This window comes from Microbacterium sp. NPDC056057 (genome assembly GCF_042266945.1).
Classification (GTDB): domain Bacteria; phylum Actinomycetota; class Actinomycetes; order Actinomycetales; family Microbacteriaceae; genus Microbacterium; species Microbacterium trichothecenolyticum_C.
Window position 1 is genome coordinate 1,582,338 of record NZ_JBHJWS010000001.1, and the last position, 56,049, is coordinate 1,638,386.

Annotated in this window: 52 protein-coding genes and 3 tRNA genes (1 of these 55 cut by a window edge); 41 read left to right on the forward strand and 14 right to left on the reverse strand. The window is 71.0% G+C overall.

Annotated elements, in window-relative coordinates:
* The first annotated feature begins 162 nt into the window (after window positions 1-162).
* Complete coding sequence (locus ACFC1K_RS06610; protein WP_375870949.1) at window positions 163-1,191, forward strand: ATP-binding cassette domain-containing protein; 1,029 nt, start codon at window positions 163-165, stop codon at window positions 1,189-1,191.
* Entirely contained in the window at window positions 1,188-1,994 is an 807-nt protein-coding gene (locus ACFC1K_RS06615; RefSeq protein WP_375870950.1) for an ABC transporter permease, read from the forward strand. The genes ACFC1K_RS06610 and ACFC1K_RS06615 overlap by 4 nt, the downstream gene beginning before the upstream one ends.
* Window positions 1,995-2,112: 118 nt before the next feature.
* Here the strand turns inward: ACFC1K_RS06615 and ACFC1K_RS06620 are convergent, their stop codons facing one another.
* Window positions 2,113-3,411 carry an isochorismate synthase MenF gene (locus ACFC1K_RS06620; protein ID WP_375870951.1) on the reverse strand — a complete coding sequence of 433 codons (1,299 nt, stop codon included), beginning with the start codon at window positions 3,409-3,411 and terminating at the stop codon, window positions 2,113-2,115.
* A gap of 86 nt (window positions 3,412-3,497) precedes the next feature.
* Here ACFC1K_RS06620 and ACFC1K_RS06625 point away from each other — a divergent pair, with 86 nt between their 5' ends.
* Window positions 3,498-3,806: a hypothetical protein gene (locus ACFC1K_RS06625; protein ID WP_375870952.1), complete on the forward strand. Its 309-nt coding sequence runs from the start codon at window positions 3,498-3,500 to the stop codon at window positions 3,804-3,806.
* Between the two features lies 1 nt (window position 3,807).
* Here the strand turns inward: ACFC1K_RS06625 and ACFC1K_RS06630 are convergent, their stop codons facing one another.
* Genes ACFC1K_RS06630 through ACFC1K_RS06645 form a run of 4 tightly spaced genes read right to left on the reverse strand, consistent with a single transcriptional unit; the run spans window position 3,808 to window position 8,907 of the window.
* Window positions 3,808-5,115, reverse strand: a complete 1,308-nt coding sequence (locus ACFC1K_RS06630; protein ID WP_375870953.1) for a lanthionine synthetase LanC family protein — start codon at window positions 5,113-5,115, stop codon at window positions 3,808-3,810.
* Window positions 5,112-6,113, reverse strand: coding sequence for a T3SS effector HopA1 family protein (locus ACFC1K_RS06635; RefSeq protein WP_375870954.1), 1,002 nt, complete (start codon window positions 6,111-6,113; stop codon window positions 5,112-5,114). The genes ACFC1K_RS06630 and ACFC1K_RS06635 overlap by 4 nt, the downstream gene beginning before the upstream one ends.
* Complete coding sequence (locus ACFC1K_RS06640; RefSeq protein ID WP_375870955.1) at window positions 6,098-7,153, reverse strand: phosphotransferase family protein; 1,056 nt, start codon at window positions 7,151-7,153, stop codon at window positions 6,098-6,100. The genes ACFC1K_RS06635 and ACFC1K_RS06640 overlap by 16 nt, the downstream gene beginning before the upstream one ends.
* The gene (locus ACFC1K_RS06645; protein WP_375870956.1) at window positions 7,150-8,907 is read right to left on the reverse strand and encodes a S8 family serine peptidase; all 1,758 of its coding nucleotides are present in this window, start codon (window positions 8,905-8,907) and stop codon (window positions 7,150-7,152) included. The genes ACFC1K_RS06640 and ACFC1K_RS06645 overlap by 4 nt, the downstream gene beginning before the upstream one ends.
* A gap of 92 nt (window positions 8,908-8,999) precedes the next feature.
* Between ACFC1K_RS06645 and ACFC1K_RS06650 the strand changes: the two genes are divergently transcribed.
* The 5 genes from ACFC1K_RS06650 to ACFC1K_RS06670 all read left to right on the forward strand — a co-directional run bounded on the left by ACFC1K_RS06650 (window position 9,000) and on the right by ACFC1K_RS06670 (window position 14,067).
* Window positions 9,000-9,638 carry a DUF402 domain-containing protein gene (locus ACFC1K_RS06650; protein ID WP_375870957.1) on the forward strand — a complete coding sequence of 213 codons (639 nt, stop codon included), beginning with the start codon at window positions 9,000-9,002 and terminating at the stop codon, window positions 9,636-9,638.
* A gap of 10 nt (window positions 9,639-9,648) precedes the next feature.
* Window positions 9,649-10,383, forward strand: a complete 735-nt coding sequence (locus tag ACFC1K_RS06655) for a demethylmenaquinone methyltransferase (protein WP_375870958.1) — start codon at window positions 9,649-9,651, stop codon at window positions 10,381-10,383.
* 55 nt (window positions 10,384-10,438) lie between these two features.
* Window positions 10,439-11,494, forward strand: a complete 1,056-nt coding sequence (locus ACFC1K_RS06660; RefSeq protein ID WP_310285256.1) for a polyprenyl synthetase family protein — start codon at window positions 10,439-10,441, stop codon at window positions 11,492-11,494.
* 83 nt (window positions 11,495-11,577) lie between these two features.
* Window positions 11,578-12,951 (forward strand): FAD-dependent oxidoreductase, encoded by a 1,374-nt coding sequence (locus tag ACFC1K_RS06665; RefSeq protein WP_310285254.1) that lies wholly within the window; start codon window positions 11,578-11,580, stop codon window positions 12,949-12,951.
* A 24-nt stretch (window positions 12,952-12,975) separates the two neighbouring features.
* Window positions 12,976-14,067 carry an alpha/beta hydrolase gene (locus tag ACFC1K_RS06670; RefSeq protein WP_375870959.1) on the forward strand — a complete coding sequence of 364 codons (1,092 nt, stop codon included), beginning with the start codon at window positions 12,976-12,978 and terminating at the stop codon, window positions 14,065-14,067.
* Between the two features lie 159 nt (window positions 14,068-14,226).
* On the opposite strand, the gene ACFC1K_RS06675 is transcribed toward ACFC1K_RS06670, so the two are convergent.
* Window positions 14,227-14,703 (reverse strand): hypothetical protein, encoded by a 477-nt coding sequence (locus tag ACFC1K_RS06675; RefSeq protein WP_056368935.1) that lies wholly within the window; start codon window positions 14,701-14,703, stop codon window positions 14,227-14,229.
* Window positions 14,704-14,750: 47 nt separating this feature from the next.
* Between ACFC1K_RS06675 and ACFC1K_RS06680 the strand changes: the two genes are divergently transcribed.
* Window positions 14,751-15,908: a MalY/PatB family protein gene (locus tag ACFC1K_RS06680; RefSeq protein WP_375870960.1), complete on the forward strand. Its 1,158-nt coding sequence runs from the start codon at window positions 14,751-14,753 to the stop codon at window positions 15,906-15,908.
* Window positions 15,909-15,939: 31 nt separating this feature from the next.
* On the opposite strand, the gene ACFC1K_RS06685 is transcribed toward ACFC1K_RS06680, so the two are convergent.
* Complete coding sequence (locus ACFC1K_RS06685) at window positions 15,940-16,428, reverse strand: YajQ family cyclic di-GMP-binding protein (protein ID WP_310285226.1); 489 nt, start codon at window positions 16,426-16,428, stop codon at window positions 15,940-15,942.
* Window positions 16,429-16,694: 266 nt separating this feature from the next.
* On the opposite strand from ACFC1K_RS06685, the gene ACFC1K_RS06690 reads away from it, so the two are divergent.
* The 10 genes from ACFC1K_RS06690 (at window position 16,695) to ACFC1K_RS06735 (ending at window position 27,136) form a co-directional block, all read left to right on the forward strand.
* Window positions 16,695-17,924 carry a maltose ABC transporter substrate-binding protein gene (locus ACFC1K_RS06690; RefSeq protein WP_310285225.1) on the forward strand — a complete coding sequence of 410 codons (1,230 nt, stop codon included), beginning with the start codon at window positions 16,695-16,697 and terminating at the stop codon, window positions 17,922-17,924.
* An 82-nt stretch (window positions 17,925-18,006) separates the two neighbouring features.
* Complete coding sequence (locus ACFC1K_RS06695; protein ID WP_375870961.1) at window positions 18,007-19,626, forward strand: ABC transporter permease subunit; 1,620 nt, start codon at window positions 18,007-18,009, stop codon at window positions 19,624-19,626.
* Between the two features lie 115 nt (window positions 19,627-19,741).
* A complete protein-coding gene (locus ACFC1K_RS06700; protein WP_310287793.1) occupies window positions 19,742-20,638 on the forward strand; it encodes a sugar ABC transporter permease in 897 nt (298 codons plus the stop codon).
* A gap of 114 nt (window positions 20,639-20,752) precedes the next feature.
* Window positions 20,753-22,744: a glycoside hydrolase family 13 protein gene (locus ACFC1K_RS06705; RefSeq protein WP_375870962.1), complete on the forward strand. Its 1,992-nt coding sequence runs from the start codon at window positions 20,753-20,755 to the stop codon at window positions 22,742-22,744.
* Window positions 22,745-22,808: 64 nt separating this feature from the next.
* Window positions 22,809-23,720 carry a bile acid:sodium symporter family protein gene (locus ACFC1K_RS06710; protein ID WP_375870963.1) on the forward strand — a complete coding sequence of 304 codons (912 nt, stop codon included), beginning with the start codon at window positions 22,809-22,811 and terminating at the stop codon, window positions 23,718-23,720.
* A gap of 96 nt (window positions 23,721-23,816) precedes the next feature.
* The gene (locus ACFC1K_RS06715; protein ID WP_056368946.1) at window positions 23,817-24,317 is read left to right on the forward strand and encodes an FBP domain-containing protein; all 501 of its coding nucleotides are present in this window, start codon (window positions 23,817-23,819) and stop codon (window positions 24,315-24,317) included.
* Window positions 24,314-25,225 (forward strand): PfkB family carbohydrate kinase, encoded by a 912-nt coding sequence (locus ACFC1K_RS06720; protein ID WP_375870964.1) that lies wholly within the window; start codon window positions 24,314-24,316, stop codon window positions 25,223-25,225. The genes ACFC1K_RS06715 and ACFC1K_RS06720 overlap by 4 nt, the downstream gene beginning before the upstream one ends.
* Before the next feature lie 89 nt (window positions 25,226-25,314).
* Window positions 25,315-25,399 (forward strand) — tRNA-Tyr (locus tag ACFC1K_RS06725).
* Window positions 25,400-25,462: 63 nt separating this feature from the next.
* Window positions 25,463-26,020, forward strand: coding sequence for a YbaK/EbsC family protein (locus tag ACFC1K_RS06730; RefSeq protein ID WP_375870965.1), 558 nt, complete (start codon window positions 25,463-25,465; stop codon window positions 26,018-26,020).
* Window positions 26,021-26,134: 114 nt separating this feature from the next.
* Entirely contained in the window at window positions 26,135-27,136 is a 1,002-nt protein-coding gene (locus ACFC1K_RS06735) for a hypothetical protein (protein WP_375870966.1), read from the forward strand.
* A gap of 159 nt (window positions 27,137-27,295) precedes the next feature.
* Here ACFC1K_RS06735 and ACFC1K_RS06740 read toward each other — a convergent pair whose 3' ends face one another.
* The gene (locus tag ACFC1K_RS06740) at window positions 27,296-28,888 is read right to left on the reverse strand and encodes a phytoene desaturase family protein (protein WP_375870967.1); all 1,593 of its coding nucleotides are present in this window, start codon (window positions 28,886-28,888) and stop codon (window positions 27,296-27,298) included.
* A 59-nt stretch (window positions 28,889-28,947) separates the two neighbouring features.
* On the opposite strand from ACFC1K_RS06740, the gene ACFC1K_RS06745 reads away from it, so the two are divergent.
* The 5 genes from ACFC1K_RS06745 (at window position 28,948) to ACFC1K_RS06765 (ending at window position 35,158) form a co-directional block, all read left to right on the forward strand.
* Window positions 28,948-29,754, forward strand: a complete 807-nt coding sequence (locus ACFC1K_RS06745) for an inositol monophosphatase family protein (RefSeq protein WP_375870968.1) — start codon at window positions 28,948-28,950, stop codon at window positions 29,752-29,754.
* Between the two features lie 353 nt (window positions 29,755-30,107).
* Complete coding sequence (locus ACFC1K_RS06750) at window positions 30,108-31,895, forward strand: peptidoglycan DD-metalloendopeptidase family protein (RefSeq protein ID WP_375870969.1); 1,788 nt, start codon at window positions 30,108-30,110, stop codon at window positions 31,893-31,895.
* A 62-nt stretch (window positions 31,896-31,957) separates the two neighbouring features.
* Window positions 31,958-32,029: transfer RNA gene (locus ACFC1K_RS06755), tRNA-Thr, on the forward strand.
* Window positions 32,030-32,063: 34 nt separating this feature from the next.
* Window positions 32,064-32,137, forward strand: a tRNA-Met gene (locus ACFC1K_RS06760).
* A gap of 213 nt (window positions 32,138-32,350) precedes the next feature.
* A complete protein-coding gene (locus ACFC1K_RS06765) occupies window positions 32,351-35,158 on the forward strand; it encodes a 5'-nucleotidase C-terminal domain-containing protein (RefSeq protein WP_375870970.1) in 2,808 nt (935 codons plus the stop codon).
* 38 nt (window positions 35,159-35,196) lie between these two features.
* Here ACFC1K_RS06765 and ACFC1K_RS06770 read toward each other — a convergent pair whose 3' ends face one another.
* Entirely contained in the window at window positions 35,197-35,757 is a 561-nt protein-coding gene (locus tag ACFC1K_RS06770; protein ID WP_375870971.1) for a helix-turn-helix domain-containing protein, read from the reverse strand.
* A 25-nt stretch (window positions 35,758-35,782) separates the two neighbouring features.
* Between ACFC1K_RS06770 and ACFC1K_RS06775 the strand changes: the two genes are divergently transcribed.
* On the forward strand, window positions 35,783-36,730 hold the full coding sequence (locus ACFC1K_RS06775) for a DMT family transporter (protein WP_375870972.1): 948 nt from the start codon (window positions 35,783-35,785) through the stop codon (window positions 36,728-36,730).
* 48 nt (window positions 36,731-36,778) lie between these two features.
* Entirely contained in the window at window positions 36,779-37,156 is a 378-nt protein-coding gene (locus ACFC1K_RS06780) for a carboxymuconolactone decarboxylase family protein (RefSeq protein ID WP_375870973.1), read from the forward strand.
* Window positions 37,157-37,169: 13 nt separating this feature from the next.
* On the opposite strand, the gene ACFC1K_RS06785 is transcribed toward ACFC1K_RS06780, so the two are convergent.
* Window positions 37,170-39,413, reverse strand: a complete 2,244-nt coding sequence (locus ACFC1K_RS06785) for a LuxR C-terminal-related transcriptional regulator (RefSeq protein WP_375870974.1) — start codon at window positions 39,411-39,413, stop codon at window positions 37,170-37,172.
* A gap of 184 nt (window positions 39,414-39,597) precedes the next feature.
* On the opposite strand from ACFC1K_RS06785, the gene ACFC1K_RS06790 reads away from it, so the two are divergent.
* Entirely contained in the window at window positions 39,598-40,215 is a 618-nt protein-coding gene (locus tag ACFC1K_RS06790) for a DUF1349 domain-containing protein (RefSeq protein ID WP_375870975.1), read from the forward strand.
* A gap of 13 nt (window positions 40,216-40,228) precedes the next feature.
* Here the strand turns inward: ACFC1K_RS06790 and ACFC1K_RS06795 are convergent, their stop codons facing one another.
* Entirely contained in the window at window positions 40,229-40,705 is a 477-nt protein-coding gene (locus ACFC1K_RS06795; RefSeq protein WP_375870976.1) for a winged helix-turn-helix transcriptional regulator, read from the reverse strand.
* Window positions 40,706-40,807: 102 nt separating this feature from the next.
* On the opposite strand from ACFC1K_RS06795, the gene ACFC1K_RS06800 reads away from it, so the two are divergent.
* The 5 genes from ACFC1K_RS06800 (at window position 40,808) to ACFC1K_RS06820 (ending at window position 44,287) form a co-directional block, all read left to right on the forward strand.
* The gene (locus tag ACFC1K_RS06800) at window positions 40,808-41,332 is read left to right on the forward strand and encodes an SRPBCC domain-containing protein (RefSeq protein WP_310285201.1); all 525 of its coding nucleotides are present in this window, start codon (window positions 40,808-40,810) and stop codon (window positions 41,330-41,332) included.
* A 9-nt stretch (window positions 41,333-41,341) separates the two neighbouring features.
* Complete coding sequence (locus ACFC1K_RS06805; RefSeq protein ID WP_375870977.1) at window positions 41,342-42,172, forward strand: zinc-ribbon domain-containing protein; 831 nt, start codon at window positions 41,342-41,344, stop codon at window positions 42,170-42,172.
* Window positions 42,173-42,232: 60 nt separating this feature from the next.
* The gene (locus ACFC1K_RS06810) at window positions 42,233-42,439 is read left to right on the forward strand and encodes a hypothetical protein (RefSeq protein WP_310285199.1); all 207 of its coding nucleotides are present in this window, start codon (window positions 42,233-42,235) and stop codon (window positions 42,437-42,439) included.
* Between the two features lie 76 nt (window positions 42,440-42,515).
* Window positions 42,516-42,749, forward strand: coding sequence for a hypothetical protein (locus ACFC1K_RS06815; RefSeq protein ID WP_045300447.1), 234 nt, complete (start codon window positions 42,516-42,518; stop codon window positions 42,747-42,749).
* 167 nt (window positions 42,750-42,916) lie between these two features.
* Entirely contained in the window at window positions 42,917-44,287 is a 1,371-nt protein-coding gene (locus ACFC1K_RS06820; protein WP_375870978.1) for an MFS transporter, read from the forward strand.
* 78 nt (window positions 44,288-44,365) lie between these two features.
* On the opposite strand, the gene ACFC1K_RS06825 is transcribed toward ACFC1K_RS06820, so the two are convergent.
* A complete protein-coding gene (locus ACFC1K_RS06825; protein ID WP_310285196.1) occupies window positions 44,366-44,788 on the reverse strand; it encodes a hypothetical protein in 423 nt (140 codons plus the stop codon).
* 4 nt (window positions 44,789-44,792) lie between these two features.
* A complete protein-coding gene (locus ACFC1K_RS06830) occupies window positions 44,793-45,542 on the reverse strand; it encodes a CDP-alcohol phosphatidyltransferase family protein (protein WP_310285195.1) in 750 nt (249 codons plus the stop codon).
* Between the two features lie 20 nt (window positions 45,543-45,562).
* On the opposite strand from ACFC1K_RS06830, the gene ACFC1K_RS06835 reads away from it, so the two are divergent.
* From ACFC1K_RS06835 to ACFC1K_RS06870, 8 genes are read left to right on the forward strand one after another with little or no spacing between them, the layout of a single operon-like run.
* Complete coding sequence (locus ACFC1K_RS06835) at window positions 45,563-46,594, forward strand: zinc-binding alcohol dehydrogenase (RefSeq protein ID WP_310285193.1); 1,032 nt, start codon at window positions 45,563-45,565, stop codon at window positions 46,592-46,594.
* On the forward strand, window positions 46,591-46,986 hold the full coding sequence (locus tag ACFC1K_RS06840; protein WP_375870979.1) for a 6-pyruvoyl tetrahydropterin synthase family protein: 396 nt from the start codon (window positions 46,591-46,593) through the stop codon (window positions 46,984-46,986). The genes ACFC1K_RS06835 and ACFC1K_RS06840 overlap by 4 nt, the downstream gene beginning before the upstream one ends.
* Window positions 46,983-47,996 carry a glycosyltransferase family 4 protein gene (locus tag ACFC1K_RS06845; RefSeq protein ID WP_375870980.1) on the forward strand — a complete coding sequence of 338 codons (1,014 nt, stop codon included), beginning with the start codon at window positions 46,983-46,985 and terminating at the stop codon, window positions 47,994-47,996. Before ACFC1K_RS06840 ends, ACFC1K_RS06845 begins: the two co-directional genes overlap by 4 nt.
* Window positions 47,993-48,829, forward strand: coding sequence for an SAM-dependent methyltransferase (locus ACFC1K_RS06850; RefSeq protein WP_375870981.1), 837 nt, complete (start codon window positions 47,993-47,995; stop codon window positions 48,827-48,829). The genes ACFC1K_RS06845 and ACFC1K_RS06850 overlap by 4 nt, the downstream gene beginning before the upstream one ends.
* Window positions 48,817-49,770: a lysylphosphatidylglycerol synthase transmembrane domain-containing protein gene (locus ACFC1K_RS06855; RefSeq protein WP_375870982.1), complete on the forward strand. Its 954-nt coding sequence runs from the start codon at window positions 48,817-48,819 to the stop codon at window positions 49,768-49,770. Before ACFC1K_RS06850 ends, ACFC1K_RS06855 begins: the two co-directional genes overlap by 13 nt.
* Window positions 49,767-50,516: a RibD family protein gene (locus ACFC1K_RS06860; RefSeq protein ID WP_375870983.1), complete on the forward strand. Its 750-nt coding sequence runs from the start codon at window positions 49,767-49,769 to the stop codon at window positions 50,514-50,516. Before ACFC1K_RS06855 ends, ACFC1K_RS06860 begins: the two co-directional genes overlap by 4 nt.
* A complete protein-coding gene (locus ACFC1K_RS06865; protein ID WP_375870984.1) occupies window positions 50,513-52,153 on the forward strand; it encodes a CDP-alcohol phosphatidyltransferase in 1,641 nt (546 codons plus the stop codon). The genes ACFC1K_RS06860 and ACFC1K_RS06865 overlap by 4 nt, the downstream gene beginning before the upstream one ends.
* A 41-nt stretch (window positions 52,154-52,194) precedes the next feature.
* A complete protein-coding gene (locus ACFC1K_RS06870) occupies window positions 52,195-52,689 on the forward strand; it encodes a GNAT family N-acetyltransferase (protein ID WP_375870985.1) in 495 nt (164 codons plus the stop codon).
* Between the two features lie 17 nt (window positions 52,690-52,706).
* On the opposite strand, the gene ACFC1K_RS06875 is transcribed toward ACFC1K_RS06870, so the two are convergent.
* A complete protein-coding gene (locus ACFC1K_RS06875; RefSeq protein ID WP_375870986.1) occupies window positions 52,707-54,089 on the reverse strand; it encodes an alpha/beta fold hydrolase in 1,383 nt (460 codons plus the stop codon).
* Between the two features lie 322 nt (window positions 54,090-54,411).
* Between ACFC1K_RS06875 and ACFC1K_RS06880 the strand changes: the two genes are divergently transcribed.
* Window positions 54,412-56,049, forward strand: partial view of a heavy metal translocating P-type ATPase gene (locus tag ACFC1K_RS06880; RefSeq protein ID WP_375871162.1) — the 5' portion only. 372 nt of this gene lie beyond the right edge of the window; the window shows 1,638 of its 2,010 coding nt (coding positions 1-1,638); its start codon is at window positions 54,412-54,414; its stop codon lies off the right edge, out of view.

Consider the following 56,049-nt stretch of genomic DNA (forward strand, 5'->3'; position numbering starts at 1 on the left):
ATTTTTGTGGGGCGGCCTCTTCTTTTTTTTTAACGCCCGCTTGTTTGTGGCGCGCCCGCGCTGGTTCGTTGCGCCCCCCCCATACCACCTCCTCCACGGGGGGGGGGGGGGCGCCCCCCCCCGACCCCTCAACAACCCACTCGCAGGAAGGGATGCTTCGCCATGCCCGAAAACTCCATCGCCGACGATCGCGCGATCGTCGCCACCGACCTCGTCAAGGTCTATCCGGGTCGCGGCCGGAAGCCAGGGGTCCGAGCCCTCGACGGCCTCGGATTCTCGGTCCCCGCCGGCCGTGTGTTCGGCCTCCTCGGCCCGAACGGCGCCGGCAAGTCCACGACGACCAAGATCCTCACGACGCTGTCCCGTCCGACGAGCGGCACCGCCTTCGTCGCAGGATACGACGTCACCACCGACCCGGCGTCGGTCCGCTCCGCCATCGGCTATGTGTCCCAGGGGGCGAGCACGGATCCGCTCCTCACCGCCCGCGAGAACCTCGAGATCGCCGCACGACTGCGCGGCGTCGCGCCGGGTGAGGCCCGCGGCCGCGCGGCGCGTCTGCTCGACGAGTTCGGGCTGGCCGAGGCATCCCGTCGTCCGGTCGGAACCTTCTCCGGCGGAATGCGCCGGCGTCTCGACGTCGCCGCGGCGCTCGTGCACCGGCCGCGCGTGCTCTTCCTGGACGAGCCCACCACGGGACTGGACCCCGAGGCACGCGCCACGATGTGGGCGGAGATCCGCCGACTGTCCGGCGAGGAGGCGCTCACCGTGGTGCTGACGACCCACTACATGGAGGAGGCCGACCGCCTCGCCGACGAGCTCCTGCTCGTCAACCGGGGTCGTGCGGTCGTGCAGGGTACGCCCGACGAACTCAAGGCGGCGCTGCACGGCGACTCGCTGCGGGTGTCGCTCGTGGAGCCCGACCCCGCCGCCGTGCGGGCGGCGATGAGCCGTGTGCCGGGCCTGCGCGACATCGTGATCGAGGCCTCCGGTGTCGACGGCGTCCTCGCGGCGCGCACCGACGACGCCTCGGCGGCGGTCGGGGCGGTCATCGGAGCATTGGATGCCGCGGGCATCCGCTTCGGCCAGGTCGCGGCCTCCCATCCCACCCTCGACGACGTGTACCTGCACTTCGTCGGCCACACCTTCGGCGACGCGGCAGCGGACGCCCTCACGGAAGGAGTCGCAGCATGACGACGCTCGTTCTCACCGGCACCGCGCCTCGCGCGGGCTGGTTCACGCAGGCCGGCCAGGTGCTGCGCCGCTGGCTGATCGCGACCCTCCGCCAGGTGTGGGGGCCGGTCATGTCGCTGATCCAGCCGGTCATCTGGATCGTGCTGTTCGGGCAGGTCTTCCAGTCGCTCGGTGCGCTGCCGCAGTTCGGCGGCGCCGGCTACATCGACTACCTCGTGCCCGGCATCCTCATGATGACGGTCCTCTACTCGGGGGCGTGGGCCGGCACCGGCTACATCGACGACATCAATTCGGGCGTCATGGACCAGTACCTCACCTCGCCGGTGTCGCGGTCGGCGATCATCACCGGGCAGCTGACGCAGCAGCTGATCATCAACCTCGCGCAGTCGCTCGTCGTGCTCGGGATCGGCTGGCTCGCCGGTGCGCGTTACCCCGGCGGGGTCGGCGGCATGCTCGCCGCCCTCGGCATCGCGACGGTGCTCGCGACGATCTTCTGCTGTGCCTCGACGGCGGTGGCGCTCATCTCGCGGAGCCAGATCGCGCTGATCAGCCTGTCGCAGCTCATCGTGCTGCCGGCCACGTTCCTGTCGACCACGATGATGCCGGCCGATCTGATGCCCGAGTGGGTGCAGGACGTCTCGCGCTGGAACCCCATGACGTGGGCCGTCGAGCTCGGCCGCGGCGGCCTCAGCGGCGACTACCCCGCGAACGGCTGGTGGCAGCTCGGCGGCCTCGCGGCGCTCGCGGCACTGGCCTTCGTCTGGGCCGTGCGGTCGATCCGCGCCTACCAGCGCTCGGTGTGACGTGACGCCTCCGTTCTCCGGGTTGGGGCGCGGGAGGTGCGTTCGGGGCGCGCCCGATCCGCCCCGAACGTGCGCAGCGCGCCCCGAACCGGGCTGACGTCGCCCGGCGGGCCGCCCCTCAGGCGAGCGCGTCGACGATCGGGCGGAACTTGACCCTGGTCTCGAGCAGCTCCTTGTCGGGGTTGCTCTGGGCGACGATCCCGGCGCCCGCGTGGGCGACGACCGGGATCGTCGCGCTGTACTCGGCGACGTTGCGGGGCGGCTCCCCACCGATCTGCGCGCAGCGCAGGGCGATGGCCCACTCCCCGTTGCCGTCGCCGTCGATCCAGCCGACCGGCCCGGCGTAGCGGCCGCGGTCGAACGGCTCGAGCCGGCGGATCAGTTCGAGCGCAGCGTCGGTCGGCGTGCCGGCCACAGCTGCGGTGGGGTGGAGTTCAGCCACCAGGTCGAGGGCCGAGGCGTGGTCGGCCAGGTCGCCCGCGACGTCGGTCGCGAGGTGCCAGAGGTTCGGCAGCTTGAGCGTGAACGGCTCGGGATCGGCCCGCAGATGACGCACGTGCGGCCCCAGCTTCGCGAGCACGCTCTGCACGGCGAAGCGGTGCTCGTCGAGGTCCTTCGCGCTGTGCGCGAGGGAGGTGGATGCCTCGGTGTCATCGTGCGCATCGGTCCCGCGCGGGATCGTCCCGGCGAGCACGCGTGCGGTCACCACGCCGCGCGAGGCGGTGACGAGGGTCTCCGGGCTCGCCCCGATGAGACCGTCGACGGCGAAGGTCCAGGTGTCGGGGTAGTCGTCGGCGAGGGCGCGCACCAGGCGGCGCACGTCGGCACCGGCGGGGATCGTGCCGACGAGATCACGCGCGAGCACGACCTTCTCGAGTTCTCCGCGCACGATCGCGTCGACGGCCTCGCGGACCGCGGCCTGGTAGCCGGCGGGGTTGAGGGTGCCGGGGCCGAGCGTGGCCGACCAGTACGGGCCGTACGGCGCGGGCTCGACGACGGCGTCGCCGATGTCGGCGGCGACGCGTCGGATGCGCGTCACCCACGAGCGTCCGCGGTGGCGGCCGATGACGGCCTGCGGGATCACGAGCCGGCTCGTGGCCGACGACCTCTCGTCGAAGACGAGCGTGCCGAACGCGACCAGCCCCGTTCCGGGGAGGCCGAGGGGATCATCGATCTCCGCCGTCGTGGCGGTCTGACGCCACGTCTCTGCCGCCGACGGCAGCGCCGCCGGGTCGACGCCGGGAGCGGAGTGGGGTCCGCGCTCGTAACCGCCCAGCTGGCCGATGCCGACGATGCCGTCGCCGCGTCTCAGCCAGGCGAGAGGGTCGCCGGGAGAGGCGTAGGCGAGGAGGTCGTCGACGTGCTCGATCTCGCGGGTCTCGACCACCAGCTCAGGCGGGCGGTGCGAAGGTGTCACGACTCCAGCCTAGACTCGCCGATCCGGGGCCGACGCCGGTCGCCGCCGCCCTTGTGTGCGCCGCAGCGCCGGGTGAGGATGGCCGCGTGAGCGTGCGCTATCTGATCACCGTCGACCCCGATGCCGACCAGGGCGCGGTCGAGGCGGGCCTTCGCGACGCCGGCGCCGAGTCGGTTTCGCCGCCCGCGCCGGAGCTGCCCGATGTGTTCATCGCCACGGTCGACGAGTCGGTCGCCGACTATGCCGATCGCGCGCAGACGGTGGCCGGGGTGAGGGTCGCCGAGCCGGACGCGTGGGTCGGCTTCGGGGGAGAAGGCGGCGCCGAGATGCGCGACATCGGCCTCATGCCCGTCGAAGAGCCGCTCGAGGAGCCGCCGGCGGACGACAGGCGCTGAGTCACCGAACCCGCAGCGGCGGGTGCGCGACGCTCGCCAGGGGACCGGCGCAGCGAAGCAGTGTCAAGACGACGCCCGCAGTGCCGTCGAGGACCGCCGGCGACCGGCCGCCCCGCACGCCGTGGCTCCACGTCGTGCTCCCGTCGGCATCGATCCCGGCGGCGATGACGGATGCCTCGTACCGTGCCGCGCGCAGGTGCTCCTCGCGGGACGTCGCATCGGTGGACCACGCCGCTTCGGTGCCGGCCACGTGCAGCTCGACGATGCCGGAGCGGCCGTGGCACAGGGTGGCGTCGTCGCCCTCATCGTCGGGGAACTCGCGCCGGGCGCGCTCGATCGAGCGGAGCGCGCGCAGGTAGGTCGCTTCGCTCTCGAGGGCATCGTCCCGGTCGATGCGCGAGCGGAGAGCCGCCGCGATGCCGATCCCCGGAGCCCCGTGGCACCACGCCAGCCCGATCGCCGGCTCATCGACGCGCAGGTCGTACCAGCCGCCGTCCTCGGCGCCGTAGCCCGCGTCCTCCCACGTCCACGCGGCATCGGCGAGCGCTCGGTCCGCGCCGACGACGCCGGCGGCATGCGCGGCGAGCAGCGCCAGCCCGATGCCCGACGAGCCGTGCGCCAGGCCGGTGACCGCGCGGTCGCCGTCGGCCATCGGCCAGCGTGCGCCGCAGATGTCGACGACGGCGCGAGCGCGCAGGTCGCGCACGAGGCGTTCGGCGGCCGCCGCCCGGTGCTGCTCGGCGCTCGCCGGCAGTGCAGCCGCGAGCACGGCGAGCAGATGGCCCGCTGAGCCGTCGAGAAGGTCGGCGTACCCGGGCAGCCGCGAGTCATCCGTGGTCGCGAGGGCCGCGACGGCGCCGGCGGAGAGCCGTCGGCCCGCTTTCGCGAGGTCGGGTCGGCCGAGCAGGTCCGCGATCCGCTCCGCGGCGATCGCGATCCCCAGGTCTCCGCTCTGCCAGCCGAGCTGTCGGCGCTGCGCGGTTCCGCGGGCGTCGAGGACGTCGGCGATCGCCGCCTGCGCGAGCAGGGCCAGTGATGCGTCGCGCGCGTGCCGTGCGGCCGCGGCGAGGGCGAGGGCGATGCCCGCCCGCCCCGTGAGGAAGCCGTCGTCGACGGGCCCGGTCTTCAGGACCGATCCGTCCGGGCTCGCGGCGAGGTCGATCTCGTCGCCGTTCCATTGCGGCGCCCCGCGGTCGTCCACGACGACGTCGGCGGCGAGCCGGCGGGCCAGCGTGATCGCCGCGACGCCGAGTTCGGCGGGCGACCGCGCCGCCGTCGACCCGATCGAGGCCAGGGCGACCGTCGTCATGATCGTGCCTTCCAGGGGCGTGTCACATCGAGGCCGACCGCGCCGGCGGCCTCGCGCAGACGGTGGGGCGCAGCATCCGTGTGCGCGGTCAGCGCCGCGATCGCGGCGACCTGAGCCGTTCGCAGCTGACCGAAGCTGGTGCCGTCGGCGGGATCCTCCGACATCCCGATGCCCCGGGCGATGCGTCGCGTCGTCGGCGGGATCGACGCATCGACGTAGGGCGCGAGGACCCGGGCCTGGCGCCGAAGCGCCGCGGCCACCCGCGCCCGGATGACCCGAGGCGTGTAGACGACGAGTGCGTCGGGGCGGCCGTAGCCGGCGGGTCCGGGCAGGCACTTGAGCGAGAAGGCGCTCCCGGCGTCCGAGAAGGCGCCCATCAGCGGAGGCAGCAGGGCCGCGGAGTCCTCCGGCGAGCGGGAGTGCGTGTACCAGCGGTCGAGGGGCCCGTCAGGGACACCCTCACCGGAGTGCGCCCACCACCACCCCGACGCACGGTCCCACCCCGACGACCCGCGGGTGATGGTCACGAGGTCGCCCGGCGCCGGGCGGCAGCCGGGCCGCGAGGACGAGACGATGCGGTCCGTCGCGATGCGGACGTGGCCCGGTGAGGCGGAGGAGGGAGGCCGGGATGCCACGACCGTGACCGTGCCGTCGCCCACCGCGAGCACGATCCATGCGTCGGACGTCCCTGCCGCACGGCGGCGCATCGCCTCGAACAGGCCGACGCGGGGGATCGCGGGCGGGGCGACGAGCGTGCCCTCCGGTGGGGTGGTCGCGCCGCCGGACTCGGCGGTCCACCAGTTCGCGTACAGCCACTCCGCGAGCGGACTCTCGATCTCGACTCCGGTCGGAGCATCCGCGCGCAGTGCGCGTGCGTCATCCGAGCCCTCGATGAGCGCGAGCGCACGGCTCAGTTCGCGCAGGCTCGCCTCGGCGGCGCGCTCGCCGCGGGCGACGGCCGCCTCGGCCGCGGCTGCGGAGGTCATCGTGCGAGGCATGAGCGCAGCTCCTCCGTGAGAACGGCGAGGTGATCGTGGCGTGCGACCGCGAGGGCCGCGAGCCCGCGGGCCCGCTCCTCGTCGCCGCCTTCGCTCCGCTCGGCGACCTCGAGGGCGAACTGCGCGAGGCGCAGCACAGCGGCCAGCGCGACGCGCTCCGCGAAGAGTCCCGTGGCGCGCGACGAGATCCGCGCGGCTTCGCCGTAACCGCGCACGAGCTCACGGCCCGGCGACGGCAGCCCGAGCGCGGCCGACCTGTCGTGCAGCAGATGCTCGGCGACGAGGCATCCGAGGTCCCATGCCGGATCGCCCGCCCCCGCGAGCTCCCAGTCGACGATGACGGGGGAGGGGCCAGGTGCGACGGCGATGTTGTCCCACTTGAGGTCGTGGTGCACGAGCGCGCGCCCGGCAGGTGTGCGCAGGCGCGCGGCCGCGGCCATCAGGGCCGGCTGCGCGCGAAGGAAGCCGATGAGGTCGCGCGTCGTCGCGGCGAGGCCGAGCGCGTCGGCGTGTTCGCCCGCGCGCAGCACGTGGAGCACGAGCGGCGGGCGCGCCGGCGGCAGCGGCAGTCCGGCGGTGGCGCGATGCACGGCGCCCACGCGGGCACCGAGGAGACGGAAGAAGGCGTCCTCGTCGCCGATCGTGTCGGAGATCAGGGCGAGCGACGCCGGGTGCCCGGCACCGAGGTCCGCCACGACGAGGATGCCGTGCTCCTCGTCGACGGCCGCGGGCGACGGGATCGCGTCCTGCAGGGGGAGGCACCAGCGCGCCATGCGCTGCACGAACAGCTCCGCGCCGAGTCCTTCCTGGGCGGCGTCGGTCGACCCGTCGGCGGGCGGCGTGAACGCACCCGACTTGACGACCACGCGGCGCTCGTCCGGGAGGTGCACGGCCCACACCCCGTGGGCGCGGGAGAGGTCGACGGGCTCGGCGCGCAGCTGTTCGGTGGGACCGAGGAGCCCCACCGCGCGCAGAGCGGTGACGGACGGATGCGGGGTGGTGCCCGCATCCGTCCGCACCATGGTCGTGTCGGCGATCACTCGTCGAACAGCCCCTCGCCGTAGGCGTCGCCGCCGCCGGACTGGAGCTCCTCGATCGCGGCGGCATAGCCGGCGGCGAAGCCGGCCTCGTAGTCGCCCTCGATGCCGAACGGGTCGGCGCCGCCCGGCTGGGGTCCGGGTCCCGGGCCCGTCACGGTCGTCGGGACCTTGGTCACCGTCGTCGTCACGGGGCACGCGATGTGGATCGACTTGATCTTCTTGCACTGCAGCGGAAGGACGGTCTTGATCGTCCCGCACTCCGGGAGGGTGATCGTCCTGGGCACGCAGGCCACCACCGGCGTCCGCAGCTTGACCGTGATCGTCGGCTTGATGACGATCGGGCCCCGCGCCTTCAGCACCGCCGCACTGGCATCGAGGAGTCCCCAGCCGTACCTGTCGTTCGGCACGGGATCGCTCGCGACGTCGCGCAGCGGCTTCGCCGTCGAGCGGAGGATGTCGCCGATCTCGGTCGCCGTCAGGCTCGGCTTGACCGCCTTCACGAGTGCCGCGACACCTGCCACGTGCGGCGAGGCCATCGACGTGCCGGCCATCGTGGCGAGGCCGCCGGCGAGGTACGTCGACAGGATGCCGACGCCCGGCGCCGAGATGTCGATGTGCGGTCCGGTCTGCGAGAACGCCGCGCGGGACTCGTTCGACTGGATCGCGGCGACCGCGATCACGTCCGGGTAGGCCGCGGGGAAGCTCGGCGAAGAGCTGCCGTCGTTGCCCATCGCGGCCACGACGACCACGCCCTTGCTCACCGCGTACGCCACCGCGCTCGCCTCGACCGAGGTCGAGGACGGGCTGCCGAGGCTCATGTTGATGACATGGGCGCCGTTGTCGGCCGCGTACCGGATGGCCGCGGCGACGTCGGCCGACGAGCCCGTGCCGCTCACGCGACCGTCGCTGATGCGCACGACGCGGGTGAGCGCCTTGATCGGCATGATCCGTGTCTGCCACCCGACGCCCGCGACGCCGACGGCGTTGTTGGACACGGCGGCGATGGTGCCCGCGACGTGCGTGCCGTGGCCGACCTCGTCCTCGGGGATCGCGTCGCGCCCCGCGAAGTCGCCCTCGAAGCGCCACCCCGGGTTCGGCGTCGGGTTCGGACCCAGATCGACCATGTCGAACCCCGGGACCAGCAGCGGCGCCAGCTCGGGGTGGTCGAGGTCGACGCCCGAGTCGATGACCGCCACGACGACGCTCGCGGATCCCTTCGTGACGTCCCACGCGTCGGGGGCGTTGATCTTCGTCAGCCCCCACTGCGCGCCGAACTGCGGGTCGTCGGGGATGACGCTGGCCTCGCGCCACCGGTTCGGCTCGGCGACCTCGACCTCGTCGAGGGCGTCGAGCTCGGCCGCCGCCTTGTCGGGGGCGACCTTCGTGTCGATGCGGACGCGGAACGAGCGACCGAGGATCGATTCCTCGGGCTCGGGCACGCCGTCGAGGGCCATCACGGAGCGCGCGATGCCCTGCGACGGTGGGGCGAGACGGGTGATGTCGTAGGCGCCGAGGCGCGCGAGCACGGCGTCGACGCCCGACACCCCGAGCGAATCGGCCATCGAGACGCCGCGACCGCCGGGGTGGATGGGCACGGACGCCGTCATCGCATCGGCGGCGTCGGACTTGAGCGTGACGATGACCTCGCCGGGAATGACGTCGTCGCCGTCGATGTAGAGCGGAGCGGAGGCACCCAGTTCCGCCCGAGGAGCGGACGTGCGCTTTCGCGACGAGCCGCCGGATGTTGCAGCCATTTTCGGACTTCTCTCCTGAAGGGCCGCGAGGTTGCGGCCACCGTGGAGGAGGGAGGGCGGGAAGAGGCTGATACAGCCCTACACTGGGGCGGGTGCCGACCCCGATGCACCTCTCAGGCCACCCGGATTCCGACCGCCCCGAGCCCGGAGCCCCGCTCCAGTTCCGCTGGCGCAAGTGGGACGGCGGCCCCCACTGGGTCAACGACTGCATCTACCTGGGCAGGGACCGGTGGGGCGACTGGGTCGGTCAGCCCTCGGGATGGCGCAACGTCCGTCCCGGGCTCGAGTTCCTCGCCGACGGGCCCAACGTCACCCTCATCCCGCCGAGCGGTGACTACGCGATGACCGTGCACGGGGCGCCACGGCGCGTGCGCATCTACATCGACGTCGCGTGGGACATCCGCTGGGAGGGCCACGAACCCCAGGGGATCGACATGGATCTCGACGTCGTGAAGGCGATCGACGGGCGCGGTCTGTTCATCGACGACCGCGACGAGTGGGACGAGCACCGCGTCGCGTACGGCTATCCGCTCGACCTCGTCGACAGGCTCGAGGCGCTCGCCGTGGACCTCGAGGGCCGCGTCGCCGCGGCGGAGGCGCCGTTCGATGATGCGACGCCCGATGCCTGGCTCGCTCGTCTCTCGTCCTACGACGCGGTCGCCCCGCCCGCGCCCGTCTTCTTCACCACCGCGGGCGACGGCGGCCCCGGCGCAGGCGGAACCGCCGCCTAGACTCGAAGCCGTGGCATCCCACCCCTCCGATCACGAGCCGAACCGCGCCGACCTCCACAAGGACCCGTCGCGTGTGAGCGGCATGTTCGACCAGGTCGCGGCCGGCTACGACCGCACCAACACCGTGCTGAGCATGGGCAACGACCGGTTCTGGCGCGCCGCGACGACGCGCGCGGTGAACCCGCGCGCCGGGGAGCGCATCCTCGACCTCGCCGCGGGCACGGGCGCCTCGAGCGTCGCGCTCGCCGGCCGCGGCGCCACGGTGGTCGCGGCGGACTTCTCGCCCGGCATGATCGCCGAGGGGCGCCGCCGGCACAGCGGCATCCGGAATCTGTCCTTCGTGCAGGCCGACGCGACCGACCTGCCCTTCGGCGACGACGAGTTCGACGCCGTCACCATGTCGTTCGGCCTGCGCAACGTGAACGAGCCGAGGAAGGCGCTGAGCGAGCTGCTGCGCGTCACGAAGCCCGGCGGGCGCCTCGTCGTCTGCGAGTTCTCGCACCCGCCGTCGAAGGCGTTCAACGGCCTGTACCGCTTCTACAACGACCGTGTGCTGCCGGTCGTCGCGAAGACCGTCAGCTCGAACGCCGAGGCGTACGACTACCTGAACGAGTCGATCCGCGACTGGCCCGACCAGCGCACGCTGTCGGCGTGGATCCGCCAGGCCGGATGGACCGACGTCGCGCACCGCAACCTCTCGATGGGCATCGTCGCGCTGCACCGCGCGACGAAACCCCAGGTCTAGCAGCGGCCATCGCTGGGCGGACCGCGACGAAACGCGCCCCCGGTAGGCTGGGCGTGTGACACCGACAGCGCCGGGCTCGCATATCGCGGGCAAGCTGGGCCTCACCGACCGCATCTTCGCGGGCGCGCGATCGCGCGGCCTGCTCAAGACCGTCGAGGCGGGGCTCAAGCGCGTCGACAGCGCCCTCGAGCGCGAGCTGCGCGTGGCCGACACGCTCGCCGACGCGACGAGCCGCTACCTCTACGACGCCGGCGGCAAGCGCATCCGTCCCATGCTGGCGCTGTTGACCGCCCAGCTCGGCGACGGCGCCACCGACGAGGTGATCGACGCCGCGACCGCTCTCGAGATGACGCATCTCGGATCCCTGTACCACGACGACGTGATGGATGCTGCCGACAAGCGTCGCGGAGTCCCCAGCGCGCACGCCGTGTGGGGCAACAACGTCGCGATCCTCACCGGCGACCTGCTGTTCTCGCGCGCGAGCCAGATCATGGCGCGCCACGGCGAGGACGCCATCCGTCTGCAGGCCGACACGTTCGAGCGGCTCGTGCTCGGGCAGATGCACGAGACGGTCGGCCCTTCCGACGAGGACGACCGCGTCGCGTTCTACCTCCAGGTGCTCTCCGACAAGACCGGTTCGCTCATCGCGGCCGCGGCCCAGTCCGGCGTCATCTTCTCGAACGGCCCGAAGGAGTTCGAGCAGCCGATGGTGACGTTCGGCGAGAAGGCCGGCGTCGCGTTCCAGCTGCTCGACGACGTGATCGACCTGTCGGCCGACCCCGACGAGACCGGCAAGGTGCCCGGCACCGACCTGCGGGCCGGCGTGCCGACCATGCCGTACCTCGTGCTCGGACAGCGGACCGATGCCGCCTCCGCCGACCTGCGCGAGCGCATCGACGAGGGCGTGGCGCGCATCGCCGACGGCGCCGACCCCGCCATCCTCGACGAGCCGCTCGCGCAGCTGCGCGACCACGAGGCCACCCAGGCGACCCTCGACCTCGCGAACGCGTGGTCGACCGAGGCGATCGAGGCGCTCGCGCCGCTGCCCGACGGCGCGGTGCGCGAGGCCCTGACCCGGTTCGCCCAGGCCGTCGCCGACCGCTCCAGTTAGACGTACCCGCTCCGTCTCGCCCGCGACCTCCGGTCGCCCCGCGAACGAGGAACGAGCGAGACGAAACGCCCGAAAGGACCACCATGACCAAGCTCCGACTGGCGATCGTCGGCGCAGGACCGGCAGGCATCTACGCCGCCGACATCCTCCTGAAGGCCGAGCGCAAGTTCGACGTGTCGATCGACCTCTTCGAGCAGCTGCCCGCTCCGTACGGGCTGGTCCGCTACGGCGTCGCCCCCGACCACCCCCGCATCAAGGGCATCATCACGGCCCTGCGCGAGGTGCTCGACCGCGGCGACATCCGCATCTTCGGCAACGTCCGCTTCGGCGAGGACATCACCCTCGACGACCTCAAGCACCACTACAACGCCGTCATCTTCGCCACCGGCGCCATCCGCGACACCGACCTCGACATCCCGGGCATCGACGCGACCGCATCCTACGGCGCCGCCGACTTCGTGAGCTGGTTCGACGGGCACCCGGATGTGCCGCGCGAGTGGCCGCTGGATGCGGCATCCGTCGCGGTGCTCGGCAACGGCAACGTTGCGCTCGACGTCGCGCGCATGCTCGCCAAGCACGCCGAGGACCTGCTGCCGACCGAGATCCCCGACAATGTGCACCAGGGCCTCGTCGCCTCGAACGTCACCGATGTGCACGTCTTCGGCCGTCGCGGTCCGGCGAACGTGAAGTTCACGCCGCTCGAGCTCCGCGAGCTCGGCGAGCTGCGTGACGTCGACATGGTCGTCTACGACGAGGACTTCGACTACGACGACGCGGCCCGCGCCGCCATCGCGAGCAACAAGCAGGTCATGGTCATCGACCGTGTGCTGCAGTCGTGGCGCAAGCGCGACTCGGTCAACAACGCCGGCGGCACGGCGTCGCGCCGCCTGCACCTGCACTTCTACGCCAAGCCGATCGAAGTGAAGACGGATGCCGAGGGCCGCGTGTCCGCCCTCGTCTACGAGCGCACCCGTACCGACGGGGAAGGCGGCGTCGTCGGCACCGGCGAGCTGCGCGAGGTGCCGATCCAGGCGCTGTACCGCGCCGTCGGATACTTCGGATCGCCGCTGCCGGGCGTGCCGTTCGACAAGCGCCACGGCGTCATCCCGAACCGCGAGGGCCAGGTGCTGAGCAAGGACTCGAACCAGCGCGTCAACGGCGTGTACGCGACCGGCTGGATCAAGCGCGGCCCCGTGGGCCTCATCGGGCACACCAAGTCCGACGCGATGGAGACGGTCCGTCACCTCATCAACGACCAGGGCACGTGGTGGCAGCCCGCCGACCCGTCGGAGGCAGCCATTCCGGCGCTCCTCGCCGAGCGCGGCGTGGCCTGGACCGACCTCGACGGCTGGCACCGCCTCGACGAGCACGAGATGGCGCTCGGCGCACCCCACGAGCGGGCGCGCATCAAGGTCGTGCCCCGCGACGAGATGGTGGCGATCTCCCGGGCCGAGTGACCGCTCGCCTCTAGGCTGAGGGGCATGGCCGGGCCATCCCTCATGTGGGTCCCCGACATCCTCGGGAAGCCGTTCGAGCAGCTGACGCTGCCGCTCGGCGTGGACGGCGCGCACGGGCCGCTGGTCGCGACGCTGGTGCGCAGCATCCCGAATCCGTTCCTGACGCTGTTCGCGCCGCTGCGCGACGTCGACGTGCTCTACGTGCACGGCTGGTCGGACTACTTCTTCCAGCGCGACCTCGCGCGTTTCTGGACGGCACGCGGTGCGCGCTTCTACGCGCTCGACCTGCGCCGCTACGGGCGGAGCCTCCGGGACGGGCAGGCGCCCGGGTACGTCGACTCCCTCGATGACTACGACGTCGACATCGCGGCAGCGCTGCACGCGATGGGACACGCCGTGGACACAGCCGGACAACCGCCGCCGACGAAACCGGACACGCGCGGCGGAGGGCGCAAGCTCGTCCTGATGGGGCACTCGACCGGCGGCCTCACCCTCACCCTCTGGGCGGCTCGGCACCCCGGTCGCGCGCACGCGGTCGTGCTGAACAGCCCGTGGCTCGAGCTCCAGCTGGGCACCCTGGGTCGTCAGGCACTTGCACCGCTGGTGGACATGCGGGCGAGGCTCGACCCACGCGGCACGCAGCCCGCGGTCGACTTCGGGTTCTACACGCGCGCGCAGGACGAGATCGGCACCCTGCCGCACGACGAGCACCGCGCCGTCTGGCGGCCCGACCGGGGATTTCCGACGGCGCCGGGGTGGCTGTCGGCCGTGATGCAGGGGCACCGCCGCATCGCGACCGGCGTCGACGTCGCGTGCCCGGCGCTGGTGCTGCTGTCGGTCGGCTCGACGACGCCGCTGTCGTGGAAGGAGTCGATGACGTCGACGGACTCCGTGCTCGTCGTCGACGACATCGCCCGCGCCGCGACCCGCATCGGCGGGCTCGTCACGATCGCCCGCGTCGAGGGTGCGATCCACGACGTCTTCCTCTCCCGCCCCGCTCCTCGTGCGGTCGCGTACGATGCTCTCGACCGCTGGGTTCGCGCGTACGTCGTACCGGACGAAAATGTCCCCCGAAAAGGGGACAGCGCTCTTGTGGACAGTCGGGTTAAGCTGTAGGGGAGATGTCCCCAGCATCTCAGGGAAGGCCCTCCCCAAGAATCCTTCCCATCCGTCGTCACGCGCCGCTAACCGGGGGGTTGGTTGTGCGAGAGCAGACGACGACAGGCCCCGGGTGTCCCCAGCACCCGGGGCCTTTATCGTTCCTGAGCCGGTCGGTCACTCCGCACGGCGGGCGAGCACGCGCACGAGGAGCACGTAGGTCGTGAGCGAGAGCACGTATCCGAGCAGGTACACGACGAGCTCCTGCGCGAGGAAGCGGCTGTAGTCGAGCGTTCCGTCGGTGACCGCCGGCGAGTTCTGGCTCAGCAGGTACGCGGCCGTCTGACCCGCGGCGAGGATGGCCAGCAGCGCCAGCACGGCGAGGAGCGCGAGCCAGATGCGGCTGCGCCACACCCGTCCCGCCGCGGCCATCGCCGTCGACGACGTCCAGTCCGGCACCTCGGGGTCGAGCCACCCGTTCACCCGAGGGATCAGGATGACCGCTGCGATGAACGCGGCATTGAGGATCGCGGTGCCGACACCGGCGGCTGAGCCCCCGTCGATGTCGCTGCGGACGAGCGAGGGGATGAGGAGGACGACCAGCACCGGCAGCGTCGCGACGACGGCCGACAACACGGCCCGGAGGAAGCGCATGGCCCGAGTGTAGGGTCAGTTTCCATCGCGATTGAGGAGCAACGAGCATGCCCGTCACCCCCACGTCGGCCGACGCCATGACGACTCTCCGTCGACGCACGAGCGAGAAGTGGGGCGTCTACTCCGACGACGTGCTGCCGATGTTCGTCGCCGAGATGGACTTCCCGCTGGCGCCGGCGATCAGGAAGGCGCTGCACGAGGCGATCGACCTGGGCGACACCGGCTACGTGAATCCTCTGGATCCCGGCGCCCGCGAGGCGTTCCGCGACTACGCCGCAGCCGCGTGGGGATGGGAGCCGGACATCGATCGGATGGGCATCACGACCGATGTCAGCGTCGTCATCGTGGAATCGCTCCGCCGGCTGATCGAACCGGGCGAGGGGGTCGTGATCACGCCCCCGATCTATCCGCCGTTCTACGACCTCATCCCCGAAGCCGGCGGAGCCGTCGTCGAGGTGCCGCTGAGCGACGACGGATCTTCGTACGCGCTCGACCTCGACGGGATCGATCGTGCGCTGGCAGCGGGCGCGAAGGGCGTGCTGCTGTGCAGCCCGCACAACCCCGTCGGACTGGTCCACGACCGGGTGACTCTCGAGGAGCTCTCCCGGGTCGTCGCCCGCCACGACGGATTCGTCGTCTCGGACGAGATCCACGCTCCGCTCACCCATCACGGGGTGGAGTTCACGCCGTACCTCACCGTCTCGGAGGAGGCGCGCGCCCACGGCATCGCCGCCGAGTCGGGAAGCAAGGCCTTCAACCTCGCCGGGCTCAAGACCGCGCTGTTCGTGTCCGCGTCGGACCGCATGACCGACCTCATCCGCTCGCTGCCGGAGGAGGTCACCTTCCGGGCAGGGCAGTTCGGGCTGATCGCGACGCGGGAAGGGTTCGCTCACAGCCGCGAGTGGCTCGACGGCACGATCGCCGCGGTGCAGGGCAACGCCGACCTCCTCCAGTCCGAACTCGACGCGCATCTGCCCGCGGTACGACTGCGTCGTCCCTCGGCGAGCTACCTCGCGTGGCTGAACATGTCCGCACTGGGCTGGGGAGACGACCCCGCCGTCATCGCCGAACAGCACGCGCGTGTGGCGCTGTCGAGCGGACCGAGATTCGGCCGGCAGGGCGCGGGGTACGCACGCATGAACCTCGCCTGCTCGCCCGACACGATCACCGAGGCGGTGAGGCGCCTCGCGAGCGTGACCATCTGAAGCGGGGCCCCGGCCCGGTCAGGGGCTCGCGTCAGCGGTAGTTGACGAACTGGAGGTCGACCTCGAGGTCGGCGGCCTTGAGCAGGCGCTGCACCTCCTGCAGGTCGTCGCGCGACTTCGACTGCACGCGCAGCTCGTCGCCCTGGATCTGCGACTTGACGCCCTTGGGCCCCTCATCGCGGATGATCTTCGAGATCTTCTTCGCGTTCTCCGACGAGATGCCGTCCTTGATCGTCGAGACGATGCGGTATTCCTTGCCGCTGGCGAAGGGCTCGCCCGACTCGAGGCTCTTCAGCGAGATGCCGCGCTTGATGAGCTTCGACTGGAAGACGTCGAGGACGGCCTTCGCGCGGTCCTCGGTGCTGGCCTTGATGAGCACGGACTCACCGCTCCACTCGACGGAGGCCCCGGTGCCCTTGAAGTCGTAGCGCTGCTCGATCTCTTTGCGGGCCTGGTTGAGGGCGTTCTCCGCCTCCTGGTGGTCGACCTTGCTGACGATGTCGAACGAAGAATCTGCCATGGCGGGCAGTCTATCGGCGGCCGCCGTGCGGTGCGGGAGGACGGATGCTGCTGCAAGCGGTTCCAGCCGTACGCAGGTGTGCAAGCGATTCCAAGCAGGCGCCGAAAGTCACGGCGAGGTATCGATCCGATCCCGATGTTGCCATATGTCGTCTGCTGAGTTACAAATGTAAGCGCTTGCATTTCCGCAGGCGAGAGTCGAACCCGCACCGTCGCGACCGACAGTGCGGCCGGACTCACTCAGTACTCCAGAGAGGCACTGCACCGATGAAGGTGAACAAGAAGAGCTGGCTCGCGCTCGGCGGTCTCGCCGTCGCGTCGATCGTCCTCGCGGGTTGCGCGGGCAGCGGTGACGACACCGGTTCGACCGACGAGGGCGACGCCACGTCGACGCTGACCGTCTGGGTCGACTCCGAGCGCGTGGACGCGCTGAAGGGCGCCGCCGACGCGTACAGCGAGAAGACCGGTGTCAAGGTCGACCTCGTCGGCAAGGACGTCGGCAAGATCAAGGACGACTTCATCCAGCAGGCGCCGACGGGCAAGGGCCCCGACGTGGTCATGGGTGCGCACGACTGGTTGGGCGAGCTCTCGACCAACGGCGTCGTGGCGCCGATCGAGCTCGGCGACACCGCCGGCGACTACCTCCCGGTCGCGCTCCAGGCCTCGAACTACGACGGCACCACCTACATGCTCCCGTACGCGGTCGAGAACATCGCGATCCTCCGCAACGCCGACATCGTCCCCGAGCCGGCGACGAGCTTCGACGACATGATCGCCAAGGGCCAGGCCGCCGGCCTCACCACGCCCTTCGTGGTCGAGCAGGGCGTCGAGGGCAACCCGTACCACCTGTACCCGTTCCAGACGGCGTTCGGCGCTCCGGTGTTCGGCACCGACGCCGAGGGCAACTACGACCCGACCGACCTGCAGATGGGCAGCGAGGGCGGCTTCCAGTTCGCCAGCTGGCTCGGCGCCCAGGGCGCCGCGGGCAACTTCAACACCGACATCGACGGTGACATCGCCAAGACCAAGTTCCTCGAGGGCGAGTCGGCCTTCTGGCTCACCGGCCCGTGGAACGTCGGCACGGCCACCGACGCCGGCATCAACGTCGCGATCGACCCGATCCCGAGCCCGACCGGCGCCCCGGCCCAGCCGTTCGCCGGTGTGAAGGGCTTCTTCGTGAGCTCGGAGTCCGACAACAAGGTCGCCGCGAACGACTTCCTCGTCAACTACATCGGCACCGAGGACGTCCAGCTCGAGCTGTTCAAGGCCGGCAACATCCTGCCCGCGCTCACCGCCGCTGCCGACACGGCTGCGTCCGACCCGATCATCGCCGGCTTCCAGGCCGTCGGCGCCGACGCGGTGCCGATGCCCGCGATCCCGGCCATGGGTTCGGTCTGGCAGTACTGGGGCATCGCCGAGGCCGCCATCATCAACGGCGAGGACCCGACGACGACGTGGCAGAAGCTCGTCGACGACGTGAGCGCCGCCATCAAGTAACACCCTGCGGTCGAAAGACCGCGACAGGCGACCGGGACGGATGCCGCGGCATCCGTCCCGGTCCCGATCTTGAGGACGATCGATGACCGACACTGTTCAGGCCGACACGGCCGAGAAGACGCCGACGCCGACGCCGCGTCAGCGCAGCGCCGCGCGGATCGCCGATGCCGCCGGCGGCAAGCTGCGCTGGGTGGCGCTGAAGATCGCGCTGCTCGCCATCGTCGACGCCCTCGCGCTCTACGCCGTCTTCGTGCTCTTCCTCCACAACGAGTGGCTGGTGCTGACCCTCGTCACGGCCGTCACGATCCTCGTCAACTGGATCTACTTCTCGCGCCGCACCATCCCCGCGAAATACCTGACGCCGGGCATCATCCTGCTCGTCGTGTTCCAGATCTTCACGCTGGTCTACACCGGCTACATCGGCTTCACGAACTACGGCACCGGCCACAACGGCTCGAAGGACCAGGCGGTCGCCTCGCTCATGCGGTCCTCGCTGGTCCGCGTCGAGGATTCGCCGACCTACGACGTCACGGTCGTCGAGCGCGTCGGCGAGCTCGGCCTGCTGGTCACCGATCCGACCGACGGCGAGGCATCCCTCGGCACCAACCAGAAGCCGCTCGAACCGGTCGACGCGACGATGGAGGGCGGTAAGGCCGTCGCCGTGGACGGCTGGACGACCCTCACGTTCGCCGATGTGCTTGCGCGCAGCAACGACGTCGAGCAGCTCGCCGTTCCCTACAGCTCCGATCCCAACGACGGCGCGATCCGTACGCAGGACGGCCAGAAGGGCTACCTCTACACGTCGACGCTCGTCTACGACGCCGATGCCGACACGATGACCGACACCGCCACCGGCACGGTGTACTCCGACACGGGAGAGGGCGCGTTCACCTCCGAGTCGGGCGAGCAGCTCATGCCCGGCTGGCAGGTGTTCGTCGGCTTCGACAACTTCGTCCGGGCGATCACCGACGCGTCCATCCGCGGGCCGCTCATCTCGGTCACCCTGTGGACGTTCGTCTTCGCCATCGTCTCGGTCGCCTCGACGTTCTTCCTCGGGCTGCTGCTGGCCATGCTGTTCCAGAACAAGCGCATGCGCTTCAAGAACGGGTACCGGATCATGCTGATCCTGCCGTACGCGTTCCCGGCGTTCCTCGGTGCGCTGGTGTGGGCGGGCATGATGAACAAGAGCTTCGGCTTCATCAACCAGGTTCTGCTCGGCGGCGCCGAGATCCCGTGGCTCACCGATCCGGTGATGGCGAAGGTCTCGGTGCTCCTCGTCAACTTGTGGCTGGGCTTCCCGTACATGTTCCTCGTGTGCATGGGGGCGCTCCAGGGCATCCCCGAAGAGGTCAACGAGGCCGGCGTGATGGACGGCGCCAGCCCCTGGCAGATCTTCCGCCGCATCAAGCTGCCGCTGCTTCTGGTGACGGTCGCGCCGATCCTCATCGCGTCGTTCGCGTTCAACTTCAACAACTTCAACCTCATCTACATGCTCACCGGCGGCGGGCCGAGATTCGAGGACGCCACGATACCCGTGGGCCATACCGACCTGCTGATCTCGATGGTCTACAAGGTCGCCTTCACCGGGCAGAACCGCGACTACGGGCTCGCCTCGGCGTTCACGATCCTCATCTTCATCGTCGTGGCCGTCATCGCGATCATCAGTTTCCGCAAGACCAAGGCCCTCGAGGAGCTGAACTGACATGTCTGAGTCCCAGGACCGTCTCGCTCACCCCGACAAGACCGTCGCCCAGAACGCGACCCTCGCCGTCTTCGCCGGCGGCACCGCCGAGCAGTTCGAGACCTCTGTCGGCGGCATGGCGCCGTCGCCGAAGGCCGTGAAGCCTGCTCGCCGTCGCCCCTTCGGAAAGTGGTTCCGCGACACCGGCTGGCGCCACGTCGTCGCGATCATCGGCTCGATCTTCGCGATCTTCCCGCTCGTGTACGTGCTGTCGTCTTCGCTGAACGGCAACGGAACGCTGACCGGAAGCAACCAGCTGTTCTCGTCGATCAGCCTCGACGCCTACGTCCGCATCCTCACGAACCCGCAGGTGCCGTACGGCCAGTGGTTCGTGAACACGATGATCGTGGCGCTGATCACCGGATTCTCGATGGTGTTCATCGGTGCGCTCGCCGCCTACGCGTTCTCGCGCATGCGCTTCAGCGGACGCCGCGTCGGGCTCATCACGATCGTCGTGGTGCAGATGTTCCCGCAGATGCTCGCCGTGGTCGCGATCTTCCTCATGTTCAGCGCGATCAGCGACTGGTTCCCCGCGATCGGGCTGAACACGCTGAGCGGTCTGATCCTGATCTATCTCGGCGGCGCGCTGGGCGTGAACACGTATCTCATGTACGGGTTCTTCAACACGATCCCGCGTGAACTCGACGAGGCGGCGAAGATCGACGGTGCGGGACACGCGCGCATCTTCTTCACGATCATCCTGCGCCTGGTCGCGCCGATCCTCGCCGTCGTCGGCCTGCTGTCGTTCATCGGCCTCATCAACGAGTACATGATCGCGAGCGTGCTGCTCATCGATCCCGACAAGCAGACGCTCATCGTCGGACTCACGAAGCTCGTCTCCAACCCGCGCTACGCGGACTGGTCGGCGTTCGCGGCCGGTGCCGTGATGGCGGCGATCCCCGTGGTCATCGTCTTCCTGCTGCTGCAGAAGTACATCGTCGGCGGCCTCACCGCCGGCGCCACGAAGGGCTGATCGCGCACACCTGATCCGAGAGCGGATGCTGCGCCGGCTGCGTGCTGTCGCAGCATCCGCTCTGCGATGATCGAGGCGAGCACCGCCACCGCCCGCCTGACGAAAGGCCGAGCCATGACGACCCTCCTCCCTCACCACGACGGCTCGCCCCTGTACGTGTCCGACCTCGCGCCGCAGCTCGGCGACGTGGTCACCGTTCGGCTCCGGGTGCCGGAGGGCTACGGCCCCCTCGCGGCGGTGCGCACGAGGTCCAATCCCGATCACGAGCCCGAATGGACGGATGCTGCGCCCCTCGGCTCCGCCGACGGCTGGGAGTGGTGGGAGGCCCCCGTCACCGTGCGCAACCCGCGTCACGGGTACCGCTGGGTGCTCGTGCACAGTGCCGACGGTGGTGGTGACGGGCGGGTGGAGTGGCTGAACCAGACCGGGCTGCACGCCATCGAGACGCTCGACGCCGAGGACTTCGCGCTCGTCGCGTACCCGGCGCCGCCCGCGTGGCTGACCGACTCCGTGATGTACCAGGTGTTCCCCGACCGCTTCGCGCGGTCGGCGCAGGCAGACGCGCACCCGACCCCGGACTGGGCGATCCCGGCGACCTGGGACGACCCTGTCGACCCCGTCGTGCCGGCGCGCTCGCAGCAGTTCTACGGTGGCGACCTCGAGGGCGTCATCGAGAAGCTCGACCACCTGGTGTCGCTCGGCGTGAACCTGCTCTATCTCACGCCGATCTTTCCGGCGGCGTCCAACCACCGCTACGACGCGTCGAGCTTCGACCGCGTCGACCCGCTGCTCGGCGGCGATGAGGCGTACGTCCGGCTGATCGAGGCGGCTCATGCCCGCGGCATCCGTGTCATCGGCGATCTCACGAGCAACCACTCGGGCGATCGGCACGAGTGGTTCCAGGCCGCCCTCGGCCACCCCGGCGCCCCCGAGGAGGAGTTCTACTACTTCACGGATGCTGCGAACACCGAGTACGCGTCATGGCTCGGCGTGCCGACACTGCCCAAGTTCAACTGGGCGTCGCAGGAGCTGCGCGACCGGTTCATCGAGGGACCCGACTCCGTCGTCGCGAAGTGGCTGAAGCCGCCGTACTCGGCAGACGGCTGGCGCATCGACGTCGCCAACATGACCGGGCGCCTCGGCTCCGTCGACCTCAACGCCGAGGTGCGTCAGCTGCTGCGGCGCACGATGATCGAGATCAACCCCGACACGATCCTGCTGGGGGAGTCGACCAACGACGCCGCGAGCGACCTGCAGGGCGACGGCTGGCACGGCGCCATGACGTACCCGTCGTTCACGCGGCCGGTGTGGGGGTGGCTCTCCGAGCCGACCCACGCGCCGTACCTCACGTACGACGGCCGCGAGGCGACCGAGCCGTGGTTCTTCACGCAGCCGATCGGCGGCATCCCGCGGTACACCGCACGGCAGTTCGTCGACGCCGTGGTGCGCTTCACCGCGGGCATCCCGTGGCGCGTGCGGCTCGGCAACATGCAGCCGCTCGACACGCACGACACCGGGCGCTTCGCCACCAACGCGGCTCCCGGAACGGTGCCGGTCGCGGCAGGCCTCATGATGACGCTCCCAGGTCTGCCCGTGATCTTCGCGGGCGACGAGTTCGGCCTCGTCGGGGTCGACGGCGAGGCGAGCCGTACGCCGATCCCGTGGGGCACCGAGGGGGAGCCCGACGTCGCCGAACGGCTCGCGCTCTACCGCGAGCTCGTCGCGCTGCGGCATGCGCACCCTGTCCTGTCGACCGGGGGACTGCGCTGGGTGCACGTCGACGACGATTCCGTCGTGTTCGTGCGGGAGGCCGCCGACGAGACGCTGCTCGTCGCGGCGGCGAAGGGCGACGCGGATGCCGAGATCCCGGCGGGCGCCCTCCCGGGCGCCGCTGCGGCCGAGCCGCTCGTCGGCGACGCGACCCTCGCGGTGGCCGACGACGGGGCGGTGCTGCTGTCGGCCGACGGGCCCGCGTTCGCGGTGTGGCGGCTCGCAGGCGTCCCGGTGCCCGCACCCGAGCCTGAGGCGGCGACGGCGGACGAGGTTTCGCGCGGCGTGGCCTCGGCCGACGAGACCACTCCCGCGGAGCAGGTCGAGTCCGCCTGACGACGCCCGCGCGGGCTGTGGACAACCGTGACACGCAGTCGCATCGTTTGACACACTGAGTCCCATGTCAGCGTTGACCACCATCGGCCTGCCCGTGGCCCTCGGAATCATCATGTTCGGGCTCGGCCTGAGCCTCACCCTCGGCGACTTCGCCCGCGTCCTCAAGCAGCCGAAGGCGGTGATCGTCGCCCTCGTGTGCCAGCTCGTGCTGCTGCCCCTGATCTGCTTCGGGCTGGTGCTCGCGTTCCAGCTGCCGCCGATCCTCGCGGTCGGCATGATGATGCTCGCGGCGTCGCCGGGCGGCACCACCGCCAACCTCTACAGCCACCTGTTCCGGGGCGACGTGGCCCTGAACATCTCGCTCACGGCCGTGAACTCGGTGATCGCCGTGTTCACGCTCCCGCTCATCACCAACCTCGCGATCCTCTACTTCAACCCGTTCGACGACCAGCTGGGTCTGCAGTGGGCGAAGACGATCGAAGTCTTCGCGATCGTGCTGCTGCCGGTGGCGCTCGGCATGATCGTGCGCCGCTTCTGGCCGCGCTTCGCGAAGGCGATGGACAAACCGGTCCGCATCGCGTCGGTGATCATCCTCGTCGTCGTGATCGCCGGCGCCGTCGCGCAGAACTGGGCGCTGCTGCTCGAGAACTTCGGCCGCCTCTCACTCATCACCATCGTGTTCTGCCTCATCAGCCTCACGATCGGCTACTTCGCGCCCCGCCTGGTGAAGGTCGGCAAGCGCCAGTCGATCGCGTCGTCATTCGAGATCGGCATCCACAACGCGACCCTCGCGATCGTCATCGCGCAGACCGTCCTCGGTTCGGTCGAGCTGTCGCTGCCGGCAGCCGTGTACGGCGTGCTGATGTTCTTCATCGCGTTCGGGTTCGGCTTCCTGATCCGCGACCGATCGGGCGCCGCCGAGCAGTCCGAGCCCGACCCGGTCGACGACGCCGCGACCCCGGCTGCGACGGCCTGACGACAGGGAGGACGGATGCTGCCGCCTCCGCGTGCGCGAACACGCGGGGTGGCGGCATCCGTCGTCCTTCGTAGACTGGGCGGGCGAGGAGGTGCCATGCGCCCACTGACCGAAGATGAGTTGCGTTCCGCGTTCGTGAACGCCTCCGCCGACGAGCTGCGTCTCGTCACCCTGCCTCACGACTTCGTGCTCACCGACTGGGATCACCTCGACTTCCTGGCGTGGCGCGACCCGCGTACGCGGGGTCGGGGCTACCTGGTCGCCGAGATCGACGGCGAACCCGCCGCGATCGTGCTGCGCGGCGCCGAGGGCTCGTCGCACGCCCGCGCGGCGCTGTGCAACCTGTGCCACACGATGCAGCCCGCGGACCAGGTCACCATGTACACGGCGCGCAAGGCCGGCGAGGCCGGTGTGCACGGCGACAGCGTGGGCACGTACATCTGCGCAGACCTGTCGTGCCACGAGAACGTGCGCCTCGCGCCGCCGCTCGCGCCCAACGAGGTGCGGGCGAGCGTCGACATGAAGATCGACGGCACCCGCCGGCGCACCGAGGCGTTCGTCGGCCGGGTGCTCGAGACGGCCGGAGTGCGGCGATGACGGTCGTGGTGGTGGGCGACGCGCTCATCGACGAGCTGCGAGACGACCACGGCGTGCGGGAGTTCGTCGGGGGAGCTGCGCTCAATGTCGCGGTCGGCCTCGCGCGGCTCGGCGTTCCGGCGACCCTCGTCGCGATGCTGGGCGACGACGAGCCGGCGTCGCGCGTCAGGCGCTACCTCGCGGACTTCGGCGTAGAGCTGCTTGCGACGCCGTCGCTCCTGGGCACCGCACGCGCCGTGAGCACGCGCTCCGGCGCCGGCGAGCCCGTGTACGAATTCAACGAGGCGTCGAAGCGCCGGCGGATCCGCTTCGGCGACGCCGAGCGCCAGGCCTTCGCGGACGCCGACCTCGTCGTCGTGAGCTGCTTCGCCTTCGACGACGCCGAGCAGGCCGCGGAGCTGGCCGACGCGATCGCCGGGGCGGAGGCATCCGTCGCGGTCGATCCCAACCCCCGCACCGGCATGATGCACGACAAGGACGAGTTCGTGCGCGGCTTCGAGTCCCTCGCGGCCGGGGCCGCCCTCGTGAAGGTCGGCGAGGACGACGCCGCGCTGCTGTATGAGGAGCGGCTCGACGCCCTGCGCGCCCGCCTGATCGATCTCGGCGCCCGCGCGGTGCTGGCCACCGAAGGCGCAGCCGGCGCCACGATCGAGGCCGGCGAGGTCGTGGTGACGCGGCCGATCTCGAACCTGCCCGGCCGCATCGTCGACACGATGGGCGCGGGCGACGCCGCCTTCGCGGCCACCGTCGCCGCACTCGTCACGGGGACGCCGGAGAGTGCCGACGACTGGGACACGGTGCTGGTCTCGGCGATGGACGCGGCGGCCGCGACATGCCGTTTCGAGGGGGCGCTGCTGCGCACGCCGAGCGCGCTCGAGAGCCTCGACATCGACCACATCGGCACCTAGACCGGGCCGATTTCAGACCTCGGGCATCTACGCGTAATATGGTGGATCGCGCCTCCGGTCGTCTGGAAAAGTCGGACGGGTGCGCACCTGGCGAGTTACCCAAGCGGCCAAAGGGATCTGATTGTAACTCAGCTGTCATCGACTTCGGGGGTTCGAATCCCTCACTCGCCACCACCACCACACGAAGCGCCCCGCACCGCGGGGCGCTTCGTCGTTCCGGGCGGCTAGCCTGAGGCGATGATCTGGACCGCCACCGGCACCCTCACCGCGGAGGCCGCCACGCGGCATCCCGAGCTCGTCAGCCCCGCCGTCGTGAACGGCCTCGCGCAGCTCGATCCCGCCGTCGCGGCGACGGTGGGTGTCGCCGAGATCGACGCCGCGCTCGCCGACACGGCCGCGTTCTGCGAGCGGTACGGCGTCGCGCCGGAAGCGTCGGCCAACTGCGTCGTCGTGAAGGGCAAGCGCGGCGGCGACGTCCGGTTCGCCGCGTGCATGGTGCTCGCGACGACGCGCGCCGACGTCAACGGTGTCGTGCGCCGGCGCCTGGACGTGCGCAGCGCCTCGTTCGCACCGATGGACGAAGCCGTCGCGCTCACCGGCATGGAGTACGGCGGCATCACCCCGATCGGCCTCCCCGGCGACTGGCCGATCCTCGTCGATGCCGCCGTCGCTGCGGCGCCGGAGGTCGTGATCGGCGGGGGCGTGCGCGGCAGCAAGCTGTTCCTCCCCGGCAGCGCCTTGCTCGCCCTCCCCGGCGCCGAGCTCGTCGAGGATCTCGGACGCGCCGTGGGCTGAGGCATCCGTTCGGATCCGGGTTCGCGACCCCGCCCGCGATCGCCCGCACGCGCCGCCGGGCGGCATGTCAGGATGGGCGGTGCAGGCACTCCGCCCCGCCACGAGAGGATCGCCATGACCGCGCCCGACCCGCATGCGACGCCCGCTCCGAGAGCGCAGGACGGGCGGACGGATGCCTCGCCCTCGCCGCTGCTGCGGATCGCGATCTGGGTCGCGATCGGCGCCCTCATCGCCGCCGCGCTGGTCTGTGTCGTCTGGGTGCTCATCGGAGGGCAGAACGGCCTCATCGGACGCGCGTTCCTGACGATCCTGCTGCTCGTCGCGTTCGCCGGGGTCGCCATCCTCGACGCCCACCTCGCGCCGCAGCGTCCGGCCTGGTTCGCGCTCGCGAGCATGGCCTCCTGGATCATCGCGCTCCTGCTCGGCGCCATCATGATCTGGATGCCGGAGCGCTACTTCTGGATCGGGTTCTCGAAGTTCGTCCAGTTCCTGCTGATCGTGCTGATCCTGCAGCTCGTCCTGCTGCACGTGCGCCTCTACATGAAGGCGCTCCAGCGTCACGACACGCCGTTCACCCGCACCGTCGCCATCATCACGATCGCGCTCGTGGTCGGCCTCGCGGCCCTGCTGATCATTCCGCTGGCGTTCGGCGAGTGGCTCATCCTCGCCGACCTCTACTGGCGCATCGTGGTCGCCGTGGCGATCCTCGCGGCGGTCGGCACGGCGCTTCTGCCGCTCGTGAACGTGCTGCTCGCGCCGAGGAAGCCCCGCGCCCACGTCGCGTACCCGGTCCTCGCGGCCCCGGTCGGCCCCGCCGCCATCGCCGCGCCGGTCGGTGCCCCGGCTTCGCACGAACTCCTCCCGTGGCCGACGTACGTCGACGGCGCCACGCCGTTGCCGATGCTGCCTGACGGCTCGCCGGACTGGAACGCGTACTACACGGGGTACCCGTCGCCGGGCGCGCACGTCTTCACCCGGATCGAGCCGGCTCCGTCCGCGCAGTTGCCCGCCCCGCAGATTCCTGCACCCACCGAGCCCGCCGCGCCGCAGTCGCCCGTGACGGCGCCCGGGTACGAGGGCTACCCGCCGCCCCCGCCGCTGCCGCCGCGCCCCTGAGCGACGGACCCGCTGCGGGTCACAGCATCCGACTCCTCCTCGCTCCACAGGTCAACCGGGGTTCTGCCGGAGGTTCGCGCCGATTCTGTCCCTGTGGAACCGCGGTTGACCTGTCGAAGCCAGGTGCGACGCGCTGGCCTCGACCTCGCCATCGCAGGATCAGTGCCGGAGCAGCTCCAGCGCGGCCATGGCGGCGTTGTGTCCGCCGAGGCCGCTGACGGCGCCGCCACGGCGCGCACCTGAACCGCACATCAACACAGTCGGATGCTGCGTCGCCACGCCCCAGCGCTCGGCAGGGGTGTCGAGCGGCTCGTCGTCTCCCGCCCACGGCCACGAGAGCGGCCCGTGGAAGATGTCGCCGCCCACCATGCCGAGCGAATGCTCCAGGTCGGCGGTGGTCCGCGCCTCGACGCACAACGTGCCGTCGGGAGCCTCGTAGAGACAATCGGCGATGGGCTCGGCGAGCACCGCGTCGAGCGAGCGCTGGGCCGCTTCGAGGAGCGCCGCGCGCGCAGCATCCGTGTCCCGTCCGTCCACGAGGCGGTGCGGCACCTGGAGGCCGAAGAGCGTCAGGGTGTGTGCGCCCGATGCGCGCAGGTCGGGACCGAGGATGGTCGGGTCGGTGAGGGAGTGGCAGTAGATCTCGGCCGGCAGGGGATCAGGGATGCTGCCGCCCACCGCCGCCCGGTACGCGTCGTCGAGCTGGGTCATGGTCTCGTTGACGTGGAAGGTGCCGGCGAACGCCGCCTCGGGAGCGACGCTGCCGTCGCGGAGACGGGGGAGCCGCTTCAGCAGCATGTTGACCTTCAGCTGCGCGCCCTCGGGCGCCGGCGCGTCGGCGGGAGGGGCGTCCGCGCCGCCGGCAACGAGCAGTCGCGAGAGAACCGCCGGTCCGACGCCGCTCAGCACCAGCCGAGCGTGCACGACGCCACCGCCCGCGAGCGCGATCTCGCCGTCCGGCGTCACGGCGGTCGCCTCGGTCTCGGTACGCAGCTCGGCCCCGGCCTCGGTCGCGGCGCGCGACAGTTCGGCCGTCACACGGCCCATGCCGCCGACGGGCACGTCCCAGTGCCCGGTCCCGCCGCCGATCACGTGGTAGAGGAAGCAGCGGTTCTGGCGGAGGCTCTCGTCGTCGGCGGAGGCGAAGGTGCCGATGAGACCGTCGGTGAGCGCGATGCCGCGGGCGATGTCGGTGTCGAACGACGACCGGATCACGTCGCCCAGGGGGCGCTCGAAGAGGTCGGACCAGAGCCGGTCGTCGCCGAGCTCCGCCCGCACCTCTCCGTGGCGACGGAGCGGCTGCGTCATCGAGGGGAAGAGGAGCCGCGCGACGGGCTCGATCCGGTCGGAGAACGCACCGAAACGCGTCGCCTCACCGCTGCTCCCGGTGACGCGGGCGAAGGAGCCCGCGGTGGCCGCGGCATCCGCGGTATCGATCAGGATGCCCCGCGACGGAGCCGCCGGATCGGGCGTATACGAGGAGTAGCGGCGGCGCAGCAGGCGGATGTCGAGCCCCAGGTCGTCGATGATGCCCTGCGGAAGCAGGCTGACGAGATAGGAGTAGCGCGAGAGCCGTGCGTCGACGCCCGCCCACGGCCGCTCCGACACCGCGGCGCCGCCCACGTGGTCGAGCCGCTCGAGGACGACGACCGAGCGTCCGGCTCGGGCCAGGTAGGCGGCGGCGACCAGGGCGTTGTGACCGCCGCCGACGATGGCGACGTCGAAGCGGGAGGAACGGGCGGCAGCGACCATGGGCTCCACGCTACCCAGGCGCGTGCTCGGGCAGCGCGCCGCTTCGTTACCGTGGAGGCATGAGCCTGGAGCACGACCTCGAATCCCTTGCCATCGACATCGCCCGCGAAGCCGGGGATCTGGCCCGGACGCGGCGCGAAGCGGGCGTCGCGATCGCGGCGACCAAGACCGCGCTCGCCGACATCGTGACGGAGGCCGACCGCGAGGTCGAGGCGCTCATCCGCGCCCGGCTGTCGGCCGCGCGCCCCGACGACGGGTTCCTCGGTGAGGAGACCGGCGGCGACCGCGGCGCGAGCGGCGTGACGTGGGTCGTCGACCCGATCGACGGCACCGTGAACTACGCCTACGGCATCCCGTCGTACGCCGTGAGCATCGCCGCCGTCCAGGGCGAGCCCACCCCCGGCGAGTGGGAGGCGCTGGCCGGCGTCGTCTACACCCCGGTGCTCGGCGAGATGTTCCACGCCGCCCGCGGCGAGGGAGCGTGGCTGGGTGTGAACCGGCTCGCCGTCAACCCGGAGGTCGGAGGAGCCGGCGCCCTCCTCGCGACCGGGTTCGGCTACGACCCCGCGACCCGGCCCGGAGACATCGAGCTCATCGGCCGCGTCATGCCCGCCGTGCCCGCGCGCGATCTGCGTCGCGGAGGGTCGGCCGCGAGCGATCTGGCCTTCGTGGCCGCCGGGCGCCTGGACGGGTACTTCGAACGCGGGCTCGCCCCGTGGGACTTCGCGGCGGGGTCGCTGCTCGTGACCGAGGCGGGTGGCCGATTCGGCCGCGCGAAGCCCGACGGCGGTCCGCGCGCCCCCCTCATCGTCGCCGCGACTCCGGCGATCTTCGACCGCCTGGCGGAGGCCGCGGGACTCGCGTGAAGACGCGGTTCTCATCGAATCCTCACCAAACGCGCGTCATGAAATCCGAGCCGCACATGGCATTCCCAGGACGCCCGGGGTAGGGTTTACCCGATCGTTACCTTCGCCACCCGAACGGCGGAGGGGTCCTTTTGCCCGAAGACCGCCTTGTCGCGAACACCCCCCCTCGCGGCACGACCTGAGAGCCTACTTCCGCTTTGCCTTTCGACGCCCCCCAGGCCGGATCTGCGCCCACGCGACGCTCCAGCCGACCCTCCGCAGCGCCTGCTCAGGCGACGCCGGAGGCAGCCGGGGCAGGCCGTGCGACCGTACGGCGGCAGGCGGCGAGCACCGCTCCCGAGCGTCCCGCGGTCGTGTGGGGTCGTCCGGTCGAGTCGAAGCGAACGGATGCTGCCGCCACCCCCGCGGTGAAGCCCGAGGCGACGTCGTACGTCGCGTCGACTCCTGAGGTCGCGGCTCCGGTGACTCCGGTCGCTTCCGCCCCGGTGGCTCCGGCTCCGGTGGCGACGCCGGTCGAGCCCGTGGCCCCGGCACCGTCGTCTGTCGAGCTTCCGGCGGCGTCCGGCCCCGTGATCGAGCCCGTCGCGCCGCGCGCCCGTGCCCGTTCGTCGGTCGCTGCTGCCGCCGCGCCCGCCGCCGAGCAGGTGAGCCGACGCTCGCGTCGCTCCCACACGACCGAGCAGCCCGTGACCGTCGTGCCGCCGATCGCCCCTGTCGCTCCCGCCGAGCCCGAGCGTCCGGCCGCGGCGTTCGAGGCCGGACTGCCGGCCCGCGAAGAGCCGGCACCGCTGCTCGACACCGTTCTTGCTCCTGCCGAGCCGTTCGAGCTTCTGGAGCCCGTCGCGATCGCCGAGTCGCCGGCCTCCTCCACCGCTGTTCCGGCGCCCGCCCAGAGTGCGACGCCGACCGAGGGTGCCTCCACGTGGATGGCCGACTCCTTCGCGAGGCTTCTCGCCGCCGAAGCCGCTGAGACGGTGGCCACGACGGCGCCCGAGGTCGAGGCGGCGGCACCGCAGCCGACCGCAGCGCCCGCCGTGTCGCCGGCACCTGCCCCGAGGCAGGCCGAGCCCGAATCGACGGCCGCACCGCGGGCCGCCGCGCCGTCGCAGACGGCGACCACGACCCAGCCGGAGCCGGTCGCCTCCTCCGGCGCCTCGCACACCGCCGAGCCGCAGACGCCCCGCGGGCGCAGCGAGCGCCCTCGCACCGAGCGCATCGAGCCTCTGACCGGCCCGATCCCCACTCCGGCAGCATCCGGAGTCGACGAGTTCGAAGCCGCATCCCGCCTGTTCGCCTTCACCGGCGAGACACCCGTTCAGCAGGCCGCGGCCGTTGCGGAGCCCGAGGCCGAGGCGACGCCTCACGCGGCGCCGCGCCGTGCGCAGACCCGTCGTGGCTCGGCCTTCAAGCGCGTCGCCACCGCGTCGTTCTCGGTCGGCGTCTTCGGCATCGTCGGGCTGATGGCCGTCGGCATGACGACCCCGGCCGAGGCGGTCGCCGCGGTCAACGGCACAGAGTCCTCGCTGTCGGTGCTCGCCGTCGGCGACGACTCGGCGCCGCTCATGGACGAGGCCGAGATCCAGGCGTACGTGGCTCCTGGCGATGCGCAGAGCGACACCCTCCAGCGCACCGAGAACTACGCGACGACCACCACGGCGCAGCTCGCGTCGGAGGCGGGGATCAAGAACTTCTCGAACCTCTTCCACAACAACCCGAACTCGAACATCCAGTGGCCCTTCGCGGTCGGTGTGACGATGTCGTACGGGTTCGGCATGCGCTCCGGCCGCATGCACGAGGGCATCGACTTCACGCCAGGCAACGGCGCTCCCGTGCAGGCGATCGCCGACGGCACCGTCCGCGTCGCCTCGGAGGCGGGCGGCGCCTACGGCGTGCACGTCATCATCGACCACATCGTCGACGGGCAGATGGTCTCGAGCCACTACGCGCACATGCAGTACGGCTCGCTGCAGGTCACCCCCGGCCAGCACGTCACCGTCGGCACGGTCATCGGCCGCACCGGCAATACGGGCCGCTCGTACGGCGCCCACACGCACTTCGAGATCCTCAAGAACGGCACCACCGCCATCGACCCGTGGCCGTGGCTGCAGGAGTACACCGACGGGACCCACACGGTGGGTTGAGTGGTTCGGAAGGGTGCCACGCCTCTGGTATCCTCTTCTAGTTGCCTGCTTGCAGGCAGCACGCCCCGATAGCTCAGTGGCAGAGCACTTCCATGGTAAGGAAGGGGTCGTCAGTTCAATCCTGACTCGGGGCTCGCAGCATCCATTTCGTGACCGTTGGATGCGTATGGCAGGGTAGCTCAGTTGGTGAGAGCGCACGACTCATAATCGTGAGGTCGCGGGTTCAAGCCCCGCTCCTGCTACAGATCAAATCCTCGGCTCAGCCGGGGATTTTTTCGTTGGGATGGGATGGCGGGCGGGGCCGGTGCGGGCGCTCCGGGTCGTTCGTGCCGTCTCGATCGCCCGGGCGACGAACTTGGGACTGGGAGTCTGCTCTGTACAGGAGCGGGCGCGACACCGTAGGTTCTCATCAGCCGATCGCGGCCGCATCGCTCTCACCAGACAGGCCACACCCGATGAAGACGATCGATTCCTCGCCCGTTGCCCGCTCGCGCTCCCGGCGGCGTCTCGCCGCGGCGGGTGCGGCCGTGGCAGTGACCGCCGCACTGCTCGCGATGCCGATGAGCGCGTCCGCCGCGGACCCCGTCGACATCACGCTGGTGTCGATCAACGACTTCCACGGCCGCATCGACACCAACACCGTGAAGTGGGCGGGGACGATCGAGCAGATCATCGCGTCGTCGACGAGCGGGAATGTGGCGATCACGGGTGCCGGAGACCTCGTGGGCGCGTCGCTCTTCGCGTCGGCGGTGGCCGACGATCAGCCGACGATCGACGTCATGAATGCGATCGGGCTGGACGCGAGCGCCGTCGGAAACCATGAGTTCGACAAGGGCTGGCCGGATCTGCGCGACCGCATCATCGGCGCCCCTGGTGCGCGCAACGCGGAGTGGGACTACCTCGGCGCGAACGTCTACGACTCCACGTCCGGCGCGCCCCTGCTTCCGGAGTACTCGGTGCTCACCTTCGACGGCGTCCGGGTGGGCGTGATCGGAGCGGTGACCGAGGAGACGCCCACCCTCGTCTCGCCCGCGGGCATGGTGGGCGTCACGATCGGCGACCCGGTCGAGGCGGTCAACCGCGTCGCCGGCGAGTTGAGCGACGGCGACGAATCGAACGGCGAAGCGGAAGTGCTCGTCGCGACCTTCCATGAGGGCGCTCCGAGCGGCGTCTCCACGCTCGAGCAGAACATCGCCGCCAGCGCCGCCTTCGCCGACATCGTCAATGGGGTCTCCGCCGAGGTCGACGTGCTCCTCAACGGGCACACCCACCAGGCCTACGTCTACAGTGCACCGGTGCCCGGTGTGCCGGGTGCGACACGTCCGGTGCTGCAGACGGGCAGCTACGGGGACTTCGTCGGCAAGGTGGATCTGCAGGTCGATCCTGACACCGGCGGTGTCACGATTCTCAGCGCGGTCAACGTGCCGCGCACGACCATGGCCGACGCCGATCTGATCGCGGCCTACCCGGGCCTGGTGGAGGTCAACCAAATCGTGGTCGACGCACTCGCGAATGCGGCGGAGGTCGGCAACCAGCCGGTCGGTCTGGTGAGCGGTGACATCACGACCGCCTACGCGAACGGCGCGTTCGGTGCCGACGGCTACCAAGCGGTCCGCAACAACGCGAACCGCGACCAGCGCAACCTGGAGTCCTCGCTGGGCGCACTCGTCTCCAACGTGCTGCGCGACACCCTGGACCCGCTCGGCGTCGACCTGCCCACAGACGCCGCGACGATCGGCGTCGTCAACCCGGGCGGACTGCGCGCGGAACTCTTCTACCCCGCGTCCGCCGCAGAGGGCAATGGGGTGGTGACCTACGCCGAGGCCAACAGCGTGCTCCCGTTCGTGAACAATCTGTGGACCACCCACCTCACAGGTGCGCAGGTGAAGACGATGCTCGAACAGCAGTGGCAGCGCGATGCCGCAAACCAGGTCCCCACTCGCGCCTACCTGCAGCTCAGCCTGTCGGACAACGTCGACTACACCTTCGACCCGGCGCTGCCTGAGGGCGCGCGCATCACATCGATCACCGTGTCGGGCCAGCCGATCGACCTGGCCGCGACCTACAAGATCGCGACGTTCTCGTTCCTGGTGGCGGGAGGAGACAACTTCCGGGTGTTCACGCAGGGCACGTCGCCCGCGGACTCGGGACTCGTCGACCGGGACGCATGGATCGCGTACCTCCAGGCACGAGCAGCTGCTCCCGGGATCGCGCCCGATCACATCCGCACCTCCGCGGCCGTGTCGCCCCTGCCGACCGCGCTGAATCACGGCGAGCTCCTGTCGACGACGCTGTCGTACCTCGATCTCACGAGCCTCGGCGCGCCGGCGTCCTCGAGCGTCGCGGTCGCCGTCGGGGGAGTGCCGCTCGGTTCTGTGCCGGCGATCTTCTCCCCGGCAGCGAATGGCAACGCGGCACCCGCGAACGGCCAGAGCGGGACGGCTGCCGTCTCACTGACCGTGCCGCCGACCGTCCCGGTGGGCGATCAGGTCCTGACCTTCACCGTGCAGCCGTCCGGCAAGGTGATCAGCGTCCCGGTGGTCGTCAGCGGACCGCTCGTCGCCGACGCCGGGGGCCCGTACTCGATCGACGAGGGTGACGAGCTCACGCTCGATGCGTCGGGGTCCACGGCGGGGGCCACCTACGAGTGGGACATCGACGGCGACGACGTCTTCGCCGACGCGTCGGGGGTCGCCCCGACCCTGACATGGGCACAGCTCGAGGCGCTTGGCGTCGATGACGGCCCCGCTGCGCACACCGTCACGCTCCGCGTGTCGTTCGGCGACGATTCCGCGACCGAGACCGCGCTGCTGAGCGTCGCCAACACCGCGCCGGAGTCGGTCCTCACCGGTGCGCTCACCGCCACCGCAGGCAAGCTCTTCACGATCAAGGTCGGCGCCGACGACCCGTCGTCCGCCGACATGGAGGCGCTCTTCACGTACACCGTCGACTGGGGCGACGGGTCGCCGGTCGAAACCGTGGTCGGCCCCGCGGATCCGCCGGTGTCGCACACCTACACGAAGGCGGGCTCGTTCGCCGCGTCCTTCACGGCGACCGACAAAGACGGCGGCACCGGGTCTCCGACGAGCGTGACCGTCGTCGCGGCCCCGCCGGCGGCACAGCCGCCGTCGGGCGGCGCGCTTCCGGCCACGGGAGCGGAGTCGCCCACGCCGTGGGTCATGCTCGGCGGCGCGTTCATCGCTGTCGGTGCCGGCCTCGTCGTCGCCCGCGCCATCGCCAGGAGGAACCGGTCACGTGTCTGACCGCGCCGCGCCATCGTCTGCGCCGCGGGGGAGCGGAGTCAGGAGATGACGAGTCTCACGAACTCCGCCACCCCGTCCCCGTCGTTGACGTAGCTGTACGACGCATCCGTCGGATAGGTGGCGTGGCCGCCCGCCTCCAGGGCGATGTCACCGTCGGCGCGCCGGATGATCAGGCGGCCGCCGGTGACCAGCACCATCTCGTGCCAGCCGGCGGGGTCGGGCTCCGCGTCGTACCGATCTCCTGGTTCCAATGCCCAGGTCCACAGCTGCGCCTCCATGGTCGCGGGCGCCGCACCGCACAGGACCGCGATGCTGGCGGGCCCGGCTCCGCGCCACATGACCTCGTCGATGCGGGTGGATGGTGAGGAGGGTTCGGCCACCAGTCGACTGAAGGTGGTGCCGAGAGCCTCTGCGAGGCGATCGACGGCCGACAGACTGACGTTGGCTTCCCCTGCCTCGAGGTTGATGACGGTGCGTCGGCTCAGCCCCGAGGCTTCGGCGAGGGCCGCCTGGCTCATCGCCGCCCGGGCCCGCGCGGCGCGGACGTTCTCGCCCACGTGGCGGAGGACGGCCGATTCTCGCTCGATTTGCGTGTGCACAATTCTGCACACTAACATGTGCAGAATGTTGCACAGTCGATGGTCGGTATCCCTCAGCAGACAGGAGTGGGCACTCGTCGGCATCACCGCGCTGTGGGGGTCGACCTTCCTCATCGTCCACATCGCCATGCAGCACAGCGGTCCCTGGTTCTTCGTGGGGCTGCGCTTCCTGGTCGCCGCCGTCGCCGCGGCGGTCGTCTTCCGGTCCACGCTGCGCGGGATCCGGGCGATCGATGTCTGGGCAGGCGTCGCGATCGGCACGACGATCTACCTCGGATACGGGCTTCAATCGGCCGGCCTCCAGACGATCAACAGCAGCACGTCTGCGTTCATCACTGCCTTCTACGTGCCGCTGGTTCCCCTTCTTCAGTGGCTGGTGTGGCGCAAAGCCCCGGGCAGGATGACCCTGATCGGCGTCGGGCTGGCTTTCGTCGGGCTCCTCCTGGTGGCAGGGCCAGGCGCATACGGGACCGGTCTCGGCACGGGCGAGCTCCTCACGATCATCAGCACGCTGGCGATCGCGGGCGAGGTCGTGCTGATCAGCTTCTTCGCGCGGCGGGTCGACCTCGGCCGGGTCACGATCGTGCAGCTGGCGGTCGCAGGGCTGCTCGCCCTGCTGACGATGCCGGTCGTGGGAGAGGCCGTGCCGGCGTTCTCCTGGGGATGGCTGATCCCCGCGGTCGGTCTCGGCGTCGCGAGCTGCGTCATCCAGCTGACCATGAACTGGGCGCAGAAGTCGGTCTCGCCCACGCGCGCCACGATCATCTACGCGGGGGAGCCGGTGTGGGCGGGCGTCGTCGGCAGGCTGGCCGGCGAGCGCATGGCCCCCATCGCGCTGGTGGGCGCTGCCCTCATCGTGATCGGGATGGTGGTGAGCGAGCTCAAACCCGCCCGGACGCCCTCATCGGACGTCGTCTCCCCATCTGATTCCGGTGAAGCGGATGCTGCGGAAGAGGCGACGGCGCGACCCTGAGGTCGTGCCGGTTCACGCTATCTATGTGGTGCGTCGACGACTGCCGCAGTGTGGACTTGGGGGAACATTCTGCAGCTCGTTCGCGAAGGGGGGAGACCGGCGTTGGATGGACCTGAGCTTCTCCGGCGGTTCTGCATCGGCGATCGCGCGCTCGCGGACGATTCGGGCGAGCTCTGGGCGAGATGCGTGGACGACCGCACGAGAGAGCTCATCAGGGTCGGCGCGCTGATCGCGATGTCGGCACCCCACGTGTCGCTGCAGACGGCGATCGACGATGCCCTCTCCGCGGGCGTCGCCGACGACGAGATCATCGCCGTGATGGACGGCCTGGTCAGCATCGTCGGACTGCCGCGAGCGGTTGCTGCGGCCCCGCGCATCGCCTTCGCCCTGGGGTACAGCGAGGACTTCCTCGGCGACCAGGAGTGAGGCGGCGGCGTGCCTACCCGCCGAGCAGGCCGATGGCGACCGCGCGTTCGACAGCGGCGCCGCGGGTCGTCACGGAGAGCTTGCGGTAGACCGAGCTGAGCTGGGAGCTGACGGTGTTGCGCGAGACGTACAGCCGCTGCCCGATCTCGGCGATCGTGAGGTGCGTCTGCAGGTACGGCAGGAGGCGGAGTTCGGCCGGCGTCAGCGGTACCGTTCCTCCGCGGTGAGGCTCCGCGGACAGTCCGGCCCGGAACTCCTCGATCTGGGCCGCGACGACTCCCACGTCGGGCCTCTTCCGCAGCAGGTGGTCGCACTCCGCAAGGAGGTGGAACGCCGCGGAGCGGTCGCCGAGAGCGACGTGCGCCTTGGCGAGCTGCAGGCGCACGCGCAGTGAGACGAACGGGAGCAAGTGGGTGCACCCCACCCTCGCCCGCATGCCGCGAGCGAGGAGTCGCTCGCCGCGCTCACGGTCGCCGAGGTGCACGGCGACCCGAGCGGCGACGGCCAGGGCGAACGCGGTGGTGGGGTAACCCTCCAGGTGGTTCGCGTCGATCGCGTCGGCGCCCCGCTGGGCGTGGGCGGCGGCGGCCGTCCACAGGCCGCCGTCGATCGCGATCAGCGCCAGCTCGGGCTCGCTCAGGATGACGGTGTCCGGCGCGTTGACGACGGTCGCGACCTCGATCGCGTCCGCGAACGCCTCACCCGCGGTGTCAGAGTCTCCCCGAAGGATCGCCGCCGATCCCCAGAGGTGCAGCGCCTGGGCTCGCCAAGGGCTCGTGAGCGGCTCGTGCTCGATCGCGTAGGCGGCGTCGACGGCGACCTGCTCGTGCCCGTGCCGGCACATCGCGGCGCGCACCATGGACCGTGCGGATTCGAACAGCACGCGATCGTCCTCGGGGAACAGGCCTGCGTCGACCCGGTCGAGCAGCGCCGACCACTTCTCGCCCTCCACAACCTCGCCGAGGAGCACCGCAGCCCACGTCCTGAAGACCACGAGGGTGGGGTTGGCCAGGAGCATGGCGGGACCGAGCTGGTCGAACCAGCGCCGCACCGTCGTGATCTGGCCCTGCTCGTACATCGTGAGTGCGACCTCGGTGATCAGCGCGGCCGCGCGGCCGAAGTCCCCTGCTCGGAGCAGGTGCTCGACGGCCGACGCCTGGGCCCCCTGCTCCTCGTGCCATTGCGCCGCGCGCAGGTGCAGTGCTGAAGCCGCGTCGGCGCCTTCGGACCGCTCGAGCTCCCCGAGGAGGTACTCGCGGAACAGGGCGTGGAACCGGAACCAGCTCCGGGTCCTGTCCATCGGGACGAGGAACAGGTTCGCCGCTTCCAGGTCGCCGAGTCGGCGCCGTGCATCTCCGATCTGCAGCACGGCGTTGCACGCTTCCGGTGAGATCTGGTCGAGGACGGCACTGCGACGAAGGAAGAGCTGCGTCGGCTCGGGAAGGCGCTCGATGCACTCCCGGTAGAGGTAATCCGCGACGTAGCGTTCATCGCCCGTGACGCGTGTGGCGTCGCCGCCCGCTCGTGCGACGAGCGCGCACAGGTACAGTCCCGTCGGCCACCCTTCGCACTTCGCGACGATGCCGGCGAGGTCCGTCTCGGCGATGTGGGCGGCCCCTGCCGCGTCGAACACCGTCCGGGCGTCGGCGGCGTCCAGAATCAGATCGTCGGACGACACCTCCCAGACGACTCCTTGCGCGCGCAGTCGCGCGAGAACGGGCGGCTCCTGGCGGCCCGCGAGGACGACCTGGGAGCCGGCCGGCACCCTCGCGAGGAGGACCTCCAGCGCGTCCTGGCAGGCCGGCGACGCGACCAGATGCAGGTCGTCGATGAAGAGGACGAAATCGTTCGGTGCGGAGGAGAGCACGGCGGCGAGGAGGGGCGCCGATCGTCCGAGTGCCCCGGAGCCCACGCCCCGCATCTCGTCGACGACGTCCTCGGCGATGGATGAGAAGCTCGAGCACGCGGACGCGACGACGGGCAGGAGGGTCGCGGGTTCGTCGTCGGTGCGCTCCAGCGACACCCAGGCGACCTTTCGCGTCTCGGTGACGGCCCACTCCGCGAGCATCGTGGACTTGCCGTATCCGGCAGGAGCGGCGACCGAGACGATACGGGCGGCGCTTGTTCGGGCGCGCTCGATCTGACGACGTCTGCTGACAGCATTGGTCCGCCAGGGTGGAACCCGGGTCTTGCTCTCGAGCAGCACCGCCTGCAGATCGCGTCCCCCCAGGACCGCGTCTCGGAGCGTGTCCGGCACGGTCCGCATCCTATTGCGCGGTTTCCATCGACCACAAACCCACCCCGGTAGCTTCTCCGTCGACCAGATCCTGCGATGCGCAGGACGTCGGCCCATGCGATAGAGCGCTGGCCACGTCGCCGAGACCGATACGGTCGTAGTCGGCTGCCGGCACCCACTGCGGCCGGAGACTCGAGGAGGAACGATGACGTCCACGCCGCCCGTGGGAGGACTGCCCGAGCTGGAATGGACCCACGGCGGGTCCCTGGCGCGGTACGACGAACAGACGCGCACCCTCGAGCTGACCTGCGCCGCGGGCGTCGACTGGACGAACGATGCGACCGGCGCACCGCCGCAGCACGAGGCATCCAGTCTCTCTTTCGTCGCCCCGGCGTCGCCGTTCACGCTGCAGGCGCGCGTCGAGGTGGTCGGCCAACGCACGACATTCGACGCCGGCGCGCTGACGATCTGGCGCGACAGCGACCACTGGGCGAAGCTCTGCTTCGAGTTCTCACCGCAGGGCGAGGCGATGGTCGTCAGCGTGGTCACGCGCGGCTTGTCGGATGACGTGAACTCCGCGGTCGTCACGGACCGCGCGGTGTGGCTGCGGATCGCCTCGCTGGGCGGGGATGCGTGGGCGTTCCACGCCTCTCAGGACGGCGTCCGGTGGGACTTCGTCCGGCTGTTCTCTCTCGCCGACGGCGCCGCGCCAGTTCGGGTCGGCTTCATGGCCCAGGCGCCGCTCGGGGACGCCTGCACCGCGGTGTTCGACGAGATCGATCTGCGCACGACCCTCGTCTCGGATCTCCGCGACGGATCGTAGACGGATGCTGCGCCTATGAGTGGGCGCGAGTGCCGCCGCGTCGCGCGGCCAGGTACTCCGCGGGCATGCCGGGCCCGATGCGGATCGCGACCTCTTCCGCCGGCACGGCGCCGCACGCGTCGCACGTCGCCGTGGCGTGGATCGCGCTGTCGCACACCGAGTGGCGGTAGAGGATCGGCGGATCGATCGGCGACGCCCACTCGTCGCCCCACTCCGTGAGGGCGATGAGGGAGACGGCCAGCGCCCGGCCCTTCGGCGTGAGTACGTAGTCGGCGGCGCCGTCCCGCAGCATGATGCCGGCGGCTACGAACGACTCCAGTCGCGAGGTGAGGACGTTCGTCGCGATGCCCAGATTGTGTTGAAAGTCGCTGAATCGCGTCACGCGCGCGAACAGGGCGTCGCGGATGATGAGCAGGCTCCAGCGTTCTCCGACCATCTCGAGAGAGCGCGCGATCGAGCACACCTGCGTGTCGTACGTCTTGCCGAGCATGGGTCGAATCTATCACTTGCGTGATGCAAGTAGCAGCGCTAGGGTCGCTTGCATCACGCAAGTCATCGATCCGACCGGGTCGCGAGCAAAGGAGCGGGAAGCATGACCGCGAGCTTCACCACGACGATCACCGTCAACGCCTCGGCGCAGGACGCGTTCGACGCGATCAACGACGTCTCGGGCTGGTGGGGCCGGACCACCGGTTCGACCACGGAGGTGGGCGGCGAGTTCGTCTACGTGGTCCCGGGCCTGCACTACAGCGGATTCCGGGTCACCGAGCTGGAGCCCGGCCGCCGCGTGGTGTGGCTGGTCACCGGCAGCCACCTCGACTTCGTGGCCGACAAGCAGGAGTGGAACGGCACGACCGTCCGGTTCGACATCCTCGAGAGCGAGGGCCGTACCCGCGTCGTCTTCACCCACGACGGGCTCACGGCCGACGACGACTGCTACGACATCTGCACCAACGCGTGGGGGATGTTCGTGAACGGCAGTCTCAAGGCGCGCATCGAGACGGGCGAAGGTGCGCCGTATGTCTTCGGCGGCGACGAGGAGCTGACCGCGGAAGACCACGATGAACTGCACAGTCAGGTCGCGGCCGCCCGCGGGCGTGTCGGTGGTGCCGCCTAGAGTGCGCCCATGCCGGAGCGGGTGGAACTGTGGTGGGCGAGGCGCCAGTTCTCGAAGGGTGTCGACGTGCCGTATCCGGTGGGAACCTACCGAATGCAGTGGGCGGCCTATCCCGCGCTCATCCGGCAGTATCACCCCGATCTGAACGCCGGCATCACCCTCACCCAGGTGCCGCCTGCCGCAGATGTGCTGTTGCTGTGGCAGTGCGAGGCGGGGCACACGTTCGCCGCGACTCCGTCGGAGCAGCGCGAGCGGCCCGGCCGCGAGAGGCGCCGGTCGGCCTGGTGTCCGGACTGCTCCGCGCTGGCCAGCCCGCCTCGCATCGTCGCCCGGGCGCCCGGCGCGGAACGCGCATCGCGTCGCAAGCCTCCGCGCACGCTGTGCGCCAAGACGCCGGATCTTCCGGTGGGGGAGCCGTTCGTGAGCGTGTGCGCGCCGAAGCCGGCGTCGGCGGTCGAAGCGCGGATGCGTGCGGATGTCTTCGCAATGCTGGCCGTCACGCCGGGCTTCACCGCGATCCGGACGCCGCGGCCCTTCTTCGATCACCTCGAGGTGTGGCCCGACATCCTCCTGCCGGAGCTCCGGATCGCGCTCGAGTACGACACCGTCGGCAAGCACGGGCTCGAGCACGTCGGCAAGCGGGAGGAGGCCGACCGGCGCAAGGACCGGGCCGTGCGCGCCGCGGGGTGGGAGATGGTCCGCGTGCGCACCGGCAAGCTGGAGCCGCTCGGTCCGCACGACATCGTGATGTCGGCGTGGACCACGCGAAGCGGGCCGGTCCTCCTCGATGCGCTGCGCGGCATCCGAGGTGAGCTCTTCGTCGATGCCTACCTGAAGTGAGTCCGCGCGTGCGGCGCGCGGGTGTCGGAGGTCGTCGTTACGGTGGTGGGCGGAGGGGACATGAAGACGAAGAGACTCGCCCGCGCCGCATCGCGTCTGCCGCGCCGGGGCCACGTTCTGGTGACCGTGTCGGTGGTCGACGAGAACGGGTTCACGTCCCAGTACGAGACCGTCGAGGTGCCCGTCGGGGCCCTGCGCGACGGCGTCGCCGCGATCCATCTCGCCGCGGTGGATGCTGCGGCTGAGGCCGACAGCCGCAGCGCGTAGCCCGAACGCATCCACTGTTGCGCAGGTGCTTCTCGCGTCCTAGAATCGAACATAGATTCGATGAAGGAGGAGCATCATGCGGATGGTGGCACGTGAGGATGTTCAGGTGTGGTGCGAGCATGGGCGGCCGGTGCGGCTCGTCGTCGACCATGAGCGGTGGCGCATCATCGACACTCCGACCCGCAGCGACGGCGGCCGGCTCTTCCAGAGCTGGCGGTTCACGGCGCGCAGCGACGTCGACCACCGCACGCGCGTGATGGACGTCGAAGAGGTCGACGGTCACTGGATGCTCGTGGCCGCATGGGAGTGAGCACAGCCACCCCGCGGCGCGTCAGGCTGCCGAAAGCGCGAAGATCCGGCGAACTTCACTCATCGGCCTGAGTCAACCCCCTTGAAACCTGAATCGTGCGTCAGGTAACGTCCCGCAGGGCGGTTCCCCCCGAGCCGCCACCGCGCTCTACAAGGAGGTACCAGCGCATGGCATCACCCCAGACAACCCAGGTCTCGATGAAGCAATCGAGTCTGCGCCGCGTCGTCACAGCATCGATGGCGGGCACCGTCGTCGAGTGGTACGAGTTCTTCCTCTACGCCACGGCGGCGACGCTCGTGTTCAACAAGATCATGTTCCCGCCGTCGGACGACCCGTATGCGCCGATCATCGCGGCGTTCGTCACGTACGCCGTCGGGTTCATCGCACGGCCGCTCGGCGGGATCGTGTTCGGGCACTTCGGCGACAAGTACGGGCGCAAGAAGCTGCTCCAGTTCGCGATCATCCTCGTCGGCGTCGCGACGTTCCTGATGGGATGCCTCCCGACGTTCGACATGATCGGCTACTGGGCGCCCGCTCTCCTGGTCGCACTGCGTTTCGCGCAGGGCTTCGCGGTAGGCGGCGAATGGGGCGGCGCGGTCCTGCTCGTCGCGGAGCACTCGCCCGACAAGACGCGCGGGTTCTGGGCGTCGTGGCCGCAGGCCGCCGTGCCGATCGGAAACCTGGTGGCGACCGTCGTCCTGCTGGTGCTCAGCCGTACGCTCACCGAGGAGCAGTTCCTCGCATGGGGCTGGCGCATCGGCTTCTGGCTGTCGGTCGTCATCGTCGCCATCGGCTACTACGTCCGCACCCGCGTCACCGACGCGCCGATCTTCCTCGAGGTGCAGAAGGAGGTCGAGCAGTCCAAGGCGCTGCGCTTCGGTGTGCTCGAGGTCGTCAAGCGCTACCCGCGCGGCGTGCTCACGGCGATGGGCCTCCGCTTCGCGGAGAACATCATGTACTACCTCGTCGTGACCTTCTCGATCACGTACCTGGCGGTGGCGCTCAAGGTCGACACGGCTGAGATCCTCGGTCTCCTGGTCATCGCGCACATCGTGCACATGATCGTCATCCCGCTCATCGGCGGGCTGACCGACAGGATCGGCCGCAAGCCCGTCTACCTCATCGGCACGCTCGGCGCGGCGGCTTGGGGTTTCGTCGCGTTCCCGATGTTCGACACACGCAACCCGGTGATCATCGTCGCCGCGATCTGCCTCGGCCTGTTCATCCACGCCTTCATGTACGCGCCGCAGCCCGCGATCATGTCGGAGATGTTCCCGACGCGCATGCGGTACTCCGGCGTCTCGCTGGGCTACCAGGTGACGTCGATCGTCGCCGGCTCGCTGGCGCCGATCATCGCGACCGCGCTCCTGGCCAGCACCGGCTCGTACATCCCGGTCGCCGTCTATCTCGCGATCGCCGCCGCGATCACGCTCATCGCGGTCATCTCGATGCGCGAGACGAAGGGGGCGTCGCTGCACGAACTCGACCGTCTCGACGAGGAGAAGCTCGCCGCCGAGAAGGAGTCGGTCGGCGCGTGAAACCCACCCGGACCGCCTCGCCACGCTGTGGCGGGGCGGTCCGCCGTTCCCGCCGGCGGGGCGGCGAGTCGTGCGTCGCTACGCGCCCTGCGGGCTGCGGCGCATGCCCGGCACGGTCTGCGGGCGCAGCACCATCGCGGTCGTGATCCCGAGGAGCACGATGCCGATCGACTCGACGATCACGGTCTGGGGCACGAGGGTGAAGTCCCAGGTCTCGTGGATGCCGAACAGTCCCACGGTGAGGGCGAGGAAGAGGGCCCCGAGCGTGGCGATGAGGAACAGCAGGCTCAGCACGGTCACGAGCTGCAGGAGCCGACCGCGCAGGAGCAGCATCCCCGCCGCCAGGACGAGCCCGGCCACGGCGTTCAGGATGAACATCACCCCCAGCAGGCCTCCGACGCCGTTCAGAGCAAGATAGAGATGGATGCCGCCCGTGGCGAGGAGGGCGATCGCGCTGAGGATGCGCATGGTCCAGAGCGCCCGCCCGCTGGTTTCGGTCATGGTCCTACCTGCTCTCTTCCGGAGGCGAGGTCGACGCCTTCTCGAGGGAAACGAGCGGGGCGCCGGCGAGGTTCAAACGCACGAGCCAGAGCACATCGCGTCCGAAGGACTCGAGGATCAGCAGCAGCGCCGCGACCGCGACGAGGATGTTCAGCGCGGGCGGCAGCAGTTGCGACGCGACGAGGGCGAGAGCGACGCCGCACGCGGCCGTGACGACCTTTCGCCAGTACCGCGGCGGCAGCGTGTGGTTCATCCACGGCAGCGCGAACCCCGCGACCACGAACGCGTACCTGAGCAGGCCGATCGTGAGCACCCACCAGCCCACGTATCGCACGTCGTACACGCACAGCACCAGCAGCAGGAACGCGTCGACCTCCATGTCGAAGCGCGCACCCAGTTCGCTCTCGCTGCGGGTGCGGCGCGCCACGTAGCCGTCGACGCCGTCGAGGGCGAGCGCCACGGCGACGAGCGCGACGAGCAGAGCCGTCGGCACCGCGCCCGCGAAGGAGGCCACCACCAGGGCGGTCACGAGTCCCACGAGCATGGACCGCGTCGCGGTGACCGCGTTCGCCGGGCCGAAGCGCTCGACCCCACCTCGACGGATACCCCTCATCAGGAGCGCCGTCGACACGATGAGATATCCGACGCCCGCGGCCCACGCCGCCGCGGGCAGCCGAACAGTCGTCCCGATCGCCGCCAAGCCGGCGATTCCGGCCGCGACCCACCACCAGGGCACCCACTGAACTTTTCCCATGCGCGCTCCGTGTACTCCTCATGGCGGTCACGGGGAACACGACACAGGGACCCGCTGAGGTTCACCGCGAGTTTCCGGATGCCGCGACCGCCTGGTGGACGGTCGGCGCCGGGCGGGGGGAGTTCCGACGCGAGCCGCTGCCCGACGTGGTCGACGGCGAGGCGTCGGTGCGCACCCTCTTCACCGGCGTCAGCCGCGGCACGGAGGCCCTCGTCGCCCGGGGCGAGGTACCCGCGTCGGAGCACGAGCGCATGCGCGCCCCCTTCCAGGCGGGCGACTTCCCCTTTCCGGTGAAGTACGGGTACCTCAACGTCGGAACTGTCGAACACGGGCCCGCCTCACTTCGAGGCCGTACCGTGTTCTCGCTGTTCCCGCACCAGTCGCACTTCGTGGTTCCCGCGGAGGCGCTCCATCCGGTGCCGGACGCCGTCCCACCGCGCCGGGCGGTGCTCGCCGGCGCGGTGGAGACCGCGGTCAACGTGCTGTGGGATGCCGCCCCCCTCGTCGGCGACCGGGTGGTCGTCGTCGGCGCGGGCATGATCGGGTGCGCGATCGCTCGCGTGGCGCGCAGCATCCCGGGTTCCGAGGTCACCCTCGTCGACGTCGACCCGGCGCGCGCGGCGACCGCCGCGGCGCTCGACGTCGGCTTCGCGCTCGCGACGGAGGAGATCCCACCCGCCGATGTCGTGATCGAGGCGAGCGGCGCCGGCGCCGGCCTGCAGCTGGCGCTCGGCCTCGCGCCCACCGACGGCGAGGTGATCGTCGCCAGCTGGTTCGGCAGCCGCCCGGTCTCGTTGGAGCTCGGTGCCGACTTCCACTCCCGCCGCATCGCCCTCCGGCCGAGTCAGGTCGGTGAGGTCGCCGCACGCCGGAGAGGTTCCCGCACGACGCGCAACCGCCTTGCGCTGGCGCTGGGACTTCTGGAGGATCCTGTGTTCGACGAGCTTCTGGCGGGCGCCTCGACGTGGCGGCAGCTGCCCGAGGTCACCGCCGCGCTCGCCGACGGCACCGCCGGCGAGCTGTGCCACACGATCGATTGGACTGCCGAATGAGCTTCAGCGTCACCGTCCGCGACCACATCATGATCGCGCACAGCCTGCGTGGCGACGTCTTCGGCCCCGCGCAGCAGCTGCACGGCGCGACCTTCCTCGTCGACGCGACGTTCCGCGCCGACGAGCTCGACGCGCACGGCGTCGTCGTCGACATCGGACGCGCGAGCGAGGTGCTCCGCGACATCGTGGGTGCGCTGACCTACCGCAACCTCGACGATGAGCCCGACCTGCAGGGGATGAACACCACGACCGAGCGGCTGTGCCAGATCATCGGCGATCGCCTGACCGCACGAGTGAAGAACGGTGGAGTCGGCGAGGCGAACCTGAGCGGGATCGTCGTGACGCTGCACGAATCGCACGTCGCGTGGGCCTCCTACGAGGTTTCGCTGTGACGGATGCCCCGTCCCTCCGTTTCGTCGTCCCCGCCGGGGTCGACGACCCCCGGCGAGTGAGTGGCGGCAACGTCTACGACCGGCACATCCGAGACGGTCTCCGTCACCGCGGCTGGGACGTCGACGTGCGTGAGGCGGCAGACGCGGGGGGCGCAGCATCCGTGCTCCGTGACGCGCCCGACGGATCGCGGGTCCTGGTCGACGGACTCGTGGCGGGATGGGCGCCGGCCGCGGTGGAGGAGGCGGCGGGGCGGCTGCGACTGACGGTTCTCGCCCACATGGTGACGGCGGCCTTCGCGGACGCCACGGATGCCGCGATCGACGCCGAACGGCGGGCCTTCGCGTCTGCGCACGACGTGATCGTCACGAGTGACTGGACGGCGGACGAACTCGCGCGACGTGGGCTGGCGAACCCGGATCGCACCGTGGTCGCCGTTCCGGGAGCCCGCCCGGCAGAGCCGTCGACGTCGGCCGCCGAGGGTGAGCTGCTGTGCATCGGCGTGATCGCCCCGCACAAGGGGCAGGACACCTTGCTGGCCGCGCTCGCCCGAGTGGCCGCCGGCGACTGGAGCTGCACGATCGTCGGCTCGACCGAGGTCTTCCCTGAGTTCGCAGCGACGATCGCGCGACAGGCGTCCGCCCTCGGTGGCAGAGTGCGGCTCGCCGGGGTGCTCGACGGCCCCGCCCTCGCCGACGAGTACCGGCGTTGCGCACTGCTGATCGCCCCGTCCCGCGTCGAAAGCTCCGGCATGGCGATCGCCGATGCGCGAGCACGGGGGATCCCCGTGCTCGCCGCCGAGACCGGAGGCATCCCCGACGCGCTCGCCGGCGGGGGAGGACTGCTCGTCCGTGCCGGAGACCCGGCCGCCCTCGCCGAGGCGCTGGACGCGTGGCTCTCGGACCCCTCCCTGCGGGCGCGCCTGCGCCGAGAGGCGCTCGCCGCGCGCGCGACCCTGCCGACGTGGCGCGACACCGTGAGCCGCGTGGCGGAGGCACTGGAGGCGGCATGACCACGATCTCGACAGCGACGGCCGGGTGGCTCGCTCTGCGGGCGTCCGCCGACGACGACGCTCGCTCGGTCGACCTCGCCCACGATCTGGCGCGGCTGATCGTGCCCGGCTCGGAGTCTGCGCCGGTCGTGCTGCACGACCTCGGCGCGGGTACCGGTTCGATGACGCGGTGGCTCGCTCCGCGGCTGCCGGGGCCTCAGCGGTGGGTGCTCCGCGACGGCGACGCCGACATCGTGGAGCATCTCGACCTGCGCACCGTCGTCGACGAGGTGGGCCGCCCCATCGCTGCGGACGTGGTCGTCGAGCATCTGGCCTCGCTGCCGATCGACGCCTTTCACCGTGCGGCGGCGGTGACGGCATCCGCTCTCCTCGATGTGCTCACCGCGGCCGAGGCCGCCCATGTCGTCTCCGCCTGCGTCGCCGCGCGTACTCCGGCGCTGTTCAGTCTCTCCGTGACCGGCTCTGCGCGGCTTCGTCCCGCCGAGCGGCCGGACGAGGTCGAGCGCGCCATCGAGTCCGCCTTCAACGACCACCAGCGTCGGGACGCGTCGGGGCGACGGATGCTGGGACCCGACGCGGTGGCCGTGGTCGCGGGCCTCTTCGCCGACGCCGGCTGGAACGTCCGCACAGCGGTGACCCCCTGGCGCCTCGCGCATCGCGACACGGCGCTCATCGGCGAATGGCTGGACGGCTGGATCGGCGCCGCGGTCGAGCAGCGTCCCGAACTCGCGCCCGACGCCGGCGCGTATCGCGAGCGCCGGCTGGCGCAGGCCGCGGTCGGGCGGCTGCGCGTGACCGTCTCCCACCAGGATCTGCTGGCATGGCCGGGCTGAGCAGGATCCCCCCGCGTGTGCGGTCGTGGCTCCGGATCGCGGCGGCGCTGGCCGTCGTCGCCGGCACGATCGCCGTCGTCGGCGTCGGACCGTTCCTGCACGGGCTGGCGTCGATCTCGCCGGCCACGATCCTCGTCGCGGTGGCGCTCGCCGCCGTCGCCACGGCGGCCGCCGCGTGGCGCTGGCGCATCGTCTCGGCGGGCTTCGGGCTGCCGCTCCCGTGGAGCGAGGCCTTCACCTCGTATTACCGGTCCCAGTTCCTGAACACCGTCCTGCCCGGGGGAGTCGTGGGTGACGTCCACCGCGCCTACGTCCACGGACAGCACCACGACCGCGTCGACCTCGCCGCCCGGGCCGTCGCGGCGGAACGCGTGGCCGGGCAGCTCGTCCAGGTCGTGCTCACGCTCGCGATCCTGCTGCCGCTGGGGCTGGCGTCGCCGCTGGCACCGCTCGCGTGGATCAGCGGTGCGATCGTCCTGCTCGCGATCGCCTTCGTGGGAGTGGTCGCCGCGACCCGACGCGGTCGCACCGCCCTGCGGAGGGAGTACCGGATGCTGCGCCCGGTCCTGACGCGGCCGGCCGCGCTGTTCGCGATCGCGGCCGCATCGATCGTCGTGGTCGCGGCGCACGCCACCACCTTCGTGGTCGCGGGGATCGCGGCGGGGGTCCACGCCGGCGCGGACGAGCTCGCCGTCGTGGCGCTGATCGTGCTCGGCGCGGCCGCGATCCCCGTCAACGTCGGCGGCTGGGGGCCGCGCGAGGCTGTCGCCGCCTCGGCATTCGCGCTCGCGGGGCTCGGCGCGGGCGCCGGCGTCGCCGTGTCGACCGCGTTCGGCGTGCTCACCGTTGTCGCCGTCCTGCCGGGCGCGCTCGCGCTGGTCGCCGACCGCTTCCGATCGGTGCCCGCGAGGAGCATCATCGGGAAGAGGAGATCCGCATGAGCGAGCGCCCGTACGTCACCCTCAGCTGCGCGATGTCGATCGACGGATATCTCGACAGTGCGGAGCCCCACCGGCTCGCGATGTCGAACGCCGCCGATCTCGACCGCGTCGACGACGTGCGCGCTCTTCACGACGCGATCATGGTCGGCGCATCGACCGTGCGACGTGACAACCCCCGCCTGCTGGTGCGGGATGCCGCGCGCCGCGCGCGACGGCGGGCTGCGGGGCGTCAGGAGTCCCCGGCGAAGGTGACGGTCACCGCGAGCGGGGACCTGTCGGCCGACGCCGCGTTCTTCACGACGGGCGAGGGGCCCCGCATCGTCTACTGCCCGCGCGAGCGCGCGGCGGAGCTCTCCGCGCGGCTCGGCCATCGTGCAGTCGTGGTGGGGATCGGCGACGAGTGCGTCACGATGGACGCCCTGCTCGACGACCTCGGCGCCCACCACGGGGTACGCAGCCTCATGGTCGAGGGCGGCGGCACGGTGCTGACCCAGTTCCTCGGTGCCGACCTCGTCGATGAGCTGCACCTGGTGGTCGCACCGTTTTTCGTCGGCGAGACCGGAGCTCCGCGGGTGGTCGGACCCGCCGCCTATCCCTGGACGGCCTCGCGTCGCGCGCACCTGGCAGACACGCGTCAGATCGGCGACGTCGTCCTGCTGCGCTACGCGCTGTCCGACCGCTTCGGCATGCTCGATTCAGATCCGCAGCCGACGGGAGCGGGACGCGTCGCCGTCGAACACCCGTGAGCACGATGTCCGGCCCGCAGGTCGCCCCGGTCTGGCGCAGACGGCTCGCGCTCGGCGGCGCGATCGCCGCCCTGGTCGTGCTTCCCCTCATCCCGGGTGCCCTCGCGACCGGGGCGGTCGTCGACCTCGTCCGCATCCCGGTCGAATCGATCGTGGTGCTGCTCGTGCTGGCGCTGATTCCGTGGCGGATGCTGCGCCGCGCCGTCGCGACGGCCTTCGGGGCGTTCGTGGCCGTCGCCGTCCTGCTCGCGAGCATCGATCGCGGGTACGAGGCGGCCCTCGGCATCCATTTCGTTCCGCTCGACTGGCTGCAGCTGGGCGACGCGTACGGCGTCGTCGCGTCGGCGATCGGGCCAGGGCCGGCCAGCGCGGTGTTCACCGCGGCCGTCGCCCTGATCGTCGCCGTGGGGTTCGCCGCGGGCTGGGCTGCGCTCCGCGTCGACGCCGCGCTGCGACGTCGAGGCGATCGCGGGCGCACCGTGCTCGCCGCCGTCACGGCGGCCTGGATCGTGATGGCGGCGGTGGCGCCACCCCTGCGGATCCAGGATCCGGTCGCGGCTGCGGCATCCGCCACGTCCGTCGGCTCTGCGGTATCGCGCACCCTGTCGGCGCTCGAGACCAGGGCCCGGGTCTCGAGCGACGTCGCCGACGATCCGTTCGCCGCGGTTCCGGCGCCGGAGCTGCTGACCGCACTGCAGGGCAAGGACGTGCTGTTCGTGTTCGTCGAGAGCTACGGGCGCGTCGCGCTCGAGGGCGACGGCATCTCGGACGGGGTGAACGGTGTCCTGCGCCGTGGCGACGAGACGCTCCGATCCGACGGGTACGCGACGCGGAGCGCCTGGCTGACGTCGCCCACGTACGGCGGGGTGAGCTGGCTGGCGCACTCGACGCTGCAGACGGGGGTGTGGGTCGACTCCCAGGCGGTGTACGACCTCGTGGTGCGGACCGACCGGCTCACGCTCAGCGCGGCGTTCGGCCGCGCGGGCTGGTACACCGTGAGCGACGTCCCGTCGAACCGGCATCCGTGGGACGTCGGGACGTCGTTCTACCACTACGACACGCTGCTCGACGCGACGAACGTCGGCTACCGCGGCCCTTCGTTCGGATACGCGCGCATCCCCGACCAGTACACGCTCAAGCACTTCGCCGACCAGGTGCTCGCGCCTTCGGACCGGCCCGTCATGGCGGAGCTCGACCTGGTCTCGTCCCACACGCCGTGGGCGCCGCTGCCCGAGCTCGTGCCGTGGGGCGAGGTGGGAGACGGATCGATCTACGACGACCAGCCCGCGCGGAGCCAGCAGGCCGGCGAGGTCTGGAAGGACCCGAAGACGGTTCAGCGCTACTACGGGAAGTCGGTCGAGTACACACTCGGGTCGATGCTGTCCTTCCTCGAGAACGTCGACGATCCGAACCTGGTCGTGGTCATGCTCGGCGACCACCAGCCGGCCGCGATCGTGAGCGGCGAGGGTGCCAGTCGTGACGTGCCGATCAGCATCATCGCGAAGGACCCGGCGGTCTTCGACGCGATCGCCGACTGGAACTGGAGTGCCGGGCTGCGCCCGTCGGACGCGTCGCCGGTGTGGCGGATGGACGCCTTCCGCGACCGCTTCTTCACGGCATACGGCTCTGCCGGGTGACGCCCCTGTCCGCGTGCCCCGCCCGCTGGCAGGATGACGGCATGACGTTCACCCTGCGCGTGCCCGAGCCGCGCGACGCAGCCGAGATCGCCGCGCTCCACGTGGCGACGTGGCGAGAGACGTATACCCATCTCCTGCCCGCCGGCTTCTTCGACGACGAGTTCGTGCACGGGCGACAGAGCATGTGGACCCGCATCCTCGGCAACCCTCGCGACGAATGGCGCGTCTGGGTCGCCGAGAGCGAGGGTCGCATCATCGGCTTCGCGACCTCGGGACCGGGCCTGGAGTTCGACGGGGCGCCGCCGCCCTGCGAGCGCCAGCTGTACATGCTCTACGTCGCGGCCGCGGATCACGGCGGAGGAGCAGGGCAGGCGCTGCTCGACGCGGTGCTCGACGAGGGGCCCGACGTCCTGTGGGTGGCGAAGGAGAACCCCCGCGCGATCGCCTTCTACCGGCGCAACGGGTTCGACTTCGACGGCGCCGAGCAGACCGACCCGATGGTGCCGTCGATCATCGACGTGCGCATGCTGAGGTGACCTGCGGGTACGGGACCTCAGCCTGAGAAGTCCGAGTCGTCGGTCCAGGCGGCGATGTCGACGCCGTGGTTGTCGGGCGAGGTGAGGGTCCACCACTCCGGCGCGTGGGAGTCGTCGGCCATCCGCCCGCCGGCCGCCAGCGCCGCCGCGACGCGCGCCTCGACCTGGTCGCGCGGCACGGAGATGTCGATGTGCGTGCGCCCACGGCCCGGCTTGGGCGGCTCCAGAGGATGGAACCACACGTGCGGGTTGCGGCGCAGCGGGTCGATCGCGTCCTCGCCGCCCAGAGGGTCGTAGCCGAGCGCCGCGCTCCAGAACGGCCGGACGTGGGCATCGGGTCCCTGGGCCACGGCGATGCCGACGACGGTGAGCACCGACGGATCGGCCTCGAGCCCGAGCTCGCGGGCGGCGCGGGACACGGACGCCGCGAGGTCGGCATCCGTCCGGCTCAGCGCTCCGTCGCGACGGCTGAAGGTCTTGACGAAGACGCCCTCGGGGCGGAGGTCGATGTCGGGATAGTGGTCGAGACCCTCGGCGATGGCGGCGACCTCGGCGACGAGGCGCGCGCCGTGGGAGAGCGATTCAGCGCGGAAGAAGGCATGAGCGCCCCAGTACAGGACGCGCCAGTCCGCCACACCCTCGGACGAGTGGAACGCGACCGGGCTGATCGTCTCGAGCTCCGGGGCGATCGTGCCGTCGCCGAGCGGCGGCTGCGCGAGGATGATGCGGGCCAGCTGGTGCGGACGCGTCAGCTGCGGCCAGTGCCCCGTCGGCAGGTCGACGTAGGTCACGTCGCGCAGGCGTGCGAACTCCCGCACCGGCGGTGCGCCCGCGTCGATCCAGCTCTGCAGGTCGGCGACCGTGTACTCGGTCGCGATCGCCGTGACGGGGATGTCGAGGCGGCGGTCGTCGCCGAGGCGCTGGATGCCGGTGACGACGCCGGCGGGCGAGGGGATCGCGTACGTGCGGAACGCGGTCTTGCCGCCGTCGCCGAGGTCGCGCAGATCGGCGTCGTCGAACTCGCTCCACGGCGGCAGCGGGAGCTCGCCGCCCTCCGTCGCGAACCCGTCGAGCAGCGGATCGCCGTCGGCCGTCGGGAAGCCTCCGATGAGGATGAGCCGCGCGACACGGTCGGGGCGGGCGTCGGCCGCCGCATACACGATGCCCGCGCCCGCCGAGTGTCCGACGAGGACGACCCGCTCGCCGGGCGCCTCGTCGATGGCGGCCACGACCGCCGCGACATGGTCGGCGAGGGTGATCGCCGAGCGGTCGGCGTCGGCCGATCCCATGCCGGGGAGGGTCAGCGGCACGGGCCGGTGCCCTTCACGCTCGAGAGCCGGTGCCACCTCGTACCACGCCCACCCGCCCATCCACAGGCCGGCGACCAGGATGATGTCCATTCGTGCTCCTCGCGACTCCAGGGTGATGTCAGTGTCGCGCGCTCCGCCGACATCCGCCACGATTCGGCGCGAAGGGGAATACCACGATTGCGGGGTGGATTGAAGTTGATACCCCTAGGGGGTATAACGGACGTACTTCGACGAGGAGATCACCGTGACCGATCCGCATCGCGACCATGACCACTCGGGGCACGACCACGCGGGACCTGAGCACACCCACCACGATCACGCGGCTCCTCGGGCCATGAGCGCGACCGCCACGACGGAGCCGACCCACGCGGCGCGCGCCGGTCACGCGGGTCACGCGGCGCACGCCGATCACATGGGTCACGGCGGGCACGCCGGCCACGGCGCGGACCACGTCGCGCGCTTCCGCCGGCTGTTCTGGATCAACCTCGCGCTCGCGGTGCCCGTGGTCGCGTTCTCGGGCATGTTCGCGATGGTGCTCGGCTACACGCTGCCCGACGCCCCGTGGGTCCGCTGGATCTCGCCGCTCGGCGGCACCGTCATGTACTTCTGGGGCGGCTGGCCCTTCCTGTCGGGCGCGGTGTCGGAGCTGCGCTCCCGCAAGCCCGGCATGATGCTCCTCATTGGCCTCGCGATCACGGTCGCGTTCTTCGCGTCGTGGGGCGCGAGCCTCGGACTGCTGCACCATGAGCTCGAGTTCTGGTGGGAGCTGGCCCTCCTCGTCGTGATCATGCTGCTCGGCCACTGGATCGAGATGCGCTCCCTCGCCCGGACGACGTCGGCGCTGGACTCCCTCGCAGCGCTCCTCCCCGACGAGGCCGAGCGCGTGGAGGGCGACCGCATCGTCACCGTGGCACCGTCCGAGCTGCGGCTCGGCGACGTCGTGGTGGTGCGACCTGGCGGCAGCGTTCCCGCCGACGGCCGGATCGTCGACGGCGGCGCCGACATGGACGAGTCGATGGTCACGGGCGAGTCCCGGCCCGTCGCCCGCGGCGTCGGCGACCATGTGACCGCCGGCACGGTCGCCACCGACTCGGGACTGCGGGTCGAGGTGACCGCGACCGGCGACGACACCACGCTCGCCGGCATCCAGCGGCTCGTCGCCGAAGCGCAGAGCTCGACGTCGCGCGCACAGCGCCTGGCCGACCGTGCGGCCGGCTGGCTGTTCTGGTTCGCCCTCGGCGCCGCGGCGCTGACCGCGATCGTGTGGACCGCGTTCGGTCTTCCCGACGAGGCGGTCGTGCGCACCATCACCGTGCTCGTCATCGCCTGCCCCCACGCACTCGGCCTGGCGATCCCGCTCGTGGTCTCGATCGCCACGGAACGTGCCGCGCGCGGCGGCGTGCTGATCAAGGACCGCCTGGCGCTCGAGAGCATGCGCACGATCGGCGCGGTGTTGTTCGACAAGACGGGCACCCTCACGAAGGGCGAGCCGACCGTGGTCGACGTCGCGGCGGTCGCCGGCATCGACGCCGACGGCGTGCTCGCGCTCGCCGCGGCGGCCGAGGCCGACAGCGAGCACCCGCTGGCGAAGGCGATCGTGCGCGCCGCACAGGAACGAGGCCTCGCGGTCGACTCCGCCTCCGGCTTCCAGTCGTCGCCGGCGGTCGGTGTGACCGCGACCGTCGACGGGCGAGTCGTGCGGGTGGGCGGCCCGCGCCTCCTCGATGAGATCGGGGGCGCCGACATCGCGGCCGCGGGCGCGTGGCGCGACCAGGGCTCGATCGTGCTGCACGTCGTGCGCGACGGCTGCGTCGTCGGAGGCCTCGCGCTCGCCGACGAGATCCGCCCCGAGTCGCGCGAGGCCGTCGACGCGCTGCACCGGCTGGGCGTCGAGGTCGTCATGATCACGGGCGACGCCGAACCCGTCGCACGGTCCGTCGCCGAGGCGCTCGGCATCCGCCGCGTGTTCGCCGGCGTGCGCCCGCAGGACAAGGAGCGGAAGGTCGCGGAACTGCAGAGCGAGGGCCTCAAGGTCGCGATGGTGGGCGAC

Excerpts from the sequence above, each read along its gene's own strand:
- ACFC1K_RS06610 (WP_375870949.1), top strand. The coding sequence starts at position 163 with ATGCCCGAAAACTCCATCGCCGACGATCGCGCGATCGTCGCCACCGAC.
- ACFC1K_RS06615 (WP_375870950.1), top strand. The coding sequence starts at position 1,188 with ATGACGACGCTCGTTCTCACCGGCACCGCGCCTCGCGCGGGCTGGTTC.
- ACFC1K_RS06630 (WP_375870953.1), bottom strand. The coding sequence starts at position 5,115 with ATGACGACGGTCGCCCTGGCCTCGATCGGGTCGACGGCGGCGCGGTCG.
- ACFC1K_RS06635 (WP_375870954.1), bottom strand. The coding sequence starts at position 6,113 with ATGCCTCGCACGATGACCTCCGCAGCCGCGGCCGAGGCGGCCGTCGCC.
- ACFC1K_RS06645 (WP_375870956.1), bottom strand. The coding sequence starts at position 8,907 with ATGGCTGCAACATCCGGCGGCTCGTCGCGAAAGCGCACGTCCGCTCCT.
- ACFC1K_RS06665 (WP_310285254.1), top strand. The coding sequence starts at position 11,578 with ATGACCAAGCTCCGACTGGCGATCGTCGGCGCAGGACCGGCAGGCATC.
- ACFC1K_RS06670 (WP_375870959.1), top strand. The coding sequence starts at position 12,976 with ATGGCCGGGCCATCCCTCATGTGGGTCCCCGACATCCTCGGGAAGCCG.
- ACFC1K_RS06675 (WP_056368935.1), bottom strand. The coding sequence starts at position 14,703 with ATGCGCTTCCTCCGGGCCGTGTTGTCGGCCGTCGTCGCGACGCTGCCG.
- ACFC1K_RS06680 (WP_375870960.1), top strand. The coding sequence starts at position 14,751 with ATGCCCGTCACCCCCACGTCGGCCGACGCCATGACGACTCTCCGTCGA.
- ACFC1K_RS06685 (WP_310285226.1), bottom strand. The coding sequence starts at position 16,428 with ATGGCAGATTCTTCGTTCGACATCGTCAGCAAGGTCGACCACCAGGAG.
- ACFC1K_RS06690 (WP_310285225.1), top strand. The coding sequence starts at position 16,695 with ATGAAGGTGAACAAGAAGAGCTGGCTCGCGCTCGGCGGTCTCGCCGTC.
- ACFC1K_RS06695 (WP_375870961.1), top strand. The coding sequence starts at position 18,007 with ATGACCGACACTGTTCAGGCCGACACGGCCGAGAAGACGCCGACGCCG.
- ACFC1K_RS06700 (WP_310287793.1), top strand. The coding sequence starts at position 19,742 with ATGGCGCCGTCGCCGAAGGCCGTGAAGCCTGCTCGCCGTCGCCCCTTC.
- ACFC1K_RS06705 (WP_375870962.1), top strand. The coding sequence starts at position 20,753 with ATGACGACCCTCCTCCCTCACCACGACGGCTCGCCCCTGTACGTGTCC.
- ACFC1K_RS06710 (WP_375870963.1), top strand. The coding sequence starts at position 22,809 with ATGTCAGCGTTGACCACCATCGGCCTGCCCGTGGCCCTCGGAATCATC.
- ACFC1K_RS06715 (WP_056368946.1), top strand. The coding sequence starts at position 23,817 with ATGCGCCCACTGACCGAAGATGAGTTGCGTTCCGCGTTCGTGAACGCC.
- ACFC1K_RS06720 (WP_375870964.1), top strand. The coding sequence starts at position 24,314 with ATGACGGTCGTGGTGGTGGGCGACGCGCTCATCGACGAGCTGCGAGAC.
- ACFC1K_RS06730 (WP_375870965.1), top strand. The coding sequence starts at position 25,463 with ATGATCTGGACCGCCACCGGCACCCTCACCGCGGAGGCCGCCACGCGG.
- ACFC1K_RS06735 (WP_375870966.1), top strand. The coding sequence starts at position 26,135 with ATGACCGCGCCCGACCCGCATGCGACGCCCGCTCCGAGAGCGCAGGAC.
- ACFC1K_RS06740 (WP_375870967.1), bottom strand. The coding sequence starts at position 28,888 with ATGGTCGCTGCCGCCCGTTCCTCCCGCTTCGACGTCGCCATCGTCGGC.
- ACFC1K_RS06745 (WP_375870968.1), top strand. The coding sequence starts at position 28,948 with ATGAGCCTGGAGCACGACCTCGAATCCCTTGCCATCGACATCGCCCGC.
- ACFC1K_RS06765 (WP_375870970.1), top strand. The coding sequence starts at position 32,351 with ATGAAGACGATCGATTCCTCGCCCGTTGCCCGCTCGCGCTCCCGGCGG.
- ACFC1K_RS06775 (WP_375870972.1), top strand. The coding sequence starts at position 35,783 with ATGTTGCACAGTCGATGGTCGGTATCCCTCAGCAGACAGGAGTGGGCA.
- ACFC1K_RS06790 (WP_375870975.1), top strand. The coding sequence starts at position 39,598 with ATGACGTCCACGCCGCCCGTGGGAGGACTGCCCGAGCTGGAATGGACC.
- ACFC1K_RS06795 (WP_375870976.1), bottom strand. The coding sequence starts at position 40,705 with ATGCTCGGCAAGACGTACGACACGCAGGTGTGCTCGATCGCGCGCTCT.
- ACFC1K_RS06800 (WP_310285201.1), top strand. The coding sequence starts at position 40,808 with ATGACCGCGAGCTTCACCACGACGATCACCGTCAACGCCTCGGCGCAG.
- ACFC1K_RS06805 (WP_375870977.1), top strand. The coding sequence starts at position 41,342 with ATGCCGGAGCGGGTGGAACTGTGGTGGGCGAGGCGCCAGTTCTCGAAG.
- ACFC1K_RS06810 (WP_310285199.1), top strand. The coding sequence starts at position 42,233 with ATGAAGACGAAGAGACTCGCCCGCGCCGCATCGCGTCTGCCGCGCCGG.
- ACFC1K_RS06815 (WP_045300447.1), top strand. The coding sequence starts at position 42,516 with ATGCGGATGGTGGCACGTGAGGATGTTCAGGTGTGGTGCGAGCATGGG.
- ACFC1K_RS06820 (WP_375870978.1), top strand. The coding sequence starts at position 42,917 with ATGGCATCACCCCAGACAACCCAGGTCTCGATGAAGCAATCGAGTCTG.
- ACFC1K_RS06825 (WP_310285196.1), bottom strand. The coding sequence starts at position 44,788 with ATGACCGAAACCAGCGGGCGGGCGCTCTGGACCATGCGCATCCTCAGC.
- ACFC1K_RS06830 (WP_310285195.1), bottom strand. The coding sequence starts at position 45,542 with ATGGGAAAAGTTCAGTGGGTGCCCTGGTGGTGGGTCGCGGCCGGAATC.
- ACFC1K_RS06835 (WP_310285193.1), top strand. The coding sequence starts at position 45,563 with ATGGCGGTCACGGGGAACACGACACAGGGACCCGCTGAGGTTCACCGC.
- ACFC1K_RS06840 (WP_375870979.1), top strand. The coding sequence starts at position 46,591 with ATGAGCTTCAGCGTCACCGTCCGCGACCACATCATGATCGCGCACAGC.
- ACFC1K_RS06850 (WP_375870981.1), top strand. The coding sequence starts at position 47,993 with ATGACCACGATCTCGACAGCGACGGCCGGGTGGCTCGCTCTGCGGGCG.
- ACFC1K_RS06855 (WP_375870982.1), top strand. The coding sequence starts at position 48,817 with ATGGCCGGGCTGAGCAGGATCCCCCCGCGTGTGCGGTCGTGGCTCCGG.
- ACFC1K_RS06860 (WP_375870983.1), top strand. The coding sequence starts at position 49,767 with ATGAGCGAGCGCCCGTACGTCACCCTCAGCTGCGCGATGTCGATCGAC.
- ACFC1K_RS06870 (WP_375870985.1), top strand. The coding sequence starts at position 52,195 with ATGACGTTCACCCTGCGCGTGCCCGAGCCGCGCGACGCAGCCGAGATC.
- ACFC1K_RS06875 (WP_375870986.1), bottom strand. The coding sequence starts at position 54,089 with ATGGACATCATCCTGGTCGCCGGCCTGTGGATGGGCGGGTGGGCGTGG.